The organism is Amycolatopsis oliviviridis (assembly GCF_014654365.1).
Classification (GTDB): Bacteria; Actinomycetota; Actinomycetes; order Mycobacteriales; family Pseudonocardiaceae; genus Amycolatopsis; species Amycolatopsis oliviviridis.
In genome coordinates this window covers 1-56,006 of record NZ_BNAY01000004.1, presented here as the reverse complement: position 1 = coordinate 56,006, position 56,006 = coordinate 1, and the positions used below count along the sequence as shown (strand labels likewise).

Sequence of the window (56,006 nt, the reverse complement as noted above, 5' to 3'; positions counted from 1 at the left end):
GTCGCGTCCGCTGTGCTCTCCGCCGTCTCCGCGACCGGCGATGCGCACCCGACCGAGGTGACCCTCCGCCCCCGCGGCCTGGTCTAGCTCGCGCTGTCTTGATCAGCACGCCCCCAATGTGGCATTGGGGACACTCAACGTCCCCAATGCCACATTGGGGGCACTGACACCTTCGGGACGCCAGTTGTCCACAGCCCCTCACCGTTGTGCACAACCCCGCCCCCACCAGCGCTTTCCCCCGGGACCCGCCCCCAACCCCCGATAGACTGGCCTCGGGGCCGCCCCCTGGGATGGGCGGGGGGCTTGCGTAGGTGAGTTAAGAGCGCAGGCGTGCGGAGGTGTCGGCGACCTCGGCCTGCACTTTCGCGCGGTCGACTCGCAGGGATTCGCCGTCACCGACGACCTGTTCGCCCGCCACCCACACGTCGCGCACGCGGCGCGAGCCGGCGGCCCACACCAGGTTCGAGAGCAGTTGCTCGTCCGGGACGTCGAGGCCGGCGGCGAAGGCCGGGTCGTCGAGGTCGACGTGCACCATGTCCGCCCACCGGCCGGGTTCCAGCGCGCCGATGTCGGTCCGGCCCAGCGCGTCGGCGCCGCCGCGGGTGCCGAGCAGGAAGGCGTCGGCCGCGGTCAGCACGGTCGAGTCGCCGGTCGCGAGCCGCGCGAACATCGCCGAGAGCTGCAGCTCTTCCCACAGGTCGATGTCGTCGTTCGACGCCGGGCCGTCCGTGCCGAGCCCGATGGCGACGCCCGCCTTCCGCAGCTCAGTGACCCGCGCGATGCCCGAAGCGAGCTTCGCGTTCGAGCCGGGGCAGTGCGCCATCCCGACCCCGCGCGCCGCGAACAGCGCGATGTCCTCGTCGGACAGGTGGATGGCGTGCGCGGCCAGCGTCCGGCCCCGCAGCATCCCGACCTTCTCCAGCAGCGCGGGCACCGAACCGTGCTCTTCACGCTGCTTGACGTCTTCGAGTGCCGCCTCGGCCACGTGGATCTGCACCAGCGCGCCGCGTTCGGCCGCCGATTCCGCGGTCGCGCGCAGCGCCTCTTCGTTCAGCATGTACGCCGAGTGCGGCCCGTAGCCGACCTCGATCCGCTCGCCGGGGCCGAACCGGAGACCGTCGGTGTCGATCCAGCGTTCGACGCCCTTCAGCATCGCGCGCCAGTCCATCCCCGGCAGTTCCATGATCGGCGGGCCCAGGATCACGCGGCCACCGGTGGTGAGCACCGCGTCGGCGAGCTGTTCGCCTTCGAAGTACATCTCCGCGCTGGTCGTGACACCGTGCCGCAGCATTTCGACCGAGCCCAGCACCATGCCGGTGCGGATGTCGGCGGGCTTCAGCTTCGCCTCGGCGGGCCAGATGATCTCGGTCAGCCAGCGCAGCAGCGGCAGGTCGCCGCCCATCCCGCGCAGCAGCGTCATCGGGCTGTGCGCGTGCGCGTTGACCAGACCGGGCAGGAGAAGACCGCTCAACCGGGTCACGGGAGCGGACGTTTCGGGAGCCTCGGACGCGGGACCGACATGGGTGACGCGGCCCGCCTCGTCCACGTCGACCACGGCGTCACGCAGCAACGAGCAAGCGGGGTCGGCGGGCAGAACGACAGGAGCGTGGAAACGGCGTTGCATGACCGGAGCTTACTTTCAGTCGACGACCCCGCTACGCCACGCCCATGCCGCGATCTCCACCCGGTTCCGCGCACCCACCTTGCCCTGCACCGACGCCAGATGCGTCTTCACCGTCGACAGCGAAAGGAACAGCTCGGCCCCGATCTCGGTGTTCGTCAGCCCCTTCGCGGCCGCCTTGACCACGTCCAGCTCCCGCGCGGTCAGCGGCTCCGAAGGCGGGACGACCTCGCGTTTCACCGCGCCGCCGTCGAAATGCTTCAGCAGCCGGACGGTGATCTGCGGCGACACCAGCGCGTCCCCGCGCGCGGCCGCGCGCACCGCTTCGATCAGCAGCGCCGGGCCCGCGTCCTTCAGCAGGAACCCGCTCGCGCCGTTCCGCAGCGCGGTGTGCACGTACTCGTCCAGATCGAACGTCGTGACCACCACCACTTTCAGCGGATCGGCCACGTCCGGGCCCGCCAGCTGCTTGGTGACCTCGAGTCCGTCGATCCCCGGCATGCGGATGTCCAGCAGGCAGACGTCCGGCCGCAGTTCGCGCGCCTTCGCGACCGCCGAGACGCCGTCCGCCACGTCGGCGACCACCTCGATGTCGTCCTGCGCGTCCAGGATCATCCGGAAGCCGATCCGCACCATGTCCTGGTCGTCGGCGATCAATACCCGGATCACTCTTCTCCTTCAAGTGGTAGCCACGCTTCGACGCGCCATCCGCCGCCCGGCGCCCGCCCGGCGGAGAGCCGGCCGTGCAGCAGGGCGACCCGTTCGCGCATGCCGATCAGACCGTAGCCGCCCGACCCACCGGCCGGACGACGCTGGGGCTCGCGTCCGTCGTCGGTCACCTGGAGGTGCAGTTCCGCCTCGGTCACCTCGGCGATCACCAGCGCCTCCTTCGCCCCGGCCGCGTGCTTGCCGATGTTCGTCAGCGACTCCTGCACCAGCCGCAACGCCGACCGCCCGACCTCGTGCGGCACGTTCGGCGGCAGTTCGAGCTTCATCGACGTCTTCACGCCGTGGTTCGACCGTTCGATCAGCGACCGCAGATCCGCCGCGAGATCGGTGGTCGCCTGCTCGCTGAACTCGCTGCTCCCGGCCGGGGCGTCGCCGCGCATGCTCCGCACGAGCCGCCGCATCGCCGCGAGCGCCTCCACCCCGGCGTCCTCGATCCGGCCCATCGCCTCGACCGCGACCTGCGGATTCTTCTCGCCCATCATCTTCGCCGCCTGCGCCTGCACCACGATCCCGGTGACGTGGTGGGCGACGACGTCGTGCAGCTCCCGCGCCAGCGCCATCCGCTCCGACGTCTGCGCGTCGGTGATCGCCGACTGGATGACCTGCGTCCGCTCCGAATCCCGCGACCGCAGCGCCAGGCCGACCGCCACCGAGATACCGAGCAGCAGCAGACCCGCGATCGCGAACCCCGCGATGTCGTCCGGGTTGGTCATGAGCCGCGGATTCGGCCGCTGGGTGTTGAGCACGCAGGCGACCATCACCACCCCGGTCAGCGCCGCGAGCCGTGACGTGGCCTTGCCCAGCCCGACCGCGCGGACCAGCGTGACGATCGCGCCCATGCCCGCGACGACCTGCGTCCCCGGCACTCCGCCGGGCGTCGGGTAGTTGTAGCGCAGCCGGAGGAACGGCGTCACCAGCGCCGAGAGCAGCAGGACCGCGGTGAGCGCGACCATCGCGTCGGCCGGTCGCCGCGGCGCCGCGACGGCGATGACCGCGGCGATGATCGAGCAGACCAGGATGGGCAGGCCGTGCGCCCCGCTGGCGTAGGTGAAGCTGAATTCCAGGATGAGCGCGATGCTCAGCATGCCGATGAGCGGCCACTGGCCCATCACCAGCTTGTTGAGCTTCTGCAGCTTCTCGTAGCGCTTCGGACTCGTCATGCGGTCGCGCCCGGGGATCGCGAAGACCAGCGTGCCGCCCAGCAGGATGCCGCCGAACAGCATCGCCTGCGCCATGGTGCCGCCCGACAGCCCTTCCATGTACCGGCCGGACACCGCGGTCAGGGTGGCCAGCACCAAGCCGGAGATCACCGCGAACGCGACACCCGGCCGCGTCCGGCGCGCGGCGTAGAACAGGATCTCCACCCCCGCCACCACTTCGGTGATGGACAGGTTCGCGAGCACGCTCGAATAGGTCGGGATGTTGAAGTACCGGACGACCAGCGTGTAGGCCACCAGCACGACCGAGGCGGCGACGGCGGCGACAGCGGCCCGTTTCTGCGCCCAGAGCGCGCAGAACACCATCCCGAAGATGCCGGGGAACAGCAGGAGGTCGATGAACCGGGGGCCGGCGTCGTCGAACGCGGCGTCGGTGATGAAGGCCAGGTCGAAAGCGAACGCGGCCAGCAGGATCACCGCGGGCATGCCGATGCGGCGCGCGAGCGCGCTCGCCCGTGCGTAGAACTTGTTCTGGGATGGACCTGCTGTCACACCGTGACGGTAGAGGATCCGCCACCGTCCGCACCTTGGCCGACCGGCCCGAGCCTCCTCGGCCGATCGGCCGATGCGGGTGTGATCAGCACTGGCCGTCTGCCCGAAGTGGACACAGGTGGTTCACCGCGAAGCTCTTCCCCGAAGCGGAACACAAGTGACTGACTAGGGAGAATCACGGTGGTAGATCCACAGTGGACAGGCCAGCCGGTACTCGCCGGACGTGGACTCGTGAAGCGGTACGGCACGCAGCACGCGCTGGCCGGGATCGACATCGACATCCAGGCGGGTGACGCGGTCGCCATCGTCGGGCCCTCCGGCTCGGGCAAGACCTCCCTGCTGCACGTGCTCGCCGGGATTCTCCGCGCCGACGCCGGGCAGATCTTCCTGGCCGGGCAGCGGGTCGACCAGCTCAACGAGCGCAAGCGCAGCGAACTGCGCCGCACCGAGTTCGGTTTCGTGTTCCAGTCCGGGATGCTCGTCGCCGAACTGAGCGCCGAAGAGAACGTCGCGCTGCCGTCCCTGCTGGGTGGCAAGGGCCGCAAGGAATCCATCGAAGCCGGCCGCGAATGGCTGGGGAAGCTCGGCCTGGCGGGCAAGGAAAAGCGCCGTCCCGGTGAGCTTTCCGGCGGTGAGGCGCAGCGCGTCGCGATCGCACGGGCGCTGACGCACCGGCCGAAGGTGATCTTCGCCGACGAGCCGACCGGCGCGCTCGACACCCGCACCGGCCGCGCCACCATGGACGCGCTGCTCGCGGCGGCCGCCGACAGCGGCGCCGCGGTGATCGTGGTGACCCACGACCGCGAACTCGCCGAAGCCATGCCGCGCACGGTTTCCATCCGCGACGGCCTGATCGCGACGAGGTTGGCCGCCTGATGAACAGCTTCCAGCTGGCCATGCGGGTGCTCCGGGTCGACCGCCGGACCCGCACGTCGGCCATCCTCACCGCGGTCGGGGTCGCCGTCGCGACCAGTCTGGTGCTCCTGCTGGCCTCCCTCCCGGGTGCCACGCAGGCCCGCTCACAGCGCGCGATCTGGCAGGACATCGGGAGCTACTACTCCCAGTCCGGGGAGAGCCAGCGTCCGGCGCCGCTGCTGATGGCGGCCAACAAGGACTACTCGGGCGACCGCGAGATCATCCGCGTCGACATCGCCCAGACCGGTAACTCGCCGATCCTCAGCCTGCCGCCGGGCATCCCGAAGCTGCCCGGACCCGGCGAGGCGATCGTTTCCCCCGAACTCGGGAAACTGATCCAGTCGGCGCCCCAGGCCCAGCTCGGGGACCGGTTCGGCAAACTCGTCGACGCGCTCGGACCCGACTCGCTGATGTATCCGGAACAGCTGGTCGCCGTGGTCGGCCACACCCCGGAGACGATGCCGAAGACGGCGCTCGCCGCGGACGGCTTCCCCAACAAGCAGGCGAAGCCCGACCCGATGCTCGAACTGCTCGCCTGGGTCGGCGTGATCGTCCTGCTCGTGCCGAGCCTGGTGCTCGTCGCGTCCTCGGCCAGGCTCACCGCCGCCCGGCGTGAGCTGCGGATGGCGGCGCTGCGGCTGGCCGGGGCGACCCCGGGGCAGGTGACGAAGATCGTCGCCGCCGAGACGGCGTTGTCAGCGGTGGTCGGCGCCTTACTGGGCATCCTCGTGGCACCGGCGCTCCAAGGCCTCTCGACGTTCGTCCCGTGGGGCGGCGGAACCTGGCTCGCGTCGGACTTCAGCCTTTCGCTCGGCTCGACCATCGCGGTCGCCATCGCGATCCCGCTGCTGGTCGTCTTCGCCGGCGTCCTCGGTATCCGCCGCGTGCTGAAGACGCCGTTGTTCGCGGCGTCGGCCCACGCTCGCAAGCCGCTGCACTGGTGGCGGCTGCTCGCGGTCCCCGTGGCCGGTGCCTTCTTCCTCTTCGCGGTCACCCAGGACAACGCCAGCCTGCCGATGGTGATGCTCGGGTTGTTCCTGCTGGTCGGGTCGGCCGCGATCATCGGACCGTGGGTCACCTCGGCGGTCGGCGGCACGTTCGTCCGGATCTGGCGCAAACCCGCGTCGCTGCTCGCCGGGCGCAGGCTCCGCGACGACCCGAAGAGCGCGTACCGCGCCACGGCGGGTGTCGTGCTCGCGGTGTTCACCGGCTCGATGGCGCTCACGCTGCTGCCCTCGTTCGAGTCGATGGCGGGTGGCGGACGGACCTTCAAGGACAACGTCCTCTACGCCGAATCCGACGCGACCCAGGCACAGCGGATCGCCGACGACACCAACGCGTCCCTCGCCCGCAACGGGATCGCCGACAAGGCCGTCCCGGTCGGCCAGGTCTACCTGTCCACCGGCGAGGCGGGGACCCGCTCCCAGTCGCTGAGCCGCGCCTTCGTGATGACCTGCGAGGACGCCGCGAAGCTGCTCCGGGTGAACATCGGCGGCTCCTGCCAGCCCGGTCCCGCGATCTACAGCCGGACCAGCCTCGACCCGGCGGCCTACAGCGTGACGAACGACTACGACAAGTCCGGTACGCCGCTGAATCCGACGGCGCCGGTGCACCTCTTCCCGTCCAGTGACGAGGACACCTACGGCACGATCGTCATCGACCCGGCCCTGGTCCCCGCGGGGGTCACGCCGGAAAGGTTCGACGTGATCGTGCCGACGACGCCGCAGAACGGCGAGGTCGTGCGAACCGCGCTGGTCGGGGCCGCCCCCGGCCAGGAGGTCGGCAGCCGCGGCCTGCACCTGATCGGCCAGCAGCAGGAACTCGGCGACCTGCGCCGGGTCACCGTGATCGGCCTGATCGCCGCCGGGGTGCTCGCCGGCTGCAGCGCGGCCGTCGCGACCGCCGGTTCGGTGATGGACCGCCGCCGCACCTTCGGGGCGCTCATCGCGGCCGGGACACCGGTCCGGGTGCTGGCGAGGGCGCTGCGGATGGAAGCGGCCCTGCCCGCGATGGTGGCCACCATCGGCGCGGGTGCGGTCGGGGTCGGAGTCGGCATCGGGCTCTACAGCCTGGTCGAAAAGGACGGGATCGTGCTGAGCCCGTGGCTGCTGGCGCCCGTGGTGCTGGGAATCGGGGTGGCGATGCTCGGGGCATCCATCTCGACCCCGGCCCTCAAGCGGGTGCAGTCGGAGCCGTTGGCCGACGAGTAAAAGGTTCGCCCGAACGGCGTCATGGCGCCGGGGCGAGCAGGTCTCGTGGATGGAGTCGGAGGTAACCATCCACGAGCCGGGTGCCCGGTCATCCCTCTGTCGGGGGATGGATGAACGGGCACCGGGGATGCGCAGGGGGCATCCCAAGGCACGGGGGTGTCAAGAAAGGGCCGGTCAGGACGTGGGGACGTCCTGACCGGCCCTTTCAGGCGTTCACAGAAAGCTCAGACGCGTTCGAAGATCAGGTCGTGCGAGATCCGGCCTTCGACGTCGGCGCGGTTCTCGAACTTCGTGATCGGGCGCCACTCCGGACGCGGCGCCCAGCCGCCCGGCTCTTCGGCGTACCGGTTGCGCAGGAGCGGCTCGGCCGAGCAGACCTCCATCATCTGCTCCGCGTAGTTCTCCCAGTCGGTCGCCATGTGGAAGGTCCCGCCCGGCGCGAGTCGCGACGCCACCAGCGAGACGAACTCCGGCTGCACGATCCGCCGCTTGTGGTGCCGCTTCTTCGGCCACGGGTCCGGGAAGAACAGCCGGACCCCGGCCAGCGAACCCGGCTCGACGTGCGAGGTGAGCAGGACGACGGCGTCACCGTGCACCAGCCGCAGGTTCTCCACCCCGAGCTTCTCCGCGCGCAGCATCAGCTGCCCGAGACCCGGGTCGTACACCTCGACCGCGACGTAGTTGAGTTCCGGCGCGGCGGCCGCGAGCTGGGAAGTGGTCTCGCCCATCCCCGAGCCGATCTCCACCATGACCGGGGCCTGCCTGCCGAACCAGTCGTCGAAATCCACCGTGCCTTCGGGCAACTCGCCGACCGTGCGGCCGAGCGACGGCCAGAGATCGTTCCAGGCTCGCTGCTGCCCGACGGTCATCCGGCCGCCGCGTTTGACATAGCTGACCACGCTGCGCATCCGTGGCTGGTCCTCGTTTTCCACCCGCCCATTAAACGCGGGGGTTACCTCACCGCTTCGAACTCCCCCAGCCGCGAGCGCAGGCCGGCGAATCCGGCGACCGCGATCGGCGGCGGCGTCGTACTGGAATGGGCGGGGAGAACGTCGATCCAGCCGTCGTGGCGGCTGGTGTTCAGCACGGTGGTCGGGATCGAATGCCCGGAAGTCCCGCGTTCGGAAGGCATGAACTCCCAGTAGCCGGATTCCCCGTCCGCGGCCCACGGGACGAATTCCCAACCGGGACGCCTGCCGAGCAGACCGGAGATACGATCTTCGATGCGGAAACCGAGTTCCCGCGATTCGAGCCTTCCTTCCACGACGGCGCGAAGCCACCACGGTGCGGGGATTTCACCGTGCATTCCACTGGACGCGCGGTACAGCGCGACAACGAGATCTTCGGGTGCGCGGTGCACCCAGGCACGGCGGATATCGGACGGCCTGGTCGCCGACGCCACCGTTCGGGGTAGTTCGATCGCTTGGGACCATTCGAGGTCGAGCATGGGCTCGAGCCGTGGTCGCGTGCTTTCAGTACGGGCTTTCGGGATCGTGCGTTCCACTCCCTGACCGGAATCCACCGTCAAGGATCACCTCCGGGGCCGAGAGCCGAAATGCGGCTCGTCCCGAGCATCGCCCGGTCAGGAACAGTATGTCCGCTTCCTGTGAGAGAAGCCACAGGCTCTTAACGTGGACTTAACTCCTTTGGCCGCGGTAAAAGCTCACGCATCCCTTCGATGGGTGATCATCAGTCCGGCCGCATAAACAATCACGCAGATGCCGCCGAAATAAGCCAAATATCCCCACGGGCCCAGGGGTGGCTCGAGTTTCAACATCGAAACCGTCAGATCCGGTCCGGCGAACTGATTCGCGGCGACGAACGGCATCCACTGATAGAGGTCATCGCCCACGCGCGGAATCAGGATGACGAGCCCCTCGATCAACTGTGTCCAGGCCAGCGCGAACACGAGGGCGAACGCGGGGCTGCGGAACAGTAGCCCGAGACCGACACCGAGGAGGCCGGTCAGCAGGAAGGTCAGCCCCTGCCCCGCCACCGCGCGCCAGTCGGCGCCCGAAGCCAGGCCCAGGTCGGCGGCCGGTTTGATCAGATACGCGATCCCCCACGAGCAGAAGCCCACGAGCAGGCCGATCAGCCCCGAGAACACCCCGACGACGGCACCCTTCGCCAGCAGCGCGGGCACCCGCGACGGCACCGCCTGGAAGGTGAGCCTCATCGTGCCCCAGTTGAACTCGGTCGCCGCCGCGAGGATGGCGAGGACGAGCACCACGGTCCGGCCCATGGCGCTGGCCGTCTGCGTGGCGGAGACGGTCGCCTGACCCTCCAGCGGAACCAGACCGAAGAACAGCGCGGTGTAGCCGATCGCGATGACCACCGCGATGGCGGCGCACCACCAGGGCGCGCGCGTGCTCAGCAGCTTGATCCGCTCCGCGCGGAGCAGGTTCGCCGTGCTCATCGGGCCACCTCCGGGACGCCGGCGCCGTATTCGACGGCCTCGGCGGTGAGTTGCATGTACGCCTGTTCGAGCGAGCCGGTGAGCGGGTGCAGTTCGTGCAGCGTCGCGCCCGCGGCGAACGCGAGCTCGCCGATGTCGTCACTGTCCATTTCGGACACGATGAGCGCGCCGTCCTCCTCGCGGAACTCGGCGCCCTTCTCGGTCAGCGCCGTCCGGAGCTCGGGCAGGTGCGGGCTGCGGACCCGCACGCCGAGACCCTTCGCGCGGCCGACGAAGTCCTTCATCGTGCCCTGGTAGATCAGCTTCCCCCGGCCGATCACGACGAGGTCCTGCGCGGTCTGCGCCATTTCCGGCAGCAGGTGGCTGGACACGAACACGGTGCGGCCTTCGGCGGCGAGCGCGTGCATCAGCCGCCGGATCCACACGATGCCCTCGGGGTCGAGACCGTTGACCGGCTCGTCGAACAGCAGCACCCGCGGGTCGCCCAGCAGGGCCGTGGCGATCCCGAGCCGCTGCGACATCCCGAGCGAGAACTGCCCGGCCCGTTTGCGGGCGACCGAGTCCAGCCCGACCAGGCGGAGCACCTCGTCGACCCGCTTGTCCGGCAGGCCGTTGGTCGCGGCGATCCACCGGAGGTGCTCGCGGGCGGTGCGGCCGGGGTGCCGCCAGGTGGCGTCGATCATGCCGCCGACCATCCGAAGTGGATCACGCAGCTCGCGGTAGGGCTTGCCGTCGATGGTCACCGAGCCCGACGTCGGGCTGTCGAGCCCGAGCATCATCCGCATGGTGGTGGACTTGCCCGCCCCGTTGGGGCCGAGGAACCCGGTCACCCGTCCCGCCTCGGCGGTGAACGTAAGTTCGTCCACGGCGAGCTTGTCGCCGTAACGCTTCGTGAGTCCAGTGGCCTCGATCATCGACCCTCCCGCCAGGTGGATTCCGACATTACCAACGGGGAAAGGACCGGGCTGCCCCCCGACAGGCGGCCCGGTCCTTGTTCCCCTTTTTCTCCCCGGCCGGACGCCCTGCTCCCCCGAGCGGACGTCCGGCTTCTCCCCTGTGGAAGTTCTTACGCGTCGCGCTTGTCGGCGACGACCAGCGAGATGACCAGCATCACCAGTGCGAAACCGGCGAAGTAGGCCAGCGAGCCGCCCTGGCTCAACGGCGCGTCCGCGGCGGCGGGACCCGAACCGTTGAGGAACCTGTCCGCGACGTGGAACGGCATCCAGTCGTAGATGTCCTTGCCGATCTTCGGGATGAGCTGGATCAGGTTCTCCACCGCGAGGGTGTAGATCAGCAGGAGCGAGATGGCGCCGGCGCTCTGCCGGATCAGGATGCCGACGGCGACCGCGATCACCGAGGCGAGCGCGAACACGACGCCGACCCCGGCGACGCTGATCCACTCCGCGGTGGTGTTCAGCATGAGGTCTTCCGGCCGCATGACCGAGGCGAGGCCCCAGGCGGCGAACGCGGCGATCTCGCCGATCACGAGCGAGAGCAGCGCGACGACGCCGGTCTTCGCGAGCAGCGCCGACTTGCGATTCGGCACGGCCTGGAAGGTGGTGCGGATGGTGCCGAAGCGGTATTCGGTGGTCACCGAAAGCGCCGCCAGCACCATGATCACGGTCATGCCGAAGACGTAGCCGAACTGGGAGTTCGAGACGTCGGTGAATTCACCCGCCGGGGCGGCCCCGGCGAAGATGGCGGCGAAGCCGATCACGACCGCGAGGGTGATCAGCGCGCACCACCAGGGTGAGCGTGTGGTGAACAGCTTGATGCGTTCCACAGCGAGCAGAGTCATGGCTTTTCTTTCCTCAACAGTGTTTTCGAAAAGAGTGAACGGCTACTGGGCGGCGGAGACCACTTCGGCGGCTTCGGCTTCGAGACCGGTGTGGTACTCGACCGAATCGCCGGTGATCTGCATGAAGGCCTGCTCCAGGGAGCCGGTCTGCGGGCTGAGCTCGTGCAGCACGATCCGGTTGGCCGCGGCGATCTCGCCGATCTTGGCACTGTCCAAACCGGACACGACGATCGCGCGGTCCTCGTCGGTGACCTGGGCGCTCGCCTGCGTCAGCGCGGAGCGCAGCTCGGGCAGTTGCGGCGACCGGACCTTGACCGTGTTCTCGGCGGCCCGGGCCACGAAGTCCTCGGTGGAGGACTGGGAGATCAGCTGTCCCTTGCCGATCACGATCAGCTGGCTCGCGGTCAGCGCCATCTCCGAGAGGAGGTGCGAGGAAACGAACACCGTGCGGCCGTCGTCGGCCAGCCGGTGCATGAACTTGCGGATCCAGAGGATGCCCTCGGGGTCGAGGCCGTTGACCGGCTCGTCGAAGAGGAGGACCTCCGGGTCGCCCAGCAGCGCCGCCGCGATCCCCAGTCGCTGCGACATGCCGAGGGAGAACCCGCCGGCGCGCTTCCCGGCGACGCTGGTGAGCCCGACGATCTCGAGCACCTCGTCGACCCGGTTCGCCGGGATGTTGTTGGACCTCGCCATCCACTGCAGATGCGCCCGCGCCGACCGGTTGGGGTGCACCCACTTGGCGTCCAGCAGCGCGCCGACCGTCCGCAGCGGCTCCTTCAGCTCGCGGTACTGCTTGCCGCCGATGCGCACCTGACCCGAGGTCGGATTGTCCAGGCCGAGGATCATCCGCATGGTCGTCGACTTGCCCGCCCCGTTGGGGCCGAGAAAACCGGTGACCTTCCCGCTCGCGACGGAGAAGGACAGGTTGTTCACCGCCAGTGTCTTGCCGTACCGCTTGGTGAGGCCAGCTGCCTCGATCATGTCTGCTCCCCTCGGCGACTGCGAGAACAATCGTCGTCCATGTGGGTGGCCGAGCGCGTCATCCTGAGGTGCCAACCTGGTACCCGACCTGAGAAGTAGCTTGCCGTCTCCGGACGGCGTACGCGATCGGTGACACCCCTGAGAGTGACCCTGAATCGCCAGGGTTAATGAACCATGGTTCAATAATCGTATGGCGAGGCCTCGCACCATCACCGACGAGCGACTGCTGGAAGCGGCGGGGACCGTGATCGGCAAGGTCGGACCCGGTTTCACGCTGGCCCAGGTGGCTACGGAAGCCGGCGTCGCGGTCGGCACCGTCGCCCAGCGGTTCGGTTCGAAAAGCGGCCTCCTCCAGGCGCTGAGCCGGTTGAACACGCAGTCGGTCGTGGGGCTGATGCGGGAATGCGGCGAACTGGCCGATCCCGTGGAGGCCCTGCGCGCGGCGGTCGTCGTGATCTACGAGGGCCTGGGGACGGCGGAAACCGCGGCGAACCATCTCGGGCAACTGGGGGTGGACATCGGCGATCCGGACCTCCGCGCCCTGCTCGGTGACCATTTCACCGCGGTGGAAGCGGAATTGCGGCGGCTGATGCGGGTCGCGGCGCGTGACCTGCCGGGCGCGCCGGGGGTCGTCCGTGCGGCGCGGGTGCTGCTGGGGGTGGCGAACGGGGCCGCGCTGGATTGGTCGATCCGGCCGAAGGGCCGGATCGTCGACCGGCTGGGGCAAGACGTGGACGCGGTGCTGACCGCGTGGAAAGGAGTGTCCTGAATGGACCGGAAAGTGGCCGTCGTCACGGGGGCGACGCGAGGATGTGGCCGGGCGATCGCGGTGGAACTGGGCAGGCTCGGCTGGACGGTGTTCGTCACCGGCCGCACGACGAGGGACCGGCAGTCGCCGATGAAGCGGTCGGAGACGATCGAGGACACCGCGGAACTCGTCGACGCGGCGGGTGGCCGGGGGATCCCCGTCCGCACCGACTTCACCGAAGTGTCCGATGTGGACGCGCTGAAGGCGCGGATCGAGTCCGAGGTGGACGGCCGGATCGACGTCCTGGTCGACGACGTCTGGGGTGGCGACCAGTTCGCGGACTTCGACGGGGCGTACTGGGACTCCAGTCTCGACGACGCGCTCTCGCTGGTGCACAACGCGATCGACACGCACCTGATCGCGTTGCACCGGCTGCTGCCGCTGGTCGTCCGGAAGGAGGGCGGACTCGTCATCGAGGTCACCGACGGCGACCACGACGAGTACGTCGGCGCGGGAATCCCGTACTTCCTCGCGAAATGCGCCATCCGGGCGATCGGCCGGGCACTCGGCGCCGAACTGAAGAAGTACGACTGCGTCGGCATGACCGTCACGCCGGGTTTCCTGCGGTCGGAGGCGATGCTCGACTACTTCGGGATCACCGAGGAGAACTGGCGTGACGCGGTGGGCAAGGCCGCCCCGGTCGACTTCGCCATCTCGGAGACCCCGGCGTTGCTCGGGCGGGGTGTCGCGAAGCTGGTGACCGACCCGGAGGTCTCGCGGTTCGCGGGCAAGACGCTGGCGTCGTGGACGCTGATGAACGAGTACGGCCTGACCGACGTCGACGGCTCGCGCCCCGACTTCGGCAAGTGGATGGCCGAAGTCCGGGAAACGGGCAAGGACACGGCGACGGCCGACCACTCGCTCTACCGCTGAGACCGACCCCTGAACCGACGCAATCAGTCGGCTACTTGCCTGGTCGCCTTGCGGCGCGCGAACGCGGTCAGGGCAAGTAGCCGACTAATTGCGGGGTGGCGCAGCGCTACTTCTTTCCGGCCAGCACGTCCAGGTAGTGCTGGTTGAACATCACGCCGAGGACGTTGCCGAACGGATCGACGACGGCCGCGGTCACGAAGCCCGGACCGCGCTCGATGATCGGCTCGTACTCCTTCGCGCCCTTGTCGAGCAGCTTCGCGAAGGCGTCCTCGACGTCGTCGACGGCCCAGTTCGCGATGGCCCCGCCGGGGCCGGGCTGGGCCAGCGGCGGCCGGTAGTCGCCGCGGACCAGGCCGAACTCGTGCTGGTAGTCGCCGATCCGGAACTCCGCGTACGCCGGCTTCTCGTCAGGGCCGTTGCGGACGAAGTACGGCTCGATCCCGAACAGGTCCGAGTACCACTCGATCGCGGCGCCCAGGTCGTCGGCGTAGAACGTGGTGGTGGTGAGACCTCGCAGCATTTCCAACTCCTCGGTTAGTGGCTTCGAAGAGAAGGATCCATCGCAAAGTGCTCACCGAATGACCACTTTTCTCCGGCGGGTTTCAGCTCACCCCGGGACGCGCCAGCCCGGTCTCGTAGGCGAGCACCACGGCCTGCACCCGATCCCGCAGATCGAGCTTGGACAGGATCCGCCCGACGTGCGTCTTCACCGTCGCCTCGGACAGGAACAGCGTCTCGGCGATCTCCAGGTTCGAGAGGCCCTTCGCGATCAGCACGAGCACCTCCCGCTCCCGCTCGGTGAGGACGTCGAGCTCGGCCGCGTCCCGCATCGGCTTCCCGCCGCCGCCGACGAACCGGTCGAGCAGCCGCCTGGTCACCGAAGGCGAGACCACGGCGTCGCCCGAAGCGACCGCCCGCAGCGCCGACACCAGGTGATCCGGCTGCGTGTCCTTCAGCAGGAACCCGCTCGCCCCGCCCTGCAGCGCCGAATAGACGTACTCGTCCAGGTCGAACGTCGTCATCACGAGCACCCGCGCCGTCCCGGCCTCGACGATCCGCTTCGTCGCCTCGACCCCGTCCAGCACCGGCATCCGGACGTCCATCAGCACGACGTCGGGCCGCAGTTCCTCCGCCAGGCGGATGGCCTGCGCGCCGTCACCCGCCTCGCCGACGACGTCGATGTCGGCCTGCGCGCCCAGGACCATCCGGAACCCGACGCGCATCAATTCCTGGTCGTCGACGACCACCACCCGTATCACGTCGCCAACCTAACCGGGAGCCTCGCGTGCACCTGCCACCCTCCACCGGGAGCGGGCCCGACCTCCAGCGTGCCGCCGAAGACGTTCGCCCGTTCCTTCATTCCGATCAATCCGTTCCCGCCCGGGACGGCGAGCTTCCTCGGCGGCGCAGTCTGCGCCGCCGTCTTCGTGGCGGCGGGCACCAGCTGCTTCGCGCGGCCGGCGCCGTCGTCGGTGACCCGGACGTCGATCACGTCCTTCTCCCGCCGCACCAGCACCTCCGCCTGCGCGCCCTGTCCGGCGTGCTTCAGCGTGTTCGTCAACGACTCCTGCACGATCCGGTACACCCCGAGGGAGACACCGGCCGGCAGCCCTTCCAGCGCGTCGGAACCGATCGCCAAGGTCACCGGCACCCCCGCCTGGCGGATCCGGTCCGCGAGGTCGGTCAGCGCGCTGGCGTCCGGCTGTGGCACGCGCGGCTCGTCGTCACCGTCACTGCGGAGCACGTCCAGCAGCCGCCGCAGTTCGGCGAGCGCGCCGCGGCCGGTCTCCGAAATCGTCTGCAAGGCCCGTTTCGCCATCTCGGGATTCCCGTCGACCGCGTAGGACGCGCCGTCGGCCTGCACGACCATCACGCTCACCGCGTGCGCCACGACGTCGTGCAGCTCACGGGCGATCCGTCCGCGTTCCTCACCGACGGCGATCCTGGTCGCCTGGTCCCGTTCCGTCTCAAGTAGATGCAACCTGGCTTCCACCTCCTCGTGATAGGCGCGCCTCGCGCCCGCGAACTCGCCGAGCGTCCAGCACAGCGCGGCGGAGAAGACGCCGATGATCACCAGCACCCACATGTCCTCCGGCGGGTCGATCCACATCTGGACCCCGGAGACGACGAAGGTCGCCAGCAGGTACAGCAGCCCCTGTTTGCGTCCCACGTAGACCAGCACCGAGTAGATGCTGATGACCAGCGCGAACGCGCTGGCCGCGCCCAGTTCCAGCGCCCCGTGCGGGATGCCGATCAGCAGCAGCAGATACGCCGACCACAACGGTGCCTTCCGCCGGAAGACCAGCGGGGCGACCATCGCGACGTCCAGCGGAACGACCACGTACCAGGGCGGCATCGGGACTTCCGGCGTCTCGACCGCCGCCACGTAGAACAGCAGGTCGGTCAGCAACAGGACGACGGCGATGAGACTGTCCCCCGCCATGGGGTGGGCACGCATCCAGAGGCTCAACCGTCGCACCTGGTAACACTATGTCGGCCCGCGCCGTCCGCGCGTCGGTCGCCGGTACCACCTTCGGTGCGACCCGAGGATGAGCGGCATGGCACGATTCGGGTCGGGTTGCTCGACGACTGGGAGGGTGTGGGCGCCGTGACGTCAGCGACGGAACAGGGCCGTCTCGCCGGCCCGCTGTCGATGTCGGTGGCGAACCTCTGCCACCGCCTGCAGCCCCAGGTCTCCGCGCGCACCGCCGCCGGGTTCGCCGAGGTGCTGCGCAGGCTGGGCGGACCGCTTCAGGTCGCCGTCGCAGGCCGGATCAAATCGGGTAAGTCCACACTGGTCAACGCGCTGATCGGGCGCCGGGTCGCGCCGACCGACGTCGGCGAGTGCACCCGGCTGGTGACCCGGTTCCAGTACGGCACGGTCGACCGCGTCGAGATCGTCTTCAACGACGGCCGCAAGCAGGTGCTGCCCTTCGCCGCCGACGGGATGATCCCGGCCGAGCTGGGCATCGACATCGACCAGGTGTCGCATATCGAGGCGTACCTCACCAACGCGGTCCTCCAGGGCATGACCGTCATCGACACCCCTGGTCTCGGATCGCTCGACGCCGCCTCGGTGTCGCGGACCGAGCAGCTGCTGGGCGCGGCGAAGCACCGCAAGCCCGACGACGAAGAGGACGACGAAGAGGGTTCGGACGAGCTGGACGACACCTCGCGCAACGCCGTCGCGGGTGCCGAGGCCGTGCTCTACGTCGTCACACAGGGCGTGCGCGCCGATGACCAGCAGGCGCTGGCCGCGTTCACCGCCGCGACCGCGAGCCGCGAGGCCGGCCCGGTCAACGCGATCGCGGTGCTCAACAAGGCGGACACCATCGCGCCCGAGTCGGTCGAAGGTTCCGGCGGCGACGTGTGGAAGGCGGCGACACTCTTGTCGGAGAAGCAGGCCTCGACGCTGAAGCCCCGCGTCGCGGACGTGCTCCCGGTGATCGGGCTGATCGCGGAGTCGGCCGAGTCCGGCGGGTTCACCTCCGGCGACGCCGAAGCGCTGCGTCAGCTGTCCGAGATGGACGACGACATCCTCGAGACCATGCTGATCTCGGCGGACATCTTCACCAGCTGGGAATGCGACGTCGCGGCGGGCACGCGGCTGCGGCTGCTGGAGAAACTGGACCTCTTCGGCGTCCGGTACGCCGTCGAGGCGATCCGCGCCGAACCGGAGATCACCGCGGGCTCGCTGCGGCGGAAGCTGCTCGACGCCTCCGGTCTCGAAGCCGTCCGCCAGCGGCTGAGCATCGTCTTCGCCGCCCGCGCCGACGGCATCAAGGCCGCCGCCGCGCTCGCCTCGGTCACCGCGCTGGCCCACGCGTCCGGCGACCCGGCCGAACGGCAGCGCGTCCATGACGCGATCGAAGTCCTGCTCGCCAAGCCCGAGGCACACCAGCTCCGGCTGCTCGAAGCGCTCACGCTGGTCGCGTCCGGCGCCGTCGACATGCCCGAGGACCTGTCCGAGGAGGTCCTGCGGGTCGGCAGCAGCGCCGACATCGGCGCCCAGCTCGGCAAGCCGGGCGCTCCCCGGGCAGACCTCGCCGCCCACGCGCTGGAACGCGCCGGCTGGTGGCGCTCCTTCGCGTCCTTCGGCGCGACGCCCGCCCAGAGCCGCGTCGCGCACGTCGTGCACCGGGCGTACTTCCTCATCTGGCAGCAGATCCGGGAACCCCAGGCCTGACGACCCCGCACTACCTTCGCATTTAGTCGACTACTTGCCCTGACCGTGGCCAGGCGTCGGAAAGCGTCCAGGCAAGTAGTCGACTAAATGCGAAGGATTTGATAAACCGAGCGCTCGGTCTAATAATGGGCCCCATGGAAACGATCGTCGACGAGCCCCAGTGGCTGCGCACGGCCTCCTGGGTCGGCTGCCCGCTGCTGGGCGCCGGGCTCGGCTGGTTCCTCCAGTCGATCTCCGGCTGGGTGGCCTCCCTGAGCTGGGTCCCGTTCAAGGGGCCGTTCCAGCTCGTCTCGGACATGCCCGGCCCGTGGGGCGTCGTCACCGGGATCGGCGTCGGCCTGGTCCTCGGCCTGGCGTTCGCCGCGGTCTGGGCGCACGAGCGGCTGATCGTCAAGGTGACGCCGACGCGCATCACGCTCACCACCAAGGGCCGCAGTCGCGCTTACGAAGCCAAGCTCCAGGCCGTCTTCCTCGACGGCAAGGAGCTCGTCCTGCTCGCCTCCGACGGCCGGGAACTGGCGCGGCAGAAGGGCGACGTCGACCGCAAAGCCGTCGCCGCGGCCTTCACCGAGCACGGCTACCCCTGGCACGCCGAACCGCCGGCGGTGAAATGAGGACGGTCGACCCGGCCAAGCACGAGGCGAAACGCCGCACCATCCTCGACGCCGCCGCCTGGTGTTTCTCGGAGAAGGGCTTCGAGAAGACCACCACGGCAGAGATCTGCCGCGCCGCGGGGATCAGCACCGGCAGCCTGTTCCACTACTTCCCGAACAAGCGCGCGGTGTTCGTCGGCATCTTCGAGCAGGACGGCGACGAGACCGCGGCCCTGATCGCGGCCGCCCACGAGATCGAAGATCCGTGGGAGGCGATCCTCCACGTCCTCTTCAGCGTGTCCGAACAGCTCCTGAACCCGATGGCGGCCAAGCTCGTCCTCGAGGTCGCCGCACAGTGCGCCCGCGACGCCGAGCTGGCCGAACTCGTCCAGGGCAACGATCGCGCCTTGCGTGACGCCCTGATCGGTCTGGTGAAGCGGGCGGTGGAAGCGGGCCGGATCGACCCCGGCCTCGACCCGAAGACGGCCGCCAGCTGGCTCGTCGCGATGATCGACGCGCCACTCTCCCGGGTGATTCTGGAGCCGGACCTCGATCCGGCCGCGGAACTGGCGGTGCTGAAGGTGCTTCTCTCCAGATTCCTTCGTCCCGTTCTGCCGAATTCGCCCCCGGCGAGCGGCCGGGTGTCCGACACTGGTGGAATCTCCCCGGGCTGATCGGTCGGCCCGGGACACCAGTTACGGGGGTCGATCCGGTGGGTGCCTGGCTGCGCAAGAAGGCGGTCGAAGAGGAGAATCCTGACGATGTGCCGACCAACCAGATCTCGGCCGTGAGCATCGCGGCGATCATCGCCGAAGCGGACGGCGAGACTTCGCCGTCCGAGGGAACCGAGGCCGCCGAAGCCGCGTCGAAACCGGATGTGGAGTCCACGACCACGGGTCCGGCCGACCTCGAACAGGCTCTCGCCGACCGGCAGGCGCTGATCCAGCTCTGCCTGTACGCCCTCGACCGCGCCCGCAGCGGCGGCGTCGTCGAGCGGCTCGAACACGGTCTCGCCGGGATCGGCGTCCGTGCCCTGCGCCCGGACGGCGAGCGGTTCGACCCGGCCGTGCACGAGGCGGGCGGCGCGGTCGCCACCGAGGACCCGGCGCTCGAAGGCCTGGTCGCGGAGACCGAGGTCGTCGGGTTCGCCGATCACGACCGGGTCCTGCGCGCGCCGATCGTCATCGTCTACGCGAAGAAGGCCCAGTGACCGCTCCGAGCGCGGCGGCCAACCTCCCGGCCCTCGTCAAGAGCACGCGCGAACAGCTGCTCACCGTCGTCCGCGAAGCCGATCCGCAGGCCGCGAAATGGGTCGAGGACATCCGGAAGGCACGGCCGAAGAAGCCGTCGGTCGTGGTGGTCGGCGAGACCAACCGCGGCAAGAGCTCGCTGGTGAACGCGCTCCTGTCCATGCCGGGACTGTCCCCTGTGGACGCCGACGTCGCCACGGCGACCTACCTCGTCTTCGAGCACGCCGAGCAGTGGTCCGCGCAGGCCTGCTATCCGGGCCAGCTGGCGCCGGTGCCGATCAACCTCAACGACCTGATCCGCTGGGTCTCGGCCGCGCACGAGCTGCCCGAAGGCCAGCTCCCGCCGCGCTACGTCGAGGTCTCCGGCCCGGTCCCGCTGCTCGAACGTGTATCCATTGTGGACACGCCGGGCGTCGGCGGGCTCGACTCGATGCACGGCGAGCTGGCGAAGGAGGCGGCCGCCGGCGCCACCGCGCTGCTGTTCGTCGTCGACGCCTCTTCGCCGTTCACCGCGCAGGAGCTGCAATTCCTGCACGACATGGGCGAGCGCGTCGAGACCGTGCTGTTCGCGCTCACCAAGACCGACCAGTTCCGCGGCTGGCGCGAGGTCCTCGAAGCCGACCGGCGGCTGCTCGCCGAGCACGCACCCCGGTTCGCCGACGCGGTGTTCCACCCGGTGTCCGCGCGCATGTTCGAGACGGCGGCCAAGGCCCCGAACGAGCAGATGGCGATGATGCTGCGCGAGAAGGCCGGGATCGCCGCGCTGCAGGGCGCGCTGCAGGAGCTGCTGGTCGGCCGCTCGGCGATGCTGGGCGAGGCCAACACCCTGCGCGCGCTGTCGAGCGCGCTCGCCGAGCTCAAGGCGAAACTGCAGGCCGAAAGCCGTGCGCTGTCCGCCGGTGAGGCCGAGGCCGAGCAGCTGCGCCAGCGCCGCGACGACCTGAGCACCGAACGCCGGTCCTCGACGCGGGGCTGGCAGCTGAAACTGCGCGCGGAGATCCAGCGGACCCGGGTCGAGGTCGGGCACGAGACCAGCAGGCAGATGCGTGACGCGTCGACGCATTTCCGGCAGCTGATCGACGGCTCGAAGCGCGACGAGCTCGCCGCGCTGCCCCAGCAGGTCGACATCGCGCTGCAGACGACGTCGCAGCGGATCTCGATGCTGCTCTCCCAGCGCCTCAACCAGGTCACCAACGTCGCGCTCTCCGAGCTGTTCTCGGCCGAAGAGCTCGACATCATCCGGGGTCAGTTCGCCAGGGCGGGCGGCCCGCCGGTCGTCCTGCGCCCGCCGGACAAGAAGCCGCCGACGGCCGAGGACAAACTGCTCATCTTCATGGGGGTTTCCGGTGGTCTCGGCGCCGGGAAGGTCGCCGCGCTGCCGCTGGCGGGCGTCGCGATCCTGAACCCGGTGATCCTGCCCGCGACGATCATCATCGGCCTCGGCGCCGGCTGGTGGATGGCGCGGACCCGCAAGCACGCGTCGGACAAGCAGCACATGAAGCAGTGGCTGGTCGAGGCGATCGCCGACGCGCGGTCCACGTTGGACCAGCTCGTCGCGGAACAGCTGATCGAAGCCGAACAGCAGCTGTCGATGGCGCTCGACGAAGCCCTCGGCCGCCGCATCGACGCGATCGAAGCGGAGCTGAAGGAAGTCGACAAGACGATCAAGATGGGCGCGCAGGAACGGGCGAAGAAGATCTCGATCGTCGCGAAGCGCTTGAAGGACGTTTCCGACGGCCGCGACCGCGCCGAGGCCCTGCTCGGACGCATTCGGTCACTTCGCGACGCCTGACCAGGGTGGCCGGTGTTGTGGACCGGAACCGAACCGGCCTACGGTGAGTCATAGGCTTCGACACACCAGCAGGTCAACGAGGGGGTTATCCCATGTGGGTCGACGAGAGCGGCGGCACGGACACCGAGGCGGGCTCCACGGAGGCGGTCACGGTCCACGTTGACGGCGAGGAGTACCAGGCCGAGCTCAACTACGACCTCGACAAGGACGGCGTCAACGACGCCGCGGTCATCCAGCACGAGGACGGCACCGGTCAGGCGTTCGTCGACACCGACGGCGACGGCGACGCCGACCAGTACGCGGTGCTCGACGAGAACGGCAAGGTCGTCCAGGAGGCCGTCTACGACGAGGCTTCCGGAGCCTGGGTCGAGGCGGGCGGCAGCGACGACAGCGGCAGCGACGCGGGCACCAGCGGCACCATGCACGCCGACATGCCGAGCGGCGACGTCGAGGTCGGCCCGCCGACCATCGACACCGACGGTGACGGAACCCCGGACACCGCCGTCATCCAGACGGAGGACGGCCGCACGATCGCCTTCACCGACAAGGACGGCGATGGCAAGGCCGACATCGCGGTGGAGACCGACGCCTCCGGCAACTCCAAGACCTATGAGCACACTGGACCCGGTCAGTGGACCGAGACCGGCAGCGGCGTGGTCAATGAGGACATCGGCTCGGCCTTCGCGAGCACTCCGAACGACGCCGCGGGCGACCCCGCGGGTGACGCCGCCTGGGGTGGCGCGGGCACCGAAACACTCGAAGGAGTGGCGAAGATCGATTCCGGCACCGGCCAGTGGATCAGCCAGAACTAAATCCTGAAATGGACTAAACCAATAGAAGAATGGTTTAGTCCATTTCGATGGGCCAATTCGTGTAATCCTGGTCACAGAAGAGCCCGGTACGAGACCTCGTACCGGGCTTTCTCGTGTCCGATTCGCGCTCTGTTCGACTCCTGGTTGTGCCGTCGATCACCGGAAGAATTTCTGCGTATGGCCCATTCCGGTGATACTGAATCGATTCCCTTATCGTTCTTGTGAGAGAACCGACAGGTCAGCTCTCGGTTACCTGCCGGTCATCCGGCTACTCTCGGGGAATCCCAAAACCTGCACACCGGTCTTCCCGCCGGTGTGCGAAGCCATTCGGTCGCCGGCATCGAAGCCCGCATCGGAACAGCGTCGTTCCCGATGTGGGCTTCTGCCGTCGGAAGTCAGGAGTAGAGATGACCGCAGTCGCCATCCCTGGACTGGAAAAAGCGCCGACGACGCACAGTGGCGTCCTGTCCTGGGTCCGGGAGGTCGCCGAACTGACCACTCCGGACCGCGTGGTGTGGGTCGACGGGTCCGACGAAGAGGCCGCGCGCATCAACGCGGAACTGGTCTCCGCCGGCACGTTCGTGCAGCTCGACGCCAAGCCCAACTCGTACTGGGCCGCCTCCGACCCCAACGACGTCGCCCGCGTCGAAGAGCGCACCTTCATCTGTTCGAACGATGAGGAAGACGCCGGTCCCACCAACAACTGGATGGACCCGGCCGAGATGAAGGCCACGATGACCGAGCTGTACCGCGGGTGCATGCGCGGTCGCACGATGTACGTGATCCCCTTCTGCATGGGCCCCCTCGGTGCGGAAGACCCCAAGCTCGGCATCGAGATCACCGACTTCGCCTACGTCGTCGCCTCCATGCGCGTGATGACCCGCGCCGGCAAGGCCGCGCTGGACAAGTTCGTCACCGAGGACGGCACCGAACGCTCGTTCGTCCCCGCCCTGCACTCCGTCGGCGCGCCGCTGGAGCCGGGCCAGAAGGACGTCTCCTGGCCGTGCAACACCACCAAGTACATCTCGCACTTCCCCGAGACCCGCGAGATCTGGAGCTACGGCTCCGGCTACGGCGGCAACTCGCTGCTGGGCAAGAAGTGCTACTCGCTGCGCATCGGCTCGGTCATCGCCCGTGACGAGGGCTGGCTGGCCGAGCACATGCTGATCCTCAAGCTGATCTCGCCGGAGGACAAGGTCCACTACGTCGCGGCGGCGTTCCCGAGCGCCTGCGGCAAGACCAACCTCGCCATGCTGCAGCCGACCATCCCCGGCTGGCGCGCCGAGACCCTCGGCGACGACATCGCCTGGATGCGGTTCGGCGAGGACGGCCGCCTGTACGCGGTGAACCCCGAGTTCGGCTTCTTCGGCGTCGCGCCGGGCACCGACTGGCACACCAACCCCAACGCGATGCGCACCATCGAAAAGGGCAACACGGTCTACACGAACGTCGCGCTCACCGACGACGGCGACGTCTGGTGGGAGGGCATGGGCGAGAAGCCCGCGCACGCCACCTCCTGGAAGAAGCAGGACTGGACGCCGGAGTCGGAAGAGAAGGCCGCGCACCCGAACTCGCGCTACTGCACGCCGATGTCGCAGTGCCCGATCCTCGCGCCCGAGTGGGACGATCCGCAGGGCGTGCCGATCTCGGCGATCCTGTTCGGCGGCCGCCGCAAGACCACCGTCCCGCTGGTGAACGAGGCCCGCGACTGGCAGCACGGCGTGTTCATGGGCGCCACCATGTCGTCGGAGACCACCGCGGCCGCCGCCGGCGCGGTCGGCAACGTGCGCCGCGACCCGATGGCGATGCTGCCGTTCCTCGGCTACCACGCCGGTGACTACTTCAAGCACTGGCTGGACCTCGGCAAGAACGCCGACGCGAACAAGCTGCCGAAGATCTTCTACGTCAACTGGTTCCGCCGTGGCGACGACGGCCGCTTCCTGTGGCCGGGATTCGGCGAGAACTCGCGGATCCTGAAGTGGGTCATCGACCGCGTCGAGGGCAAGGGCAACGCGAACGAGACCCCGGTCGGCTTCGTGCCGAGCGCCGAGGACCTCGACACCGACGGCCTCGCGGAGCCGCTGGCCGACATCCAGGCCGCGCTGGACGTCTCGGCCGACGAGTGGCGCAAGGAACTGCCGCTGATCGAAGAGTGGTTCGAGAAGATCGGCGACAAGGTCCCGTCTTCGCTGCGTGACGAGCTGGACGCGCTGAAGCAGCGCCTCGGCTGATCATCTGAACGGGTCGAAGGCCTCATCCTCACGGTCATTCCTGAGGATGAGGCCTTCTTCTTCCCCGCTGGGTACCGTGGCCGCATGCTCAAGTTCGGCGTCAACATGGTCGTCCCGGATTCCCGTGCCGCCTGGGTCGAGAAATGCCGCAAGGCCGAGGATCTGGGGTTCGACGTCATCGGTGCCGCCGACCATCTCGGCATGGCGCCGCCGTTCCCGGCCCTGGTGCTCGCCGCCGAGGTGACGAGCCGGCCACGGCTCAACACCTTCGTCATCAACACCGCCTTCTACAACCCGGTGCTGCTGGCCCGTGACGTCACCGGCACGGACCAGTTCACCGAAGGCAGGCTTGAGCTCGGCCTGGGGGCCGGCTACGTGAAAGCCGAATTCGAAGCGGCGGGGATGGAATTCCCCCGGGCCGGAAAACGCGTCGACCACCTCGAAAACACCATCAAAGAACTCAAACGGCTCTACGCCGACGAAAACCACAAACCGCCCACGGTACAGAAACCGGGGCCGCCGCTGATGATCGCCGGACGAGGCGACAGGCTGCTCACGCTCGCCGCCGAACACGCCGACATCATCGGCTTCACCGGCACGGCGGCCGTCCCCGACGGCGGCGCGCTCGCCGTCGACGACGCCGCCGGGATCGAGGAGCGGGTGAACTTCGTCCGCGGGAAACTGAACGGCCGTGAAGCCGAATTCAACATCCTCTCGCATTTCGTCGCCGTGGTCGAAGACCGGCGAGAAGGTCTGGAAAGCCTGCGGGAACTGCTCGACGGCGCGCTGACCGTGGACCAGCTCGCCGAATTGCCGACCGCGCTCGTCGGGACGCACGAGCAGATCGCGGACCAGATCCTGGCGCATCGCGAGCGGTTCGGCTTCGGCTATTTCACCGTGCTGGAGCACAATATGGACGCGCTTTCGCCGGTGATCGAGTTGTTGCGCGGCCGATGATCGACGTACGCGGGCTCGGCGTCCAGGCCGGGGAGCACTGGCTGTTCGACGGCCTCGATTTCGAGGTCGAGGCGGGCGAATGCGCGGTCATCGTCGGCCCGAACGGGGTCGGGAAATCGACGCTGCTGCGATGCCTGTACGGAACGCAGACCTCGCAGCGGGGCCGGATCGTCGTCGCGGGCGGAAAGCCCGACGAACGCGATGTTTCCTTTCGCCGCAAGGTTTCCGTGTTGTTCGACGATTCCGATTTCTTCGCCGAACTGACCCCGATCCAGCATCTCGAACTGCTGGAGGGCTCCTTCGGGGCCGATCTCGGTGACCACGAGGCTTTGCTGGCCGACGCGGGATTGTCCGAACGCGCGAAGGTCACCGCGGGCAAGTTCTCGGCCGGGCAGCGCCGTCGCCTGTTGCTCCTCGGCGCGACGGCGCGGCCGCACGACGTCCTGCTGCTCGACGAGCCCGAACGGGCGCTCGACGCCGCCGGAAAGGAATGGCTGACGTCGCTGATCGCGCGGTCGACCGAGGCCGGGGCGGCGGTCGTCGTGGCCACGCACCATCCCCCGCTGCTCGAAGCGGCCGACTCGACCCTCGAATTGTGGTAGGCACGAAAGCCCCCACGCACGTTCCGGGACGACAGCGATTCGGCGGACTGCTCAACGGGGACTACCAGACGTTCTTGGCGCTGTTCGGTTTCGGCGCGCTGTTCACCGCGTTCGAGAACCTCCCGAAGCTGCGTTCGATCCTTTTCGGACTGTCCGTTGTGGACTTCCCGGCGGTGTTCGGGTTGCTGGTCGTGCTGTGCGCGATGTTCTGGCGCAGCCTGTTGCGGCGCGGCTTCGTCTGGGCCGAACCGGCGGCACTGACCTGGATGGACTTCGCGAGCGTCGACAGGCGCCGTGTCGTCGTGAAGCGGATGTGGACGCTCTGGCTCGGGCTGGTCCTGGTGGTCGGCTATACCGGGGCGCTGGTCACCGCGATCGGTGGCGGGTCGAAGGACGTGTGGATCGCGATGTCGGCGTTGACCGTGTCCGGGGCGATCCTGGCCGCCGTCACCGCGCGGCGGACGGCGATCCGCGGGGAGACCGCGGGACCGATCGTGCTCGCGCTGGCCGGTCTGGCGGTGGCCGCCGCCGGGCTGGGCCCGATCGCGGTCGAGGTGCTGGCCGGTGTGCTGTTCGTCGTGGCGGTCGCGGTGGCCTTCGGCGGCGAGCCGATGTCCGGGGTCGGGCGCCAGGAACTCGTCGACGGCTGGAACGCGCGGCTGCTGCGGGCGATGGCGGCGGTGTTCATGGATCCGATGCTGCTGATCCCGGAATCGAAGCCGGTGCCGTGGCTTTCGCTCCGGCGTCCGACGGCGCTGCGGCTGGCGTGGTCCGGGGTGCTCGGCCGGCGGCGTTACGCGTCGGCCAGTGTGGTGGCCGCGTGCCTGGTCGGTGTCGGGCATCTGGCTTTCCCGGCTGTCCCGGCGGCGCCGCTGTTCGCTGTCGGCGCGTACGCGGCGCTCGTGCCGTTCGTCGGCGGGCTCGGTGAACTGTGGCGCAATCCCGGCCGCAGGCGGTGGCTCGGCGCGTCCGATTGGGAGTTGCGGCTGGTCAACGGCCTGGTGGTCGCGGTGCTGGGCCTCGCGTGGGGAGTGCTGCTGGCCCTGGTGACGCTGACGCTCGGGGTGACTCCCGCGTGGCCGGTGTGGCTCGCGATCCCGCTCGCCGTGGTCGCCGCGCTGCGGACGGCGACCCGGCCGCCGATGAATTACGACGTCAGCGGCGGGGGCGCGGCACTCCAGGCGATGCGCGGCCTCGACGTCCTGGTGGTCGGCGCGGTGCTGCTCAGCGTGACCGGCTGAGGTCACCCGTTCCCGCGTTCGGATCATTCGGATACTCCGAACGCGGGTTACCCTCGATGCGACGAAAGGAGCACGAGTGGGCGGCGGGCACGCACCGGGCAACGGGCGGCGGGCGACCAGCGAGTTCCCCGTGGGCTGGAACGACGAGCAGATCATCGCGGTGATCAAGGACGTCGCGAACGATCCGAGCGAACCACGCCGCAGACAGCACAACGGCCGCTGGCGCTGCGCCGGGGAACGGTACGGCGTGCACCTGATCGTGCTGGTCGAGGACAACGGCAACGTCAAGACGGGCTACCCGGTGGCGGGCCCCGGCGTGGTCCGCAATCCGGACACCGCGGCGGACCCGGCGAACCCGACCGTCGCCGACCTCGCCGCCGGCCGCATCAGCTTCTTCGGCGACAGCCTGCTCGACCAGCTGGCCGACCGCGTCGCGCCGGACGTCCTGGCCTTCTACCGCACGCTGCACTGGTCGGGTGAGTGGGAGGAACTGGCCGATGTCCTCGTCGCGCACGCGATGAACGAGAACCTGCGGCTCTCCGTGGACGAATACGCGACCCTGGAAAGCCTGCTGAACAGCTTCGACCTGCCGATCGACGGCTTCCTCTACCTGAACGACCGGGCCCACACCCTGGCCACCCTGCGCCCCTGACCCCCACTTTTGCACTCACCCCGCGAACCCCACCCCCCACCCGTCCCTGGGGGGCGCGCCCTGCACCAGCGTATCGGCCGGGGGTGACGGGGCCGGGGCCGAAAGCGGTCGGGGGCGGGAGTTGTCCACAACGGTGGGGACCTGTGGACAGAGGGCGTGTGGGTGAAGGGAGCCTTGCCCGCATCCGATGTGGGGAAAGCGCCCTTCGCCGCGTCTGATGCGGGGAAAGTCCCCTTCAGCCCAGGCACCCGGCTCAGCCCAGCACGGCTCAGCTCGCTTCAGCGACCTCGGCGATGTCCGGAGCGCCGCCCTCGGCGGCGGCCCGTAGCACGTCCAGCGGAAGCCCGACGGCGTCCGCGAGCGCCATCACCGTGAAGAAGGCGGGCGTCGGGATCCGGCCGGTCTCGATCTTCCGGAGCGTCTCCACCGAGATCCCGGCCTCCGCCGCGACCTCGACCATGCTCCGCGACGCCGACGCGCGCGCGTCCCGGAGCGCCAGCCCCAGCCGCTCGCCCCGTTCGCGTTCCTCGTCCGTCAACGGCACTCGCACCATGAGCCCAATACTAATACCGGTCGAACCGTCCATGCCGGAGCCGTCGCTGTAATCCGGGATTACAGCGGATGCCATCCCCACAGAGTTACCCCCAGGCTGTGGATAACTCTGTGCACAGGTCTGTGGACCGTTCAAAAGAAGGGCCCCGCCGAGCCGGAACTCGACGGGGCCACAATCCCTAGGGGCTTCAGCCGCCCGCGGGCACCGGAAGTGGGAGTCCGGGGAGGCTCTGGTCGTTCGGCACCTTGCCGTCGACGAGGAAGTCCTCCACGACCTTGTCCACACCCGTGTTGCCGCCGGCGTAGATGCCGTGGTCACCCTCACCGGTCACGGTGATCATCCGCGAGTTGGCGAACGCGCGGTGCGCACGGGTCGCGCCCTCGATCGGGGTCGCCGGGTCGTGCACCGACTGGACGATCAGCACCGGCGGGACGCCGCGGCCGTCGAGCTTCGGCAGGTCGACCGGCTTGTTCTTCCAGAAGATGCACGGCTGGATGAGCCAGCCGGCGCCGAGCAGCGGCAGATCGCGGTCGATCAGCTTCTGCGACTGGCGGATGACGCTCTGCCGGTTGCCGGTCCACGGGCCCTCGTTGCAGGGGATGGACCAGAAGCTGGCGTTGTAGGCGTCGCCGTCGCTCGGGACGAACAGCGGCTGCGGGCCGATGACGCCGTCGGCGTCCACCGTCTCCGCCTTGACCTTCTGCGCGGCCGAGGCCTTCTGCTGCTGCGAGCCGGAGCCCTCGGTCAGCGTCTTCAGGTTGACCAGGTAGTCGGCCAGCGCCGGGAAGTTGCGCTTCGCGTAGAGGTACGACGCGATGGTCGAGTCGAGCGCGTTGGCCGAAACCGGGACGCCGTCCACCTCGACCGGGTTCTGCGTCAGCGCGAAGCGGACCTTCTCGTAGCTCTGGCGCGCGGCTTCACCGTTCTTGCCGAAGCCGTAGACCTTGTCGTACTTGCCCATCCACGGCAGGAAGTCCTGACGCCAGCGGCGCTCGAAGCCGAGCGGCTGCCCGTCGAACGAGTTCTGCCAGGTCGTGGTGAACTCGGTCGACGAGTCCAGCAGGAAGCGGCCGGTCCGGGTGGGGAACTGCTGCGCGTAGTGCGCGCCCATCCAGGTGCCCGCCGAGTAGCCGACCCAGTTGATCTTGTCGCGGCCGAGGAGGACGCGCAGCAGGTCGATGTCGCGGATGGTCTGGGCGGTGTTGATGAGCGGGCCCAGCTCGCCGGACTTCACCTGGCACGAGTCCGCCGCGTACTTGGTGGCGTCCAGGATCAGGTTGAGGTTCGCCCGGCTGCGGTCGCGCGGGTCCAGGTCGGAGCCGGTGCCGATCGCGTTGCCGCAGGTGATGTTGGTGCTCTTGCCGGTGCCGCGCGGGTCGAGACCGATGATCTCCTGGTTGGCGCGCAGCTTCGTCTGGTTACGCAGACGGGCCGGGAAGTTGCGGCCCGGAGCGCCGGGTCCACCCGGGTTCGTGATGACGCTGGCCGTCGCGGTGCCGCTGGTGGCGGCGAGGCGGCTGACGGCGATCGTCAGGTCGATGCCTTCGTTCGTCTTGTACCAGTTGCGCGGCGAGCGGTAGGTCGCGCATTCGATGTTCTCGGCCCCGGGAGGCGGCGCGGTCGGCAGCTCGTTCGCCGTGCACTTGTGCCAGTCGAGCTTCTGGTTCGCGTACTGCGCAGGAATGTTGGTGGAGTTCAGAGGCTGCTGTTTGGCAGCCTCCGGTCCTGCGAACGCAGGAGTGAACCCGGCCAGCATGGTGCCGGCGACAGCCGGGATCACCACCGCATAGCGGAGTTTCTTCATCCGATGCCCCTTTGATCTTGCGTGCGAAGTTCCTGTTCGCGACTGCGGCTATTGATATCCGGCGCAGAGCGGGACGGCAACCGCCCTTCGTCGGATGGGGCGTCGCTGATCAAATCGATATCGGGCAGACGTGACCCAGGTGGGCGAGAGGTTCTAGGGTCATCGGGTCCATCCGGGGTTACGGGAATGTTAGGTGAGGTCCGATGGCGTCAGGTAAGGCAGACGGGAAGGTGAGGGGCTTTCAGTTCAGCCCCTGGAACCTCCTGCTGATCATCCCGTTGCTGGTGCTGATCACGTCGCTGTTCAATTCGGACGGCCCTCGGCTGTTCGGGATGCCGTTCTTCTACTGGTTCCAATTCGTGTTCGTGGCCGTCGGCGTCCTGTGCACCTGGATCGTCTACGTGATGACCAAGGACAAGCCGACCGGTGAAGGTCCCGACAAGCTGTCCGTGGACAAGCTCGACGAGGGGGACGTCAAGTGACCGACATCCAATGGCCGGAGCTGATCATCTTCGCGGTCCTCTTCGCGGTGGTCACCGTGCTCGGTTTCGTCGCGTCGCGCTGGAAGGCCGGCGACACTCTCGACCACCTGGACGAATGGGGCCTCGGCGGCCGCAAGTTCGGCTCGTGGATCACCTGGTTCCTGCTCGGCGGTGACCTCTACACGGCGTACACGTTCGTCGCCGTCCCCGCGCTGATGTTCAGCGCCGGCGCGATGGGCCTGTTCGCGCTGCCGTACACGATCATCGTCTACCCGATCGTGTTGATGCCGGCGCTGCGCATGTGGTCGGTCTCGCGGGTCCGCGGTTACGTCACACCCGCCGACTTCGTCCGCGGCCGGTTCGGCTCGCCGACGCTGGCGCTGCTGATCGCGATCACCGGCATCATCGCGACGATGCCGTACATCGCGCTGCAGCTCGTCGGCCTCGAAGCGGTGCTGCGGACCATGGGCATCAACGGCTCCGGCATCGTCGGGCACCTGCCGCTGCTGGTCGCCTTCATCATCCTGGCGGTCTACACCTACCAGTCCGGCCTGCGCGCGCCCGCGCTGATCGCGTTCGTCAAGGACATCCTGATCTACATCGTGATCCTCGTGGCGATCATCTACCTGCCCTCGAAGCTCGGCGGCTGGTCGGCGATCTTCGACTCGGCGCAGGCGAAGTTCGACCAGACGCCGTCGAAGGCGGACGGCATCCTGCTCAACGCCAACAACCAGCTGCAGTACGCCACGCTGGCGCTCGGTTCGGCGCTCGCGCTGTTCCTGTACCCGCACTCGCTGACCAGCGTGCTCGCCTCGCGCGGCCGCAGCGTGATCAAGCGGAACATGGTCGCGCTCCCCGCGTACTCGCTGGTGCTGGGCCTGCTGGCGCTGCTCGGCTACGTGGCGATCAGCGCCGCGGTCAAGCCGATCACCAACAACGCCACCGGCAAACCCGACACGAACACCGTCGTCCCGGTGCTGTTCGACACCCAGTTCTCGTCGTGGTTCGCCGGGATCGCGTTCGCCGCGATCGGCATCGGCGCCCTGGTGCCCGCGGCGATCATGTCGATCGCGGCGGCCAACCTGTGGACCCGGAACATCTACAAGGAGTACATCAAGAAGAACGCGACACCGGGCCAAGAGGCGAAGCAGGCCAAGCTCGCTTCGCTGATCGTGAAGTTCGGCGCGGTCGCGTTCATCCTGTTCATCGACCCGCAGTTCTCGATCGACCTGCAGCTCATCGGCGGTGTGCTGATCCTGCAGACCCTGCCCGCGGTCGCGATCTCGCTCTACACGCGGTGGTTCCACCGGTGGGGCCTGATCGCGGGCTGGATCGTCGGCATCGGGTGGGGCCTGATCATGCTCTACAACATCCCGAACCCGGCGACCGGAAAGGCGCACTTCGGCGGCTCGGCGCTGGCGCTGGACAAGCTGTCGATCTTCGGCTGGCACCCGCTCAGCGGTTCGCAGGTGCAGATCTACGTCGGTTTCGTGGCGTTGGTGGCTAATCTGCTGATCGCGGTGATCTTCACGGTGATCGCGCGGCAGCTGAAGGTCTTCAACGGCACGGACGACACCGAGCCCGAGGACTACCACGCCGACGAGCACGACAAGGATCTCCGCGAAATCGGCGTCCACTAGTCACTTGTGCCGCGAAGGGGCCGCGTCCGGTTCGGACGCGGCCCTTCTCGTGGCCGCGGTCGCCGTCAGGTACAGCACGAGACCGTTCAGCAGGTGCCAGACGAAGTGCGTTCCGGCGGGGAAGTTCCCGCAGACGGTGTGGTCCGCCGTGCGGAACGAAAGGGACACGCCGAAGACGCCGGCCGCGATGGCGAATCTGCGGCGGTGTTCGCCCTTGAGGATGACCGCGAAGATCACGAGCCCGATCAACGCCGAGAGGTACAGCCCGCCGCCCAATGACGCGACGACGGCGGTGAAGGCGAGGAACACGGGGATGGCCAGCCAGGACAGCCTGCGGCTGACGCCGAAGAACAGGTGCGGGAAAACGGCGGCGTAGTACAGGACGAACACCAGGATGAAGCCCGTGTCGGCCGCCGCGGACCAGCGGGTGGCGAGCAGGTGGAAGGCCGTGCTGCCGAGGAACACCAGTCCGATGAGGACCGCGAAGACGCGACCTTTCGGTTGCCGCCAGACGGCGATCGCCGCGATCAGGAACGCGAGGTTGCTCAGGCTGTTGCGCGGCTCGCCCCAGAGACCGGGGGCGAGGCGTTCGCAGTAACCGTCGAGGTACGCGGTCCAGTTCACCGCTCCAGGTAACCCTGCCCGTGTGAACTCCGGGTGTCGGCCGCGTCGGGGAGCCCGGCGTGGTTTCGGGGCCGACGCGTTGCGAAAGCCACTTCCGCAACCTTCAACGTTGCGAAAGTGGCTTTCACGTCACGCCTTCCCGCCAGCCCCCACTCGGGGCCTGCCTGTTCCGGCCCGGCCGTCGGCCCCGCCAGCCCCCATCCGACGTCCTCCGGGCGACCCCACCCCAGTTGTCCACACCCCACCGCCGTTGTGGACAACTCCGCCCCCGGCCCCGCGCTTTCGCATCCCCCGACACCCCCTCCCGATACGCTGGTGCGGGGCGCGCCCCCCTGGGACGGGTGGGGGGTGGGGTTAGCGCGGAGCGGCGAAAAGTTCTGGTCAGGGTAGTGGGGTGCACGAAGTCAGGCGCCTCGTGAGGAACCGGCGTTGCGGTTCCGAGCACGGCAGGGTGAGCGCCCGCCGGTAGTGGAGAGCGGCTCGCGCCGGGTCACCGGCGCGCAGCCAGAGCGCGCCGAGGACGGCGGGCAGCAGCGTGTAGTCCGGCAGGTCGGCCTCGACGGCTTCGAGTTCGGCGATCCCCGCAGCCGCACCGTCCACCATCGAAAGCGCGATCGCGCGGTTCAGGCGCGCCACCGGTGACGGGCGCAGCGCCAGCAGGTCGTCGTACAGGCCGACGATCCGGCGCCAGTCCGGCGGCGAGGCCGTGCTGTGACACACCGCGATCGCCGCCTCGACGTGGTACGCCGACATCTCCGGCCCGGTGCACGCCCGCTCGAACAGCCGCGTGCCCTCCGCGATCATCGCGTGGTCCCAGCGGTCCCGGTCCTGCTCGTCGAGCAGCAGCAGCTCACCGTCCCGGTCGACCCGCGCGGGCAGCCTGCTCGCCTGAAGCAGCATCAACGCGACCAGCGCCCGCACCCTCGGCTGATCCGTCTTCGGTTCGGCCAGCAGCAGCCGCCCCAACCGGATCGCCTCACCGCACAGCTCGCCGCGCACCGCGACCTCGCCGGTCGTCGCGTCGTAGCCCTCGTTGAACAGGAGATAGAGCACGGCCAGCACACTGTCCACTCTGGACTCAAGCGCGTCCGGGCCGGGAAGCGTGAGCGGTTTCCCGGAATCCCTCAGCCACTTCTTCGCCCGCACGAGCCGCTGCGCCACCGTCGCCGGTTTCGTCAGCAAGGCCGCCGCGATCTCGTTCACCCCGAGCCCACCGACGGTCTTCAGCGTCAGCGCCACCTGCGACACCGTCGGCAGCGCGGGATGACAGCACAGCAGCATCAGCACGAGTTCGTCGTCCGTGCGCCGGTCGACCTCGAAACCGTCGAGCTCCACGAGCCGCGGCAGCAGCGCGCGCAGCGTCTGTTCGCGCCGGACGACGTCCATCGCCCGGTTCCGCGCGGCCCGGAACAGCCAGCCCCGCGGATTGTCCGGCACCCCGCACTGCGGCCAGGTGCGCAAGGCCTGTTCCAGCGCGTCCGCGACGGCCTCTTCGGCCAGGTCCAGCCGTTCGGGGCCGAGCGCCCTGGCCAGCGTGGCGACGATCCGCCCGGCGCTGTGCCGGAACAGATGCTCCACCACGCCGGCCGGGCGGCTCACGACAGCCCGAGGCGGCCCAGGTGCTCCTCGCGCGGGGTGTCCAGGTCGAGCGCGATCTCGCCGACCACGAACATCCCGACGCCGTCCACCGCGATCGGATGCGTCTCGACCAGCTTCCCGGACGCCAGCAGTTCCTCCTGCCAGGCGAAGTAGCGCTCGATGCCGTCACCGGCGGGCTCCGCCGCCGGGGTGTCCTGCGGAAAGGTCATCAGACCGACGAACCTCGGCATCAGTCCTCACAACCGCGTTCGCCGACCTTGCGCACCTCGATCGGCCCGAACTCCAGATGCGGATGCGTCGCGAAGATCTTCTCCGCCTGGTCGAGGTCCGCGGCCTCGATCACCTGATAGCCGCCGACGATCTCGGTGGCTTCGGTGTGCGGACCATCGGTCGCGCCGACCTCGCCGCCGGAACCGCGCAGCACCCGGCCGCTCTTCGACAGGCCGCCGCCACCGACGAACCGGCCCTCCTTGGTGCGTTCGTCCGCCCAGGCCAGGTAGTTCTCGAGCACGCGTTGTGCTTCGTCAGGGCCGAGATGGTCGTGCGAATCCTGCGTCGCGCGGATGAATCCGATGTAGTGGGGCATGGTGTCCTCCCTGGGATCGATGGTCCCTAGACGAACGAGCCCGCCGCAAAACGACACTCGTCAGTAGCGGAAAAGCCGGTCGTGCAGTTCGCGCTGCCGGGCGAACCAGGCACCCAGCCTGGTCCTGCGGCGACGGCGTTTCAGCACCTGCCGGACTTCGCGCACGCACTGCGTCCTCTCGTGGGGCGCGAAGGACTTCCCGGTCAGGAGGACGGCGTAGTGGCCTTCCGGGCAGCGCCCGGAAACGGAGATCATCCCCGGGGTCAGGTTGTCGACGGAGTCGATCGAGTCGGCTCCGACCACGGACCGCCGGTCGCAGGCAGGGCAGTAGACGACGAACACGTCACAACTCCAGCCGCCAGGTCTCCCCGGTCAGCTCGTGCCCGAAGCCCGGGATCGTCTCTTCGGCGACCAGCCGGAAGCCGGCCTTCCGGTAGATCGCCCTCGCCGCGTCCAGCAGCGAGACCGTCCAGAGCTCCATCGCCGGGTAGCCTGCCGCCCTGGCGAACTCGACGCATTCGGCGACCAGGCGTTTCCCGACTCCGTGTCCCCGCGCGGCCGGTTCGAGGAGCAGCATCCGCAGCTTCGCGGTGACGCCGTCTTCGGCGGGCATGCAGAACACGCTGCCGACGCGTTCCCCATCGAGTTCGGCGATCCAGCCCGCTTGGCGGGGCTCGCCGCGATTTTCGACGTACTCCGCGACGACACGGGCGACGAGGGCTTCGAAGCGTTCGTCCCAGCCGTACTCGCGGGAGTACAGGACGCCGTGGCGGTGGACCACCCAGCCGAAGTCGCCCGGCCGGGGCGGACGCAGGACCAGCGTGGGATTCGACGCGCGCTCGCCGACCAGCGAGGTGATCGTGTCCATCGCGCCGAGCAGCCGCTTCTGCTCGTCGTCGCCGAACCGGCCGAGCAGCGAGCCGATCCGGCCCACCGATCGCGCGTCGAGGACGGCGAAAGCCTTGTGGCCGTCCTCGGTCAGCCTGACGATCTGACGGCGAGCGTCCTCGTCGCTGCGTTCGCGGGTGAGAAGACCTCGTTGTTCGAGCCTCGCGAGCAGCCTGCTCGCGTATCCGGCGTCGAGGTCGAGACGTTTGCGCAGGTCGGTGACCTGGGTCGGATCCCGCTGCGCGAGTTCGAAGATGACCCGGGCCTCACTCAGGGAGTACTCGGCGTCGGCCGGTCCTTCGTCGAGGATGCCGATCACGCCGGTGTACAGGCGGTTGAAGGCCCGGACGGTCGCCACCCGGTCCGCGGGACGAGTCATTTGACCACCTCAACAGATTCGTTGACTTAGTCAAAGATTACTCCGCGAAGCGGTGAAGGCAAGAAATTTCAGCGGGAGGATCCGGACATATGGAAACCCCGTGATGCTGCCAGGTCGGGGGTCCGCCAGCATCACGGGGTCGTAGTGGGTATCGACGCCGCGTTCCGCGGCGTTACACCTCACGCACTATGTGTCGTAGGTCACTCGAATGGGCGACACCTACAACGGTTGTTGTCGGGTCAGCGCATGTGCGTGTGACGCGCCTGGGAGATAGCGATGAGCTCCTGACGAACGGTCGCGGTGGCCGCGGTGTCGATCGCCCGGTTCAGGGCCCGGCGAGTGCGAGCCTCGGCGCGACGGGCACGGAGCTTGGCGGCGATGTTGTTCATCGGTTTAAGTCATCCCCTTGAGGGTCTTGTGTCTCGGTGGCTGTGCTCCTAGTATGCACCCTTTTTCACAAGGAAGCCAACGATTATCCGGTGATGTGGCACACCTGCCGATGAATCGTCGGCAACCAGAGCGGAAATCCGGAGAGATTTGGTGTCGCCGGTCACTTCTTGGTAACGCTAGGCGTCTCTAGCGGCGGTCCGATACAGCCTCAGAAACCCTCATGGAGCAGGCGGCGCGCGAGTTTCGACGGTCCCCGCCGGAGCGCGCTCAGCACGCCGCGCCACGGGATGGTCGTCGATGCCATCGACTCTCGCAGCGCGACACCTCCCGGATCGGCCGTTTCGGGCCCGAGGACGAGGTCGCGCACGAGCGGTCCCGCGGTCAGCGTCAGCGCCACTCCGCTGCCGGCGAACCCGACGGCGTAGACCACACGATCGGTGACTGCGGAGCGTGCCAGATGGGGGACTTCCGCCGGAGTGACGTGCAGCGGCCCGCCCCAGCGGTGGGTCGCCGTCGTCCCGGCCTCGGCGGGAAGCCGGCGCGCGAGCAGCCTGTCGACCTTCCGATGGGCCTTCGGTAGCGCGTCGGCCTCGGCGCCGGGTGTCAGCCCTCCGAGGTCGAGCCCGCCGAACAACAGTCGTCCGCGGTGCCGTCGCCAATAGGCCATACCGAGCCCGGGAGCCGTGCTGAACGGCTCGTCCTCGACGGCTTCCGGCGCCCCGGCTCGCATGTAGGTGTGAATCACCCGGCCCGGCGGCGGATCCGGCAGCGACAAGGCACCGGTGTACGCGCCCGAACAGATCACCGCGCGATCCGCGCGCAGGACTCCCCCGCTCCGCAGCCGGACGGTGACGCCGTCGTCCGCCGCGTCGACCGAGTCGGCCGCGACGTTCTCGACCAGCGTTCCGCCGGCGGAAATCAGTCCGGCGGCCAGTGAACCGGCGAGCGCGGCGGGCTGGATGGTCCACGACTCGAGCGAGAACCCCGTCGCGTCCCGCTCGACTTCGATCCCGGACGCGGTCACGGCGTCCGCGACCACGTCGAGGCCGGCGGCGAGGAGGGCGGAGCCGCCGATCAGCCGCATGCGGGTCCGCGTGACCTCGCCCTCCGGATGCGAGTCGCGCAGCCTTCGCATCCTGGCGTTGATCCGGTCGTACAGGAGTCGCTGCATTTCGCGGGGGTCGTGGGCGCCCGCGCTGCGGGGCAGCAGCCAGGGCAGGACGCCCAGCGGGAGGACGCCGCCCGCGTTCCGGCCGCTCGCGCCGAATCCGGCGTGCCGGGCTTCGAGGACGACCACCCTGCTTCCGGGACGCTGTTCCAGCAGGTCGAGTGCGATCGACAGACCGGCGAACCCGGCGCCGATCACCACGACATCGGCCGAACGCGGCGGCGGCCCGGTGGTGGGGACTCGCTCCGGCAATCCGTCACGCCAGTAGACGCTGGTCACCCTGCCAGTGTGCCCGGATAGAAGTCTCTAAGGCTTTCTAGTTTTGACGCGATAAAGACGTAGAGGGATCTAGTCCCGGCCGAGCAAGTAGTGGCCGAAATGCGGGACGGTGAAGGCGATGTGCCCGCGCTCGGCGGAGTAGACCAGGCCCTTCTTCATCAGGCTGTCCCGCGCCGGCGACAGGGATGAGGGCTTCCGCCCCAGGTAGACGGCCACATCGGCGGTGCCGGCGGACTCGTCCCGGCCCTGGGTCAGCTCGGCCATCGCGATCAGGTACTCCCGTTCGGCGGGCGTCGCGCGCTCGTAGCGGGAGCCGAAGAAGCCGACAGCGAGTTCCGATTCGGCCTCCGGGGCGGCGACCTGGACGTCCTTCACGGTGATCGGATCCGCGGGCGCGGCGTCCCAAGCGGCCTTTCCGTACGCCTGGATGAAGTACGGATAGCCGCCGGACGCGTCGAACAGGGCGTCCAGCGCCTCCGGTTCGATGCCCGCGTCCTCGCGTTCGATGGGTGCCATCACCGCGAGGTCGGCGTCTTCGCGTTCGAGCCTGTCGATGCGCGCGTAGCGGAAAAGACGCTCCGAGTACGACTTCGACGCCGAAAGGACGGCGGGCACGTGCGGCAGTCCGGCGCCGACCACGACCAGCGGCGCCCCGGACTGCGAGAGCTCGTGGCAGGCGGCGCACAGCGCGGAAACGTCCTCGGGCAGCAGATCCTGGATCTCGTCGATCAGCAGCGCGACCCCGGTGCCGACGTCGGCGGCCAGTTCCGCGACCTCGGTGAACAGCTCGACCAGGTCGATCTCTATGTCGCCCGAATCGGCGCGGCCCTGAGCGGCGGGCACGTCGATGCCCGGTTGCCAGCGGTCGCGGAGCTTCGCGTCCGGCTTGTTGGCGCGCAGCGCGAACGCCTTGAGCACGCCGAGCACCTGCTCGACCCGGTCCGGCGCACGATGGCGCACGGCGAGGTCGCGGATCGCGCGGTGCAACGCAGCCGACAGCGGCCGCCTGAGTTCGGTGTCCGGGCGGGCCTCGATCTTGCCCGCGCCCCAGCCGTGCTTGATGGCCTTCGAGCGCAGCTCGCCCAGCAGCACGGTCTTCCCCACGCCGCGCAGGCCGGTCAGCATCAGGCTGCGTTCCGGTCTTCCGCGCGCCACCCGTTCGAGCACGACCTCGAAGGCCTGGAGCTCGCGCATGCGACCTGCCAGTTCGGGCGGCCGTTGACCGGCACCCGGGGCGAAGGGGTTGCGGATGGGATCCACTCTCCCACGCTATCGGCGTTTCTAGCCCTGGCCCGATATTCCGCCATAGAGGGATAGGCGTGTCGTGGCGGGTTACTCCGAGTGGATGGGTCTGCAGCCCCATCCCTCGTTCTTACTCACTCAGGTTGCGCTCGGCGTAGATCTTCATCGCGTCACGGATGTATTCCGCGGTGCCGGCACCGTGCTTCTCGTCGTACTGCCCGTAGCGCGGGTCGTCGACGTACAGCTGTCCGAGTCCGGCGAAGTAGCCCTTCGAGACGGCCCGCACGGCCGGCCGGAGCCACTCGTACAGCCGTCGCGTGATCGCCTGGGCCTCGTCGCCGTCGGCGGGCAGACCCTGGGCGCGGGCCGCGCCGAACGCGGCCGCGATGTCCTTCTGCTCCTGCTGGTGCGCCTTCTTGTCCTCGGCGCTCAGCGACTTCCACCACCGGTCACCCTGCTTGTAGGCGTCGGCGCCCCAGCGTTCGGTGACCTCCTTCTCGTACTTCGTGTGGTCGAAGCCGTCGAACACTTCCGTTGCCATCAGTTGTTCACCTCTCTCCGTTTTCTTCAAGGTCGTCCTGACCGATTCGATCTGCCGTCCGAGCCGGTGCCGCTCTTGCTCCAGCCACTTCAGGTGTGTGCGCAGCGCCGCCGTCGTGTCCTGCTCGCCTTCGAGCACTTCGCCGATCGCGGGCAGGCTCAGCCCGAGTTCGCGAAGCAGCAGGATCCGTTGCAGCCGCACCAGCGCGTCCTGGTCGTAGTAGCGGTATCCGTTGCTCCCCACCCGGCTCGGTTCGAGCAGCCCGATGTCGCCGTAATGGCGCAGCGTGCGGCTCGTGGTCCCGGCCGAGCGGGCGATGTCCTGGATCGACCACTCCTTCTCGTTCGGCATGTCCACGAAGGTAGAGGTTGACGTTGCGTCAAAGTCAATCGAAGTTCACCCGACCGTGGCATGGTGCCCGGATGAAGACATTCGCGCTGGTCGTGGCCGCTGCGCTGACCCTCGGCACGGCCGGGGTCGCCGACGCGCATCCGCGTCGCGCCTTCGACATCCAGGCCCACCGCGGCGGGCTCGGCCTCACGGTCGAGAGCACGCTCGCGTCGTTCGGCAAGGCGATGGAGCTGGGGGTGACCACGCTCGAACTCGACCTCCAGATCACCAAGGACGGTCGCGAGGTGATCACCCACGATCGCAAGACGACGCCCGCGAAGTGCCATGACACCGAGCCCGCGACGCCTGGCGACCCCGCGTACCCGTATGTCGGCAAGTACGTGAAGGACCTGACGTTCGCGCAGGTCCGCACGCTGGACTGCGGTTCGATCCGGCAGCCCGCCCACCCCGGCCAGACGCTCTCCCCCGGTGCCAAGATGCCGACGCTGGCCGAGCTGTTCCAGCTCGCGCGCGACCACCGCGCCTGGGGAATCAAGTTCAACATCGAGACCAAGGTCGAGGCCGCCGCCCCGCAGGAGACTGCGCCGCGCGAACAGTTCGTCCAGCGGGCGGTGCGCGAGATCCAGCGCGGCGGGTTCGCGCACAACGTCACGATCCAGAGCTTCGACTGGGGCGCCCTGATGCTCCTGCGGAAGGTCGCGCCGTGGATCCCGACGGTCGCGCTGACCCAGCCGGAATTCCTCCAGGTCGGGCAGCCCGGCAAGTCGCCGTGGCTCGGCGGGCTCGACATCGACGACTTCGGCGGTAGCCCCGTGCGCGCGGTGAAGTCGTTCGGTGCGAGCGCTCTCTCGCCGGTGCACGGCAACCCGCAGGGCGGGAAGGTCGGCGACCCCGACTACCGGCCGTTCACGACGAAGGCGCTGGTCACCGAGGCGCACCGCGCGGGGATCAAGGTCGTGCCGTGGACGATCGACGATCCGGCCACCATGCACAAGCTCATCGACGACGGCGTCGACGGCATCATCACCGACTACCCGGACCGCTTGCGGGACGTCGCGGCCGATCGCGGCTTCAAGCTGCCGAGGGCGTATCCGGCCCGCTAGCGAAGTCTAGGGCTGTCTAGCGTCAGAGAAATATTTCAAGATACGCCGTTAGCGCGGTTCGGCGCGGTGGCGGGCGGGAAGACTGGGGATAGGTTTGTTTCCCGGGTCCGGATCCAGAAAGGTTACGACCGTGATTCTCCGTCGCGTCGCACGTCCGCTCCTCGCCGCGATCTTCATTTCCGGCGGGATCGGCGCGCTGAGGGACACCCAGGGGCACGCCAAGGCCGTGGAACCGTTCCTCACCGAGTCCTTCGACAAGCTGGAGGGCGTGGTGCCGGAATCGGTGCCGCGCGACCCCGCCACCCTCGTCCGGATCGACGCCGCGGTGAAGGTCGGCGCCGGGGTCGCGCTCGCCGCGGGCAAGGCGCCGCGCCTGGCCTCGCTGCTGCTGCTCGGCAGCCTCGTCCCGACGACGCTGGCCGCGCACCGGTTCTGGGAGATCAAGGAACCGGCCGAACGTCAGCAGCAGCAGATCCAGTTCGTCAAGAACGCCGGCCTCGCCGGTGGCCTGCTGCTCGCCGCCGCCGACACCGCCGGCAAGCCTTCGCTCGGCTGGCGTGCCAAGCGGGCCGCGTCGAAGACGGAGAAGCGCGCCGAGAAGCTGGCGAAGAAGGCCGAGAAGGCCATCACGAAGTAGCTCGGCCCTCCCCGCCGAATGTCATGAACGGCCCTTTCCTGACGTAAAACGTCAGGAAAGGGCCGTTCATGACACTTACGGGGCCGCGGCCTCACTCGGTGAAAGCGGCGATGTCCTCCGCCTCGACGACCGTGCGGACCTCGACCTCGATCTCGTCGAACAGCGCCGCGTAGGTCTCCGCGAAAGCGACGGCCTCCGCCAGATCCTTCGCGTTGATCAGCGCGAACCCGCCGATGACCTCCTTGGTCTCGGTGAACGGGCCGTCGGTCGCGGTGATCTTGCCGCCGCGCCCCTTGCGGACCTTCGCGCCCCGCTCCGACGGGTGCACGCCCTCCGCCGTGATGAGGATGCCCTTCTTGAACGAGTCCTCGACGAAGGCGCCCATCTGCTCGATGAACTCCTTGCTGGGGTTCCAGGCCTCCGGGGCGCTCTCGTCCAGCCGGTGCATCATCAGAAACCGCATCGCTGCTCCTCAGAGTCTTGGCGGGGCTGTTTCTACCCCGCCTTCACCAGCGCGTCGAGCGGCTCGACGGCGGTTCGACATTTTCGACGGAAAGAATTTCTAGCGGCTCGCGACCTTCTTGTACTGGGCCGTCGCCAGCGGCGCGAAGATCGCGATGATGGCGATGCAGCACAGGATCGCGTACAGCGAGGCGTGCTCGGCGGGCCAGCCCGTCGGGGCCGCGCCGAAGCGGTTCCCGAACAGGTCACGCGCCGAGTTGATCACCGCGGTGAACGGGTTCCAGTCGGCGATTGCCTTCAGCACGCCCGGCAGCTTGTCGGCCGGGACGAACGCCGTCGAGATGAAGCTCAGCGGGAACATCCACATCAGCCCGGCACTCTGCGCCACCTCGACACTGCGCGCGACGAGCCCGATCCACGCGCCGACCCAGGACAGCGCCCAGGCGAACATCAGCATCACCAGGTAGCCGAGCACCGCGTCGAGGAAACTGCCGCGGATCCGCCAGCCGACGAGCAGCCCGCACAGCGACATGACGATCAGCGCCACGACGCTGATCACCAGGTCGGACGTCGTCCGGCCGAAGATCACCGCGAGGCGGGAGATCGGCAGCGAGCGGAACCTGTCGATGATGCCCTTCTGCAGGTCGTTCGCGAACCCGATCACGGTGAACGCCGAGTTGAACGCGACCGTCTGCGCGAAGATGCCGGCGATCAGAAACTCGCGATAGGCGAGCCCGCCCGCTTCCCCGCCGATCGCGTCGCCGAAGACGTACGCGAACAGCAGCACGAACATGATCGGCTGCAGCGTCGCCGCCATCAGCCAGTCCGGGTTGCGCTGGACGTTCTTCAGGTTCCGCCAGGTGATCACGCCACCGTCGGAAAAGGCCTTCGCGACCGCGCTCACTTTTTCTCCCCCTCGTCCGTGGCGTGCCCTGTCAGCGAAAGGAAGACGTCGTCGAGCGTCGGCCGGTGCAGCGCGACGTCCTGGACGGCGACGCCCTGCGCGTCCAGCCGCCGCAGTGCCTCGATCAGCGCCTTCGGCCCGCCCTCGACCAGGACGTCGACCTTGCGGGTGTGCTCGTCGACCGACGGTGTCCCCGAACCGACCTCGGCGAGCACCTGCGTGGTCGCGGCGAGGTCGTCGGCGGAGGCCACGACCAGCTCCAGCCGTTCGCCGCCGATCTCCTGCTTGAGCTCGTCGGCCGTGCCGCGCGCGATGACCTTCCCCTTGTCGATCACGACGATCGAGTCGGCGAGCTGATCGGCCTCCTCCAGGTATTGCGTGGTCAGCAGGACCGTGGTGCCGTCGGCGACGAGCTCCTTGATGACCTCCCAGGTGTCGATCCGGCCGCGCGGGTCGAGCCCGGTGGTCGGTTCGTCGAGGATCACCACCGTCGGCTCGGCGACCAGCGCTCCCGCGAGGTCGAGCCGTCGCCGCATACCGCCGGAATAGGTCTTGGCGGGCCGGTCCGCCGCGTCCTCCAGCCGGAACCGCGCGAGCAGTTCACGCGCCCTGGACTTCGCCGCGGCCTTCTTGCTCCCGTACAGCCTGCCGACCATGTACAGGTTCTCGAACCCGGTGAGGTTCTCGTCCACGGCGGCGTACTGCCCGGACAGCCCGATCGACCGCCGGACGGCATCGGGCTGGGCCAGCACGTCATGCCCGGCCACCTCCGCTTCGCCCGAATCCGGGCGAAGCAGCGTGGTCAGGATGCGGACGGTCGTCGTCTTGCCGGCGCCGTTCGGCCCCAGCAGGCCCAGTACCTTGCCCGTCGGGATCGACAGATCGACCCCGTCGAGCGCCCGGGTGGAGCCGTAGGTCTTGACCAGGGCTTTCGCCTGAACTGCGAACATGCGGACAAACTAGACCCCGGCACCGACAAAGGCACCGGGTTTTCCCCGGATCCGCTCAGAGCGGACGGATTACTTCTCGAGGATCGCGGTGACGCCCTGGCCGCCCGCGGCGCAGATCGAGATGAGCCCGCGGCCGGATCCCTTCTCGTTCAACAGCTTCGCGAGGGTGGCGACGATGCGGCCGCCGGTCGCGGCGAACGGGTGCCCGGCCGCCAGCGACGAGCCGTTGACGTTCAGCTTCGCCCGATCGATGGACCCGAGCGGCTCGTCGAGGCCCAGCTTCTCCTTGGCGAACGCCGGGTCCTCCCACGCCTTGAGGGTGGCGAGCACTTGGGAGGCGAAGGCCTCGTGGATCTCGTAGAAGTCGAAGTCCTGCAGGGTGACCCCGGCCCGCGTGAGCATCTGCGGGACGGCGTACGCGGGCGCCATCAGCAAGCCCTCGTCGCCGTGGACGTAGTCGACGGCTGCGGTCTGCGAGAACGTCAGGTACGCCAGCACCGGCAGCTTCCGCGCCTTCGCCCACTGCTCGGTCGCGAGCAGGACCGTCGACGCGCCGTCGGAAAGCGGCGTCGAGTTGCCCGCGGTCATCGTGCCTTCGGGACCGCCGAAGGCGGGCTTCAGCTTCGCGAGCTTCTCGACACTGGAGTCCGGACGCAGGTTCTGGTCGCGGGCCAGCTTGAGGTACGGCGTCACCAGGTCGTCGAAGAAGCCCTTGTCGTACGCGGCGCCGAGACGCTGGTGGCTGGTCGCGGCGAGCTCGTCCTGCGCCTCGCGCGTGATCTCCCAGACCTTCGCGGTCAGCGCGGCGTGCTCGCCCATGGACAGGCCGGTGCGCGGCTCGGAGTTGCGCGGGATCTCGGGGACGATGTGGCCGGGGCGCAGCTTCGCGGCGAGCTTCAGCCGTTCGGGGAGCGTCTTCGCGGCGTTGAGCTGCACGAGGATCTGGCGCAGGTCGTCGTTGACCGCCAGCGGCGCGTCGGACGTCGTGTCGACACCGCCCGCGATGGCCGAGTCGATCTGGCCGAGCGCGATCTTGTTGGCGACGTTGACGATCGCCTGGAGGCCGGTGCCGCAGGCCATCTGCACGTCCGACGCCGGGGTGGCGGGGTTCAGCCTGCTGCCGAGGACGCTTTCGCGGGCGAGGTTGAAGTCGCGGGCGTGCTTGAGCACGGCGCCGGCGGCGACCTCGCCGATCACCTCGTCCTGCAGGGAGAAGCGGCTGACCAGGCCGTCGAGGGCGGCGGTGAACATGTCCTGGTTCGACGCCTTCGAGTACGGACCGTTCGAACGGGCGAAGGGGATCCGGTTGCCGCCGATGATCGCGACCTTGCGCACGGGTGCCGTCCTTTTCGTGGCCATTTTTTCCACTCCTCCGTAGGCTCTCTCACACTGTAACCTACTAGCGAGTAGGTTAGAATGCGACGTGATGCTCACTGCACGGGAGGCGCGAGATGGCTGACAGGTACCAGCAGTTCACGAAATCCCCCGTGGGGAAATTCGTGGTGCCGAAGCTCGGCCTGCCGAACCCCGCGACGCTCCGCCGGTACAAGCCCGGCCAGCCCGCTCTGGAGGGTCCCGCACTTCTCGGCGCCGCGCCGGGCGGTCGCCTCGAAAAGGTGATCGAGGCGCAGCTGCATCGCGCGGGCATCGAGGTCGTTTCGACCGCGACCGACAGGCACGCCGCACTCGTCTTCGACGCAACAGGCGTGAAGGACCCGAAGCAGCTTCGCGAGGTCTACGACTTCTTCCACCCGGTGATCCGGAGCGTCGGGCCGTCGGGCCGCGTCGTCGTCCTCGGAACGCCGCCGGAGCTGGCCGAAGGGCACGAGCGGATCGCGCAGCGCGCGCTCGAAGGCTTCGTCCGCTCGGTCGGTAAGGAACTGAAGCGCGGCGCGACCGCCCAGCTCGTGTACGTCGCCGAAGGCGCCGAAGAGGCCACTGAGTCCACGCTCCGTTTCCTGCTGTCGTCGAAGTCCGCCTTCGTCGACGCCCAGGTCATCCGCGTCGGCACCGAGACCAAGACCGCCTCCGCCCCGGCCGACTGGGCCAAACCCCTGGACGGCAAGGTCGCCCTGGTCACCGGCGCTTCCCGCGGTATCGGCGCCGCCATCGCCGAGGTGCTGGGCCGCGACGGCGCCCACGTCGTCGCCCTCGACATCCCGGCGCAGGGCGCGGATCTGTCGATGGTGGCCAACAAGGTCGGCGGCTCCGCGCTGCAGCTGGACATCACCGCCGCCGACGCGCCGGAGAAGCTCGCCGAGTACCTGACCACGCGTCACGGCGGCGTTGACATCGTCGTGCACAACGCGGGCATCACGCGGGACAAGACGCTGGGAAACATGACCGAAGGCGGCTGGGACTCGGTCATCTCCGTCAACCTCGCGTCGCAGCTCGCGGTGAACGAGAAGCTGCTGTCGGACAAAGTGCTGCACGACAACGGCCGGATCATCGGCGTCTCCTCGATCGCCGGGATCGCGGGCAACGTCGGGCAGACCAACTACGCCACCAGCAAGGCGGGCGTCATCGGCATGGTGAACGTCGGCGCGCCGGTGCTCGCCGAATACGGGGGCACGATCAACGCCGTCGCGCCCGGGTTCATCGAGACCAAGATGACCGCCGCGGTGCCGCTGTTCATCCGTGAGGCCGGACGGCGGTTGTCCAGTCTCGGCCAGGGCGGTCTCCCGGTCGACGTCGCCGAGACGATCGCCTGGTACGCGAACCCGGCTTCGGCCGCGGTCAACGGCAACGTGGTCCGCGTCTGCGGCCAGGCACTGCTGGGGGCGTGATCATGGCAGTCAAGGAACTCCACGAGTCGCCGAGTCTGTCTTCGTTGTATCCCAAGGCGTTGCTCGGTTCGCTGCGCAAGAGCGGCGGGAGCACGCTGCCGTCGACCGAGTTTGTCCGCGAGGGCGTCGTCGTCGATCCGGCGCACCTCGCCGCGTACAACCAGGTGTGCGGATTCCGGCTCGACGACGTGCTCCCGGCGACGTATCCGCATATCCTCGCCTTCCCGCTGCAGATGGCGCTGATGACCGAGGACGACTTCCCGTTCCCGTTGCTGGGCATGGTGCACGTCGCCAACCGGATCACCCAGCACCGGCAGCTGCGGCTCGACGAGTCGTTCACCCTGCGCGTGCGCGCCGAGGATCTGCGCCCGCACGAGAAGGGCAAGCAGTTCGACGTGATCAGCGAACTGCTCGTCAACGACAGTCCTGTGTGGACGGACGTCAGCACGTACCTGCGCCGCGGTGGCGGCAGTGGCGAGAAGACCTCGCGCGGTCAGCTCTCGCAGCCCTCGCCCAGCGCGATCTGGCACGTGCCCGGTGACATCGGCCGCCGCTACGCCGAGGTCTCCGGCGACCGCAACCCGATCCACCTGCACTCGATCACCGCGAAGGCGTTCGGCTTCCCGTCCGCGATCGCGCACGGCATGTGGACGAAGGCGCACGCGCTCGCGGCGTTCGAAGGCAGGCTGCCGGAGGCGTTCACCGTCGACGTCAAGTTCAAGCAGCCGGTCCTGCTGCCCGCCAAGGCCGCTTTCACCACGTGGAGTGAGGGCGATGGCTGGGCATTCGAGCTGTGGAACGCGCGCAAGCCGAAGCCGCATCTGGAGGGCTCAGTCGTCGCTCTCTGACGGCTTCCAGATCTCGCCCTCGACCAGGTCGTTGAACCCGAGCCAGACCAGGTTCATCAGCCACGAGGCGAGTACGCCGTCGGAGACATCGGGGTGGTCGAGCGCCCAGTCGGCCAGCGACTCGGCCGCCCCGACCAGCGCGGCGGACAGCCCGGCGCCGGAGAACTCCGCCTGCTCGCCGAGGCCCTTGCGGGTGCCGGCGGAGACGACCAGCGCGGCGACCAGCTCGATCGCGCGGGTGCGCATGTCGGTGATCTCCGCGGCGAAGGCGCCGCCGACGGTCATGGCCTGCCGGTGCAGCACCGTCCAGGACTCGCGGTACTCGGCGACGAACCGGTAGAACGCGCGGAGTCCGTGCCAAAGCTGCATGTCAGGCGGCAGATCGGGTTTGATCCCGTCCTGCACCGCCTCCAGCAGGCGGGTGGCTTCGCGGCGGATGCACGCGCCGAAGAGGTCTTCCTTGGAGCCGAGGTAGGTGTAGATCATCGGCTTGGACACGCCGGCGACCTCGGAGATCTCGTCCATCGACGCGGAGTGATAGCCGTAGCGCGAGAACACCGAGACCGCTGCGTCCAGGATCTGGCGTTCCCGCACCGCTCTCGGCAGCCTTTTGGCGCGTTCGGCGGGACGCGGTGCTTCCTCGGGCAACTCAAGACCTCCCATTAGTCGCGTAGAACGCTACCGGGCCCCTTCGGGCAAAGGTGATTTCGGCACGCTTGCCCGCCTACCTACTGGCGGGTAGCCTTACGTTCGGGTAGGGCTGAGCTGGAGGGAAAATGACCGAGATCGTGGGGCTGACCGGCCGCGCGCTGGTCGACGCGCTGGAACGGATCGAGCCGGATTCGGCCGAGGCGCACTCTCTCGACGTCAACGAGGTCGCGGGCGCCATCGATCCGAAGGACCTCGGCAAGGACGACGTCCGGCGGCTGCTGACCGCGTTGGGACGGCTCGCGGAATCCGCGCCCGCGTTCGACCTCCGCAAGGTCGACCCGGCCCGTTTCGCGAACCTCGTCGCGCGTGCCTCGCGTGCGCAACTCGAGAGCGTCGTCGCCGAGCGTGCGCTCCGGGAGCGGGTGCTGGGCGAGATCTTCGACCGCATGGGCGCCCACATCCGGCAGGACCGGGCGAAGACGCTGCACGCCGTCGTCCACTGGCGGCTGTCCGGCGGGGTCGGTGTCGGCGGCTACGACCGCTACGAGACGGTGATCTCGCACGGCGAGTGCACGGTCAGCCAGGAGAGCAAGGAGAAGCCGAGGGTGACGATCACGATCGCGCCCGTTGATTTCTTCCGGCTCATCACCCATCAGGCGACCCCGGCTGTGCTATTCGTCACCGGAAAGATCAAAGTAAAAGGTGACCTGGCATTCGCGGCGGGCCTGATCGGTTTCTTCGACCTTCCGAAGCCGTCCTGAACCCGGCCGAGCAGATACACTTCCGTGCCGTGCCCCGAAATTCTCCGAACCGGCGCTGGCGGGACAAGGTACGCCTTTCCCGTCCGTTGCGGCTGCACAAGACACGCACCGCGGGCGAGCACGTCATCAACGCTTTCGCGGAGAAGCTCGAACTCGCCAAACTGACCCCGGAGCAGTTCACGCAGGTGCTGGAAACCCTGCACATGCTGGGCGAAACCGGTGCGGGCATCGAGCTGAGCTCATTGGAGACAGAGGTACTCGTCGACGTCGTGCAACGCGCGTCGCGGGAACAGCTCAAGGCGATCTCCGATCACCCGGAACTGCGTTCGGCGTTCCTCGACGAGATTTTCCGCAGAATGTCGGATCATTTCGTTCCCGAACGCGCGCGGCATGTCGACTTCGTCGTCGCATGGCGTTTCACGGATGGTGACGGAGAAGACGGTTTCGATCGCTTTCAAACCGTCATCGAAGACGGCGTCTGCGTTTCGAGCACCGATCTCGCGCGCACTCCGGACACCACCATCACGTTGTCCGTCGACGACTTCATCCGGATGGCCACCGGCAACGCGGCGGTGGCGGCGATGTTCGTGACCGGCAAGGTGAAGGTCAAGGGCGAGTACGCGCCGGCCGTGCGGTTCAGCGGCTATTTCGACATCCCGAAGCCGAGCGGAACCTAGCCGCCCGTTTCATCGAGAGTTCGTTGCCGCGTCCGGCGATAGCGGACATTCGGACTGCGCAGGTTCTTCTCCGTCGCCTCGATCAGTCCCTGCCGGAGGAGGACTCCGAGCCATCGGGACACCGTTCGATCGGGGAGTCCTGTCTCCGCGACCAGATCGGCACGGTTCGCCTCCTTCCCGCCGAGTGCCAGCAGGATCTCTGCACGGCGATCGGCGCGGCGCTGTTCCCGCACCGGGCCGTCCGCGGGCGCCGGGACGACATCGTCGGCGAGGGTGTAGTGCGCGTAGTGACGTCCGCCCGTCGGGACGAGCAGGCCTCGGGCGACCAGATCGCCGAGCTCTTCGGTGGCGACACGAGAGTCGAGGTCGTTCGCGTTGCGGTAAGCCTGATTGTTGAGCGTTTCGCCATGGAACAACATCGCGAGGCCATGACACTGGCTGTCGGTCAGTCCATGTTCACGAAGCGACGCGATCCACTGGACGGCGCCGTCTCCCATCAGCGTGTGGTTGGGGAAGGTGGCCGTGAACGTGGAGATGTCGTCGGCGAATCGTGGCGGACTGAGCTTGGCGTCCCGCATCGCCGCCAGCATCGTCGGGATCCCGGAGCCGCGGTTTTCGCAGATCGGGCGGTCCGACCCCGGTAGCGGCGTGTCCTCCAAGATCTTCAGCAGGGTGCCGTTGCGGGCCGAAGACGTGCCTTCCACCCCGAGGTTTTCTTCACGAACCGATCCGTAGAGACCGCCGGGATTGCGAATGACCAGCCGGTCGGGATACATCTCGACCTGAACCTGGGTTCCCTGCGACGGGCCGGAGTAGTCACGGTGGACCAGTGCGTTGACCACCGCTTCGCGTAAAGCTGTTTCGGGATACTCCCAAGTTTCGGCCCGTCCCGCGCCACGGACGGTCGACCGGCGCTTCATGTTGCGGCGGAGGGTGCTGAGCGCTTCGTCGACGATCGCCGGGATCGGTCCTTCGGCCGCAACGTTGTCGATGAACCGCGTCCCGTTCCGCGGGTCCGGTCCCGATTTCGTCGGGTAGTGGACAAAGGTCAGCATGAGCTGCGGGAAGAACTCTTGCGGATACTCGCCCAGCGCCAAGAGCCCGGTCAACGACAACTCGTCGCCGACGAGGATTTTCGCCCGTCGCAGTGCGGCCGTGTCGTCGAGATTCGCGAAGGCTCTGCCGCGATGGCGGCGGAGCCGACTCAGGAAGGTGCTGGTCAGCGATTCGTCGAGGTTCGTGACCGAAGTACCGGGGACGGGCTGCTCGTCGTCTCGTGGTTGACCACGGTTCGCCAGCATCAACTGGACTTCGTAAGGGCTCAGCTTCCGGTCCCCGTCGGCGACCCTGATGAAGCTTCCCTGGGTCATCCCGGTGCCGCGGTTGTACGCCGGCTTGATTCCGGCAGGCAACTCGGGAATCTCGGCGACGACCAGATCCGCGTCTTCGAACCGGTGCGTTCCGATCAGCGGCCGGAGAGGCGGTTCCAGGTTTTCGGAGCACATCGCGGCCAGGTCGGCCTCCAGCTTCGCCGGATCTCGAACTCCGGTCGCTTCGAAGCCGTGAGTTTCGTCGAGGCCGAAGATGAGAACGCCTCCGCTGGTGTTGGCGAAGGCGGAAAGCGTCTCGCGTGTGCTCTTGGGCAGCTTGGTGTCCGCGCGTTTGGCCTCGACGAACGCATGATCACCGCCGAGCGCGCGGAGGTTCGCGATGATCTCGGTGAGTTCTTCGTGGAGCATGTCGCCGTCCTAGCTTCGCCACTAGCTTCGCCACTAGGCAGTGTAGTGGCGAAGCTAGTGGCGAAGTTCGTGGCGCCTAGCCCTCGACGACGCGGCCCTCGATCACCGGCGGCTGCTTCCTGGCGGCTTCGGCGGGCGGGGTGTCCGTGACGACCTCGCTGTCCACCACCATCACCGGCCCGCGGGCGCGGTTGGCGAACTTGACCGCCCGCCGCTGCATCCGCTTCTGCCACACCTTGCGCGCGACACTGCGGGTCGGCGGCAGGATGAACAGCAGGCCGATGACGTCGCTGACGAAACCGGGCATCAGGATCAGCAGGCCGCCGAGCCCGATCAGCATCCCGTCGGTGAGTTCCCGCTCCGCGTCGGCGGGGCGGCCGAGCCGCGCGGACTCCGCGAACGCCCTGAAGGCACGGCCGCCTTCGCGGCGCGCGAGCCAGGATCCGATGAACGCACCGGCGAAGAGCAGCGCGATCGTGCCGAGCACGCCAACTGCCGAGCCCACCGCCCACACGGCGGCGATCTCGGCGACGACATAGAGCAAGAACGCGACAGCCATACCTGGACAACGTACGGCTTGCCCGTTTTGCTCCCGAACCCCCGATACGGTGACGGGGGTCAACCGAATCGGCGCAGGAACTCCTCCGCCTCGCATGGCCTGGTCAGGACGATCCGCCGTGCGCGACGTGGAACTCGGCGTCCGGCGCCGGTGTCCACCCCGGTCGCCAGTAGAGCCGGTCGAGATGGGTGACAGGGAGGTCGAGTGCGGCGCCGAGCCGTCGCGAGAACGTCGACTTCCCGGCGCCGCTGCAACCGACGACCATGATCCGCCGCATCGTCAGCCGACGGCCTCGTCGAGGTACGCGGCGGCCTGCAGTGTGAACAGGTCGGCATAGCCCGCCTTCGCCGCCATCAGCTCGTCGTGCGTCCCGTACTCGGCGACCTTTCCGTGCTCCAGCAGCAGGATCCGTTCCGCCTGCCGGACGGTGGAGAACCGGTGCGAGATGTACAGCGTCGTCCGGCCCTCCGAAAGCTCCCGCAGGCGCGAGAAGAGGTCGTGCTCGGCCTGGGCGTCCAGCGCGGACGTCGGCTCGTCGAGGATCAGGATCGGCGCCTCCCGCAGGAACGCCCGCGCCAGCGCGATCTTCTGCCATTCGCCGCCGGAAAGGCTGACGCCCTGGTCGAACCAGCGGCCGAGCGGGCTGTCGTATCCGCTGGGCAGGCGCTCGATCCGCTCGTCGGCACCGGCCCGCTTCGCCGACGCCTCGATCCGTTCGCGGTCGACGAGGTGGGTGAGGTCGCCGAGGCCGATGTTCTCGGCCGCGGTGCCCTGGTAGGTCACGTAGTCCTGGAACATCGCGCTGATCTGCCGCCGCAGCGCCACCGGGTCGTACTCGCGGATGTCGACGTCGTCGAGCAGGATCCGCCCGCCCGTCGGGTCGTACAGCCGGCAGAGCAGCTTGAACAGCGTCGATTTCCCGGCGCCGTTGCGGCCGACGACGGCGACCGTTTCGCCCGGCCGGATCTCGAAGGTCACGCCGTCGAGCGCGGGTTCGGACGCACCGGGATAGGTGAAGGAGACCTCCTCGAACCGGATATGTCCCTCCACAGTGGACGGAAGGGGGCGCGGCTCCGGCGGCGCGACGATCTCCGGTTTCGTGCCGAGGAAGCGGTACAGCGTGTCGAGGTAGAGATTGTTCTCGTACATTCCGGAAAACGCGGTGAACAGGCCCTGGACGGACGTCTGCACCGACGCCGCGGCGGCCGTGTACAGCGCGAGATCGCCGAGGGTGAGCCTGCCGCCGACGGCCTCCAGCGCGATGTACAGCGCGATCGCGGACCCGGCGGCGGTGCTCAGCAACCCCCACGACGTCGAGCTCACGCTGCGCTTGCGGGTCAGTTTCCGTTGGCGGTCGTAGAAAACCTGGCCCAGCCGCTGGAACCTGTCGACGAAGTACGGGCCGAGGCCGAAGAGCTTGGTCTCCTTGGCGTAGGTGTCCGTGGTGACCAAAGAGGACAGATAGTCCATCCGCCTTTTCAAGGGTGACATCATCAACGTCAGCCAGAACGCGCGGGCGCCGTACTTCGACTGCGAGATGAACGCGGGGATCGGTGCCAGCAGGGCGACCAGCGCCAGCAGCGGGCTGATCGATACGAGCAGCGCGATCATGCTGGCGAAGGTGATCAGCGTCCGGACCAGGCCCAGTGCCGAGTTCATCATCGACAGCGGCCGGGTCGGCGCCTCCTGAGCGGCCTGGCGCAGCATGTCGTAGGACGCGGAGCCCTCGAAGTACGACAGATGCAGCTTGCTCGAATGCTCCATCACCTGGTGGCGGATGGTCAGCGTCATCCGTTCCTGCAGCAAGGACTGGCCGTAGGTGGTCAGCGCCTGGGACAGCGCGGTGAGCACGAGGACGCCGAACTGGAACAGCGCGACCCCGACGATCGCGCCCTTGGTGCCGTGGCCCTGGATCGCCGCGACCACCGAGTCGATCAGCAGTTTCGCGACATACGCGGTCGCCGTGGGCAGCAGACCGGAAAGCAGGGTCACCAAGGTGATCGTGACGGTCAGGAACGGGCTCGCCTGCCAGGTCAGCTTCGCGACCTTGGGCAGGCCGCGGACCGTGCCCGCGACGTTGACCCACATGCGGTTGAGCCGGGACTTCAGGTCTTTCGGGAGGGCTTCGGGTTCTGGTTCGGGGATGTCGACCGGGCCGGTCAGCCCGCTGTCGGGCACCGTCGACGGCGGACGGCGTCGCCTGCCGCCGCGGGCCAGCAGCATCTCGATGCCGCCACCGCCCCCTCCGGGCGGGCCGCCGATCACGCGGCCCCCACGGCGCCGTTGAGGAAGACGTCGACGAGTTCCATCGTGGTGGGTTCGTCGCCGTTCGCGTCGAACCGCATCCGGCCGCTGAACAGCAGCGACAGGAAAAGTGCGGCCAGTTGGGTCGCGGGCAGCCGGAGCCGGTCCTTCTCCGGTTCGAACAGCTCGGCCATGGCCTCGCGCATCGCGGTCATCGACTCCCGGCGCCGGTCCCGGCCGTCGCCGAGGCCGTGGCGGTGCTCGGGCCGCTTGCCGGAGCCGTGCATGACCGCCATCAGCGCGCCCATCCGCTGCAGGTGCGCGCTGAGCGCGTCGGCCGCCTCGACGAGCCTGTCGTCGAGGGGCTGTTCGAGGTCGATCACCGCGATGGCGTCGAGTACCTGATCGGGCTTCAGCGCTTCGGCGAAGCAGGTGGCGAAGAGTTCGTCCTTGTCCTTGAAGACCCGGAAGACCGTGCCCTCGCCGATGCCGGCCGCGCGGGCGATCTGGCTGGTGGTGACCCCGGCGCCGTGCTCCACCATCAGCGGCAGCACGGACTGGACGATCATCCTCCGCCGCTCTTCGGGGCTCATTCCCGGCGCTCTCCGCCGGGTGGGGGTTTCCGTCATGCTCTCCAGTGTGCGGAGTGAGTACTCACTCCGTCAACTGATTAAGGCCGAAGCGCGTGAAGGCCCCCTTCCCCTTGGGTTCTAGCGGTGGTTGCAACACCTGAGTTGTTCAGGGGTTGTGTGTTGTTCGAGATCCGCAGGGACAGGTCGCCTC

58 protein-coding genes (1 of these 58 running past the window's edge) are annotated in these 56,006 nt (G+C 68.5%); 24 read left to right on the top strand and 34 right to left on the bottom strand.

Going from position 1 to position 56,006, the window contains the following annotated elements:
• A protein-coding gene (locus IE302_RS18050; protein ID WP_191255703.1) for an SDR family oxidoreductase crosses the window boundary here: on the top strand, positions 1 to 87 show its final stretch. 600 nt of this gene lie to the left of the window's left edge; the window shows 87 of its 687 coding nt (coding positions 601-687); its start codon lies off the left edge, out of view; it ends in the stop codon at positions 85 to 87.
• A gap of 229 nt (positions 88 to 316) precedes the next feature.
• Here the strand turns inward: IE302_RS18050 and IE302_RS18045 are convergent, their stop codons facing one another.
• The 3 genes from IE302_RS18045 to IE302_RS18035 are packed head-to-tail and all read right to left on the bottom strand — an operon-like array spanning position 317 to position 4,059.
• Entirely contained in the window at positions 317 to 1,624 is a 1,308-nt protein-coding gene (locus IE302_RS18045) for an amidohydrolase family protein (protein WP_191255702.1), read from the bottom strand.
• A 15-nt stretch (positions 1,625 to 1,639) separates the two neighbouring features.
• The gene (locus IE302_RS18040; protein WP_191255701.1) at positions 1,640 to 2,290 is read right to left on the bottom strand and encodes a response regulator; all 651 of its coding nucleotides are present in this window, start codon (positions 2,288 to 2,290) and stop codon (positions 1,640 to 1,642) included.
• Entirely contained in the window at positions 2,287 to 4,059 is a 1,773-nt protein-coding gene (locus IE302_RS18035) for a sensor histidine kinase (protein WP_191255700.1), read from the bottom strand. Before IE302_RS18035 ends, IE302_RS18040 begins: the two co-directional genes overlap by 4 nt.
• Before the next feature lie 180 nt (positions 4,060 to 4,239).
• Between IE302_RS18035 and IE302_RS18030 the strand changes: the two genes are divergently transcribed.
• Positions 4,240 to 4,935: an ABC transporter ATP-binding protein gene (locus IE302_RS18030; protein ID WP_191255699.1), complete on the top strand. Its 696-nt coding sequence runs from the start codon at positions 4,240 to 4,242 to the stop codon at positions 4,933 to 4,935.
• A complete protein-coding gene (locus IE302_RS18025; RefSeq protein ID WP_191255698.1) occupies positions 4,935 to 7,184 on the top strand; it encodes an FtsX-like permease family protein in 2,250 nt (749 codons plus the stop codon). Before IE302_RS18030 ends, IE302_RS18025 begins: the two co-directional genes overlap by 1 nt.
• Positions 7,185 to 7,408: 224 nt before the next feature.
• Here IE302_RS18025 and trmB read toward each other — a convergent pair whose 3' ends face one another.
• The 6 genes from trmB to IE302_RS17995 form a co-directional block, all read right to left on the bottom strand.
• Positions 7,409 to 8,092, bottom strand: a complete 684-nt coding sequence (gene trmB, locus IE302_RS18020) for a tRNA (guanosine(46)-N7)-methyltransferase TrmB (protein ID WP_229907884.1) — start codon at positions 8,090 to 8,092, stop codon at positions 7,409 to 7,411.
• A gap of 44 nt (positions 8,093 to 8,136) precedes the next feature.
• Positions 8,137 to 8,688 (bottom strand): hypothetical protein, encoded by a 552-nt coding sequence (locus IE302_RS18015; RefSeq protein WP_191256270.1) that lies wholly within the window; start codon positions 8,686 to 8,688, stop codon positions 8,137 to 8,139.
• 159 nt (positions 8,689 to 8,847) lie between these two features.
• Positions 8,848 to 9,600, bottom strand: a complete 753-nt coding sequence (locus tag IE302_RS18010) for a hypothetical protein (protein WP_191255696.1) — start codon at positions 9,598 to 9,600, stop codon at positions 8,848 to 8,850.
• Positions 9,597 to 10,514: an ABC transporter ATP-binding protein gene (locus IE302_RS18005; RefSeq protein WP_191255695.1), complete on the bottom strand. Its 918-nt coding sequence runs from the start codon at positions 10,512 to 10,514 to the stop codon at positions 9,597 to 9,599. The genes IE302_RS18010 and IE302_RS18005 overlap by 4 nt, the downstream gene beginning before the upstream one ends.
• A 152-nt stretch (positions 10,515 to 10,666) precedes the next feature.
• Positions 10,667 to 11,398 (bottom strand): ABC transporter permease, encoded by a 732-nt coding sequence (locus tag IE302_RS18000; protein WP_191255694.1) that lies wholly within the window; start codon positions 11,396 to 11,398, stop codon positions 10,667 to 10,669.
• Between the two features lie 42 nt (positions 11,399 to 11,440).
• A complete protein-coding gene (locus IE302_RS17995; protein ID WP_191255693.1) occupies positions 11,441 to 12,379 on the bottom strand; it encodes an ABC transporter ATP-binding protein in 939 nt (312 codons plus the stop codon).
• Between the two features lie 190 nt (positions 12,380 to 12,569).
• On the opposite strand from IE302_RS17995, the gene IE302_RS17990 reads away from it, so the two are divergent.
• Together IE302_RS17990 and IE302_RS17985 are read left to right on the top strand one after the other, a co-directional pair.
• Entirely contained in the window at positions 12,570 to 13,148 is a 579-nt protein-coding gene (locus IE302_RS17990; protein ID WP_191255692.1) for a TetR/AcrR family transcriptional regulator, read from the top strand.
• Positions 13,149 to 14,060, top strand: coding sequence for an SDR family NAD(P)-dependent oxidoreductase (locus IE302_RS17985; RefSeq protein ID WP_191255691.1), 912 nt, complete (start codon positions 13,149 to 13,151; stop codon positions 14,058 to 14,060).
• 106 nt (positions 14,061 to 14,166) lie between these two features.
• Here IE302_RS17985 and IE302_RS17980 read toward each other — a convergent pair whose 3' ends face one another.
• The 3 genes from IE302_RS17980 to IE302_RS17970 form a co-directional block, all read right to left on the bottom strand.
• Positions 14,167 to 14,580: a VOC family protein gene (locus IE302_RS17980; protein ID WP_191255690.1), complete on the bottom strand. Its 414-nt coding sequence runs from the start codon at positions 14,578 to 14,580 to the stop codon at positions 14,167 to 14,169.
• Positions 14,581 to 14,662: 82 nt separating this feature from the next.
• Entirely contained in the window at positions 14,663 to 15,319 is a 657-nt protein-coding gene (locus IE302_RS17975) for a response regulator (RefSeq protein ID WP_037307422.1), read from the bottom strand.
• On the bottom strand, positions 15,316 to 16,518 hold the full coding sequence (locus tag IE302_RS17970; RefSeq protein WP_444541943.1) for a sensor histidine kinase: 1,203 nt from the start codon (positions 16,516 to 16,518) through the stop codon (positions 15,316 to 15,318). The genes IE302_RS17975 and IE302_RS17970 overlap by 4 nt, the downstream gene beginning before the upstream one ends.
• Before the next feature lie 195 nt (positions 16,519 to 16,713).
• Between IE302_RS17970 and IE302_RS17965 the strand changes: the two genes are divergently transcribed.
• From IE302_RS17965 to IE302_RS17915, 11 genes are all read left to right on the top strand, one after another.
• A complete protein-coding gene (locus IE302_RS17965; RefSeq protein ID WP_191256268.1) occupies positions 16,714 to 18,246 on the top strand; it encodes a dynamin family protein in 1,533 nt (510 codons plus the stop codon).
• 134 nt (positions 18,247 to 18,380) lie between these two features.
• Positions 18,381 to 18,860 (top strand): YqeB family protein, encoded by a 480-nt coding sequence (locus IE302_RS17960; RefSeq protein WP_191255689.1) that lies wholly within the window; start codon positions 18,381 to 18,383, stop codon positions 18,858 to 18,860.
• A complete protein-coding gene (locus IE302_RS17955; protein ID WP_191255688.1) occupies positions 18,857 to 19,513 on the top strand; it encodes a TetR/AcrR family transcriptional regulator in 657 nt (218 codons plus the stop codon). Before IE302_RS17960 ends, IE302_RS17955 begins: the two co-directional genes overlap by 4 nt.
• Positions 19,514 to 19,551: 38 nt before the next feature.
• Positions 19,552 to 20,049: a nucleotide exchange factor GrpE gene (gene grpE / locus IE302_RS17950; protein ID WP_191255687.1), complete on the top strand. Its 498-nt coding sequence runs from the start codon at positions 19,552 to 19,554 to the stop codon at positions 20,047 to 20,049.
• Positions 20,046 to 21,881 (top strand): dynamin family protein, encoded by a 1,836-nt coding sequence (locus IE302_RS17945; protein ID WP_191255686.1) that lies wholly within the window; start codon positions 20,046 to 20,048, stop codon positions 21,879 to 21,881. Before grpE ends, IE302_RS17945 begins: the two co-directional genes overlap by 4 nt.
• 92 nt (positions 21,882 to 21,973) lie before the next feature.
• Positions 21,974 to 22,693 (top strand): DUF6802 family protein, encoded by a 720-nt coding sequence (locus IE302_RS17940; RefSeq protein WP_191255685.1) that lies wholly within the window; start codon positions 21,974 to 21,976, stop codon positions 22,691 to 22,693.
• 407 nt (positions 22,694 to 23,100) lie between these two features.
• Complete coding sequence (locus IE302_RS17935; RefSeq protein ID WP_191255684.1) at positions 23,101 to 24,924, top strand: phosphoenolpyruvate carboxykinase (GTP); 1,824 nt, start codon at positions 23,101 to 23,103, stop codon at positions 24,922 to 24,924.
• 84 nt (positions 24,925 to 25,008) lie between these two features.
• Complete coding sequence (locus IE302_RS17930; protein WP_191255683.1) at positions 25,009 to 25,881, top strand: LLM class F420-dependent oxidoreductase; 873 nt, start codon at positions 25,009 to 25,011, stop codon at positions 25,879 to 25,881.
• Positions 25,878 to 26,483 carry an ABC transporter ATP-binding protein gene (locus IE302_RS17925; RefSeq protein ID WP_191255682.1) on the top strand — a complete coding sequence of 202 codons (606 nt, stop codon included), beginning with the start codon at positions 25,878 to 25,880 and terminating at the stop codon, positions 26,481 to 26,483. Before IE302_RS17930 ends, IE302_RS17925 begins: the two co-directional genes overlap by 4 nt.
• Positions 26,477 to 27,724 (top strand): DUF6297 family protein, encoded by a 1,248-nt coding sequence (locus tag IE302_RS17920; protein WP_191255681.1) that lies wholly within the window; start codon positions 26,477 to 26,479, stop codon positions 27,722 to 27,724. The genes IE302_RS17925 and IE302_RS17920 overlap by 7 nt, the downstream gene beginning before the upstream one ends.
• Before the next feature lie 76 nt (positions 27,725 to 27,800).
• A complete protein-coding gene (locus IE302_RS17915) occupies positions 27,801 to 28,376 on the top strand; it encodes an EndoU domain-containing protein (RefSeq protein ID WP_191255680.1) in 576 nt (191 codons plus the stop codon).
• Positions 28,377 to 28,644: 268 nt separating this feature from the next.
• Here IE302_RS17915 and IE302_RS17910 read toward each other — a convergent pair whose 3' ends face one another.
• The gene (locus tag IE302_RS17910; protein ID WP_191256267.1) at positions 28,645 to 28,929 is read right to left on the bottom strand and encodes a helix-turn-helix domain-containing protein; all 285 of its coding nucleotides are present in this window, start codon (positions 28,927 to 28,929) and stop codon (positions 28,645 to 28,647) included.
• Between the two features lie 187 nt (positions 28,930 to 29,116).
• A complete protein-coding gene (locus tag IE302_RS17905; RefSeq protein ID WP_191255679.1) occupies positions 29,117 to 30,733 on the bottom strand; it encodes an alpha/beta hydrolase in 1,617 nt (538 codons plus the stop codon).
• A 203-nt stretch (positions 30,734 to 30,936) separates the two neighbouring features.
• Between IE302_RS17905 and IE302_RS17900 the strand changes: the two genes are divergently transcribed.
• Both IE302_RS17900 and mctP read left to right on the top strand, forming a co-directional pair.
• Positions 30,937 to 31,215 (top strand): DUF3311 domain-containing protein, encoded by a 279-nt coding sequence (locus tag IE302_RS17900; RefSeq protein ID WP_191255678.1) that lies wholly within the window; start codon positions 30,937 to 30,939, stop codon positions 31,213 to 31,215.
• Positions 31,212 to 32,855, top strand: coding sequence for a monocarboxylate uptake permease MctP (mctP, locus tag IE302_RS17895; protein ID WP_191255677.1), 1,644 nt, complete (start codon positions 31,212 to 31,214; stop codon positions 32,853 to 32,855). Before IE302_RS17900 ends, mctP begins: the two co-directional genes overlap by 4 nt.
• Here mctP and IE302_RS17890 read toward each other — a convergent pair whose 3' ends face one another.
• From IE302_RS17890 to IE302_RS17845, 10 genes are all read right to left on the bottom strand, one after another.
• Positions 32,856 to 33,479, bottom strand: a complete 624-nt coding sequence (locus tag IE302_RS17890; protein ID WP_191255676.1) for a hypothetical protein — start codon at positions 33,477 to 33,479, stop codon at positions 32,856 to 32,858.
• Between the two features lie 381 nt (positions 33,480 to 33,860).
• Positions 33,861 to 35,078 carry an RNA polymerase sigma factor gene (locus IE302_RS17885; RefSeq protein ID WP_191255675.1) on the bottom strand — a complete coding sequence of 406 codons (1,218 nt, stop codon included), beginning with the start codon at positions 35,076 to 35,078 and terminating at the stop codon, positions 33,861 to 33,863.
• Positions 35,075 to 35,287 carry a hypothetical protein gene (locus IE302_RS17880; protein ID WP_191255674.1) on the bottom strand — a complete coding sequence of 71 codons (213 nt, stop codon included), beginning with the start codon at positions 35,285 to 35,287 and terminating at the stop codon, positions 35,075 to 35,077. The genes IE302_RS17885 and IE302_RS17880 overlap by 4 nt, the downstream gene beginning before the upstream one ends.
• A 20-nt stretch (positions 35,288 to 35,307) precedes the next feature.
• The gene (locus IE302_RS17875; protein WP_191255673.1) at positions 35,308 to 35,664 is read right to left on the bottom strand and encodes a YciI family protein; all 357 of its coding nucleotides are present in this window, start codon (positions 35,662 to 35,664) and stop codon (positions 35,308 to 35,310) included.
• A 60-nt stretch (positions 35,665 to 35,724) separates the two neighbouring features.
• On the bottom strand, positions 35,725 to 36,006 hold the full coding sequence (locus IE302_RS17870; protein ID WP_191255672.1) for a hypothetical protein: 282 nt from the start codon (positions 36,004 to 36,006) through the stop codon (positions 35,725 to 35,727).
• Position 36,007: 1 nt separating this feature from the next.
• Positions 36,008 to 36,931 (bottom strand): bifunctional helix-turn-helix transcriptional regulator/GNAT family N-acetyltransferase, encoded by a 924-nt coding sequence (locus tag IE302_RS17865; RefSeq protein WP_191255671.1) that lies wholly within the window; start codon positions 36,929 to 36,931, stop codon positions 36,008 to 36,010.
• Between the two features lie 239 nt (positions 36,932 to 37,170).
• Entirely contained in the window at positions 37,171 to 37,320 is a 150-nt protein-coding gene (locus IE302_RS17860; RefSeq protein ID WP_007032374.1) for a hypothetical protein, read from the bottom strand.
• Between the two features lie 209 nt (positions 37,321 to 37,529).
• Positions 37,530 to 38,768, bottom strand: a complete 1,239-nt coding sequence (locus IE302_RS17855) for an NAD(P)/FAD-dependent oxidoreductase (protein WP_191255670.1) — start codon at positions 38,766 to 38,768, stop codon at positions 37,530 to 37,532.
• 69 nt (positions 38,769 to 38,837) lie between these two features.
• Positions 38,838 to 40,028, bottom strand: a complete 1,191-nt coding sequence (locus IE302_RS17850) for an ATP-binding protein (RefSeq protein WP_191255669.1) — start codon at positions 40,026 to 40,028, stop codon at positions 38,838 to 38,840.
• Between the two features lie 112 nt (positions 40,029 to 40,140).
• Positions 40,141 to 40,902, bottom strand: a complete 762-nt coding sequence (locus tag IE302_RS17845; protein ID WP_191255668.1) for a MerR family transcriptional regulator — start codon at positions 40,900 to 40,902, stop codon at positions 40,141 to 40,143.
• A gap of 71 nt (positions 40,903 to 40,973) precedes the next feature.
• Between IE302_RS17845 and IE302_RS17840 the strand changes: the two genes are divergently transcribed.
• A complete protein-coding gene (locus IE302_RS17840; protein ID WP_191255667.1) occupies positions 40,974 to 42,005 on the top strand; it encodes a glycerophosphodiester phosphodiesterase family protein in 1,032 nt (343 codons plus the stop codon).
• A 130-nt stretch (positions 42,006 to 42,135) separates the two neighbouring features.
• Positions 42,136 to 42,642 (top strand): DoxX family membrane protein, encoded by a 507-nt coding sequence (locus IE302_RS17835; protein ID WP_191255666.1) that lies wholly within the window; start codon positions 42,136 to 42,138, stop codon positions 42,640 to 42,642.
• Positions 42,643 to 42,733: 91 nt separating this feature from the next.
• Here IE302_RS17835 and IE302_RS17830 read toward each other — a convergent pair whose 3' ends face one another.
• From IE302_RS17830 to IE302_RS17815, 4 genes are all read right to left on the bottom strand, one after another.
• Positions 42,734 to 43,105 carry a YciI family protein gene (locus tag IE302_RS17830; RefSeq protein WP_191255665.1) on the bottom strand — a complete coding sequence of 124 codons (372 nt, stop codon included), beginning with the start codon at positions 43,103 to 43,105 and terminating at the stop codon, positions 42,734 to 42,736.
• A 99-nt stretch (positions 43,106 to 43,204) separates the two neighbouring features.
• Positions 43,205 to 44,008 carry an ABC transporter permease gene (locus IE302_RS17825; protein WP_005155879.1) on the bottom strand — a complete coding sequence of 268 codons (804 nt, stop codon included), beginning with the start codon at positions 44,006 to 44,008 and terminating at the stop codon, positions 43,205 to 43,207.
• The gene (locus IE302_RS17820) at positions 44,005 to 44,958 is read right to left on the bottom strand and encodes an ATP-binding cassette domain-containing protein (protein ID WP_093935019.1); all 954 of its coding nucleotides are present in this window, start codon (positions 44,956 to 44,958) and stop codon (positions 44,005 to 44,007) included. The genes IE302_RS17825 and IE302_RS17820 overlap by 4 nt, the downstream gene beginning before the upstream one ends.
• A gap of 69 nt (positions 44,959 to 45,027) precedes the next feature.
• Positions 45,028 to 46,317, bottom strand: a complete 1,290-nt coding sequence (locus tag IE302_RS17815) for an acetyl-CoA C-acetyltransferase (RefSeq protein ID WP_191255664.1) — start codon at positions 46,315 to 46,317, stop codon at positions 45,028 to 45,030.
• A 92-nt stretch (positions 46,318 to 46,409) separates the two neighbouring features.
• Here IE302_RS17815 and IE302_RS17810 point away from each other — a divergent pair, with 92 nt between their 5' ends.
• Together IE302_RS17810 and IE302_RS17805 are read left to right on the top strand one after the other, a co-directional pair.
• Positions 46,410 to 47,744, top strand: coding sequence for a 3-oxoacyl-ACP reductase (locus IE302_RS17810; protein ID WP_191255663.1), 1,335 nt, complete (start codon positions 46,410 to 46,412; stop codon positions 47,742 to 47,744).
• A gap of 2 nt (positions 47,745 to 47,746) precedes the next feature.
• Positions 47,747 to 48,592, top strand: coding sequence for a MaoC family dehydratase (locus tag IE302_RS17805; protein ID WP_191255662.1), 846 nt, complete (start codon positions 47,747 to 47,749; stop codon positions 48,590 to 48,592).
• Here IE302_RS17805 and IE302_RS17800 read toward each other — a convergent pair.
• Positions 48,575 to 49,240, bottom strand: a complete 666-nt coding sequence (locus tag IE302_RS17800; RefSeq protein ID WP_191255661.1) for a TetR/AcrR family transcriptional regulator — start codon at positions 49,238 to 49,240, stop codon at positions 48,575 to 48,577. The genes IE302_RS17805 and IE302_RS17800 overlap by 18 nt on opposite strands.
• 128 nt (positions 49,241 to 49,368) lie before the next feature.
• Between IE302_RS17800 and IE302_RS17795 the strand changes: the two genes are divergently transcribed.
• Together IE302_RS17795 and IE302_RS17790 are read left to right on the top strand one after the other, a co-directional pair.
• On the top strand, positions 49,369 to 50,004 hold the full coding sequence (locus tag IE302_RS17795) for an SCP2 sterol-binding domain-containing protein (protein ID WP_191255660.1): 636 nt from the start codon (positions 49,369 to 49,371) through the stop codon (positions 50,002 to 50,004).
• An 86-nt stretch (positions 50,005 to 50,090) separates the two neighbouring features.
• Positions 50,091 to 50,681, top strand: a complete 591-nt coding sequence (locus IE302_RS17790; RefSeq protein ID WP_191256266.1) for an SCP2 sterol-binding domain-containing protein — start codon at positions 50,091 to 50,093, stop codon at positions 50,679 to 50,681.
• Here IE302_RS17790 and IE302_RS17785 read toward each other — a convergent pair.
• The 5 genes from IE302_RS17785 to IE302_RS17765 form a co-directional block, all read right to left on the bottom strand.
• A complete protein-coding gene (locus tag IE302_RS17785) occupies positions 50,678 to 52,420 on the bottom strand; it encodes an ATP-binding protein (RefSeq protein WP_191255659.1) in 1,743 nt (580 codons plus the stop codon). The two genes, IE302_RS17790 and IE302_RS17785, sit on opposite strands and share 4 nt — an antisense overlap.
• 76 nt (positions 52,421 to 52,496) lie before the next feature.
• Positions 52,497 to 52,979 carry an FxsA family protein gene (locus tag IE302_RS17780; protein WP_191255658.1) on the bottom strand — a complete coding sequence of 161 codons (483 nt, stop codon included), beginning with the start codon at positions 52,977 to 52,979 and terminating at the stop codon, positions 52,497 to 52,499.
• Between the two features lie 103 nt (positions 52,980 to 53,082).
• The gene (locus tag IE302_RS17775; protein WP_229907829.1) at positions 53,083 to 53,256 is read right to left on the bottom strand and encodes a P-loop NTPase family protein; all 174 of its coding nucleotides are present in this window, start codon (positions 53,254 to 53,256) and stop codon (positions 53,083 to 53,085) included.
• A 2-nt stretch (positions 53,257 to 53,258) separates the two neighbouring features.
• Positions 53,259 to 55,208 carry an ABC transporter ATP-binding protein gene (locus IE302_RS17770; protein WP_191256265.1) on the bottom strand — a complete coding sequence of 650 codons (1,950 nt, stop codon included), beginning with the start codon at positions 55,206 to 55,208 and terminating at the stop codon, positions 53,259 to 53,261.
• 32 nt (positions 55,209 to 55,240) lie between these two features.
• A complete protein-coding gene (locus IE302_RS17765; RefSeq protein ID WP_191256264.1) occupies positions 55,241 to 55,816 on the bottom strand; it encodes a TetR/AcrR family transcriptional regulator in 576 nt (191 codons plus the stop codon).
• Positions 55,817 to 56,006 lie beyond the last annotated feature (190 nt).

Coding starts and splice junctions, on each gene's coding strand:
- IE302_RS17785 (WP_191255659.1), bottom strand. CDS start 52,420: ATGCTCCACGAAGAACTCACCGAGATCATCGCGAACCTCCGCGCGCTC.
- IE302_RS17810 (WP_191255663.1), top strand. CDS start 46,410: ATGGCTGACAGGTACCAGCAGTTCACGAAATCCCCCGTGGGGAAATTC.
- IE302_RS17960 (WP_191255689.1), top strand. CDS start 18,381: ATGGAAACGATCGTCGACGAGCCCCAGTGGCTGCGCACGGCCTCCTGG.
- IE302_RS18025 (WP_191255698.1), top strand. CDS start 4,935: ATGAACAGCTTCCAGCTGGCCATGCGGGTGCTCCGGGTCGACCGCCGG.
- IE302_RS17775 (WP_229907829.1), bottom strand. CDS start 53,256: ATGCGGCGGATCATGGTCGTCGGTTGCAGCGGCGCCGGGAAGTCGACG.
- IE302_RS17840 (WP_191255667.1), top strand. CDS start 40,974: ATGAAGACATTCGCGCTGGTCGTGGCCGCTGCGCTGACCCTCGGCACG.
- IE302_RS17935 (WP_191255684.1), top strand. CDS start 23,101: ATGACCGCAGTCGCCATCCCTGGACTGGAAAAAGCGCCGACGACGCAC.
- IE302_RS17985 (WP_191255691.1), top strand. CDS start 13,149: ATGGACCGGAAAGTGGCCGTCGTCACGGGGGCGACGCGAGGATGTGGC.
- IE302_RS18005 (WP_191255695.1), bottom strand. CDS start 10,514: ATGATCGAGGCCACTGGACTCACGAAGCGTTACGGCGACAAGCTCGCC.
- IE302_RS17815 (WP_191255664.1), bottom strand. CDS start 46,317: ATGGCCACGAAAAGGACGGCACCCGTGCGCAAGGTCGCGATCATCGGC.
- IE302_RS17860 (WP_007032374.1), bottom strand. CDS start 37,320: ATGAACAACATCGCCGCCAAGCTCCGTGCCCGTCGCGCCGAGGCTCGC.
- IE302_RS17805 (WP_191255662.1), top strand. CDS start 47,747: ATGGCAGTCAAGGAACTCCACGAGTCGCCGAGTCTGTCTTCGTTGTAT.
- IE302_RS17940 (WP_191255685.1), top strand. CDS start 21,974: ATGTGGGTCGACGAGAGCGGCGGCACGGACACCGAGGCGGGCTCCACG.
- IE302_RS17845 (WP_191255668.1), bottom strand. CDS start 40,902: ATGCCGAACGAGAAGGAGTGGTCGATCCAGGACATCGCCCGCTCGGCC.
- IE302_RS17900 (WP_191255678.1), top strand. CDS start 30,937: ATGGCGTCAGGTAAGGCAGACGGGAAGGTGAGGGGCTTTCAGTTCAGC.
- IE302_RS17795 (WP_191255660.1), top strand. CDS start 49,369: ATGACCGAGATCGTGGGGCTGACCGGCCGCGCGCTGGTCGACGCGCTG.
- IE302_RS17980 (WP_191255690.1), bottom strand. CDS start 14,580: ATGCTGCGAGGTCTCACCACCACCACGTTCTACGCCGACGACCTGGGC.
- IE302_RS17995 (WP_191255693.1), bottom strand. CDS start 12,379: ATGATCGAGGCAGCTGGCCTCACCAAGCGGTACGGCAAGACACTGGCG.
- IE302_RS17990 (WP_191255692.1), top strand. CDS start 12,570: ATGGCGAGGCCTCGCACCATCACCGACGAGCGACTGCTGGAAGCGGCG.
- IE302_RS17830 (WP_191255665.1), bottom strand. CDS start 43,105: ATGCGGTTTCTGATGATGCACCGGCTGGACGAGAGCGCCCCGGAGGCC.
- IE302_RS18045 (WP_191255702.1), bottom strand. CDS start 1,624: ATGCAACGCCGTTTCCACGCTCCTGTCGTTCTGCCCGCCGACCCCGCT.
- trmB (WP_229907884.1), bottom strand. CDS start 8,092: ATGCGCAGCGTGGTCAGCTATGTCAAACGCGGCGGCCGGATGACCGTC.
- IE302_RS18000 (WP_191255694.1), bottom strand. CDS start 11,398: ATGACTCTGCTCGCTGTGGAACGCATCAAGCTGTTCACCACACGCTCA.
- IE302_RS17930 (WP_191255683.1), top strand. CDS start 25,009: ATGCTCAAGTTCGGCGTCAACATGGTCGTCCCGGATTCCCGTGCCGCC.
- IE302_RS17820 (WP_093935019.1), bottom strand. CDS start 44,958: ATGTTCGCAGTTCAGGCGAAAGCCCTGGTCAAGACCTACGGCTCCACC.
- IE302_RS17780 (WP_191255658.1), bottom strand. CDS start 52,979: ATGGCTGTCGCGTTCTTGCTCTATGTCGTCGCCGAGATCGCCGCCGTG.
- IE302_RS18010 (WP_191255696.1), bottom strand. CDS start 9,600: ATGAGCACGGCGAACCTGCTCCGCGCGGAGCGGATCAAGCTGCTGAGC.
- IE302_RS17875 (WP_191255673.1), bottom strand. CDS start 35,664: ATGCCCCACTACATCGGATTCATCCGCGCGACGCAGGATTCGCACGAC.
- IE302_RS17865 (WP_191255671.1), bottom strand. CDS start 36,931: ATGACTCGTCCCGCGGACCGGGTGGCGACCGTCCGGGCCTTCAACCGC.
- IE302_RS17910 (WP_191256267.1), bottom strand. CDS start 28,929: ATGGTGCGAGTGCCGTTGACGGACGAGGAACGCGAACGGGGCGAGCGG.
- IE302_RS17965 (WP_191256268.1), top strand. CDS start 16,714: ATGTCGGTGGCGAACCTCTGCCACCGCCTGCAGCCCCAGGTCTCCGCG.
- IE302_RS17955 (WP_191255688.1), top strand. CDS start 18,857: ATGAGGACGGTCGACCCGGCCAAGCACGAGGCGAAACGCCGCACCATC.
- IE302_RS17970 (WP_444541943.1), bottom strand. CDS start 16,518: ATGCGTGCCCACCCCATGGCGGGGGACAGTCTCATCGCCGTCGTCCTG.
- IE302_RS17905 (WP_191255679.1), bottom strand. CDS start 30,733: ATGAAGAAACTCCGCTATGCGGTGGTGATCCCGGCTGTCGCCGGCACC.
- IE302_RS17880 (WP_191255674.1), bottom strand. CDS start 35,287: ATGACCTTTCCGCAGGACACCCCGGCGGCGGAGCCCGCCGGTGACGGC.
- IE302_RS17925 (WP_191255682.1), top strand. CDS start 25,878: ATGATCGACGTACGCGGGCTCGGCGTCCAGGCCGGGGAGCACTGGCTG.
- IE302_RS17765 (WP_191256264.1), bottom strand. CDS start 55,816: ATGAGCCCCGAAGAGCGGCGGAGGATGATCGTCCAGTCCGTGCTGCCG.